Origin of the sequence: Nocardioides sp. Leaf374 (genome assembly GCF_916862475.1) — a bacterium.
Taxonomy (GTDB): domain Bacteria; phylum Actinomycetota; class Actinomycetes; order Propionibacteriales; family Nocardioidaceae; genus Nocardioides; species Nocardioides kribbensis.
On the sequence record NZ_CAKASO010000028.1, the window covers coordinates 1 to 53,025 of the forward strand.

The following is a 53,025-nucleotide window of genomic DNA, read 5'->3' on the forward strand; positions in this document are numbered from 1 at the left end:
AGCCAGGCGCACTGCGCCGCGAGCGGGCAGGCCGCGCAGCCGGGCTGGCGCGCGGTGCACACGAGTGCCCCGAGCTCCATCACCGCCACCGCCCACGTCGCCGCCGTGGCCTCGTCGTCGGGCACCACCGAGGCGGCCCGCTCCCGCTCGGCGCGGGTGAGACCGGCCGGCGGCAGCTCGTCGCCGCCGAGCACCCGCGCCAGCACGCGACGCACGTTGGTGTCGAGCACGACGTGGCGCTGGCCGAAGGCGAAGGACGCGATGGCGGCGGCGGTGTACTCGCCGACCCCGGGCAGCGTGAGCAGGACGGCGTGGTCGCGGGGCACCTCGCCGCCGTGCTCGGCGACGATGGCGGTGGCCGCGGCGTGCAGGCGCAGGGCGCGTCGCGGGTAGCCCAGGCGGCCCCAGGCGCGCACGGCCTCGCCCGTGGGCTCGGCGGCGAGGTCGCCCGGCGTCGGCCAGCGCTCCATCCACGCGGCGTGCACGGGCAGCACCCGGGCCACCGGGGTCTGCTGGAGCATCAGCTCCGAGACCATCACCGACCACGCCGACGCCTCGGGCCGACGCCACGGCAGGTCGCGGGCGTGCTCGTCGTACCACTCCAGCAGGGGGGCGTGCAGGCTGCTCATCGCCGCCATTCTCACCCGGGCCGGCGCGACCCCGGTGTGGCACCCCGACCGGACGGGCCGGGCTGGCTACGGTGACGGCCATGACGTCGCTGACCCGCGGACCGCTGCCGGCGCGCGTGTACTGGGTGCGCCGCGGCATCGTGCTCCTGCTGCTCGTGCTCCTCCTCGTGGCCCTGGTGCGGATCGTCGGCGCCCTCAGCGGCGGCGACGAGACCCCGCAGGCCGTGCAGACGGCCGCCGACCCGGCGCCGACCGCGGCGCCCGAGGCCAGCCCCTCGACCGCCGCCACCGACGCCCCCACCGCGGGCGCCAGCGTGGGCCCCACCGCCGAGCCCACCCGGCGCCCCGACCGGCCGCGCGCCACCCGCACCCCCGAGCCGGTGCCGGCGCAGCCCGACGGGCCGTGCGACGACGGCGAGCTCGAGGTGGTGCCGAGCGTGACCTCGGCCGTGGCCGGCGGCGAGGTGGGCATCGACGTGGCCGTGCGCTCCCTGGACTCCGAGGCGTGCACCTGGACGACCTCCGCGCGCGAGCTGACCCTCAAGATCACCTCGGGCGACGACGAGATCTGGACGACGCGCGAGTGCCGCCGGGCCGTCGTGCCGCAGGACGTCGTGGTGCGCAGCGCCGAGGCCACCACGGTGGAGGTCGTGTGGTCGGGGCGCCGCTCCGACGCCGAGTGCACCCGCGCGGCCGACTGGGCGCTGCCGGGGTGGTACCACGTCGCCGCGGCCGCGATCGGCGGCGAACCCGCCGACGTGCAGTTCCGGCTGCTCTCGCCGGTGCAGGAGGCCGAGCAGGAGGCGCAGGACGAGGCCCGCGAGGGCGGTCGTCCTCAGACGTAGCGCTCGAGGATGGTCGACTCCGCCAGGCGCGAGAGTCCCTCCCTCACGCTGCGGGCGCGCAGCTCGCCCACGCCCTCGACGGCCTGGAGGTCGTCGATGCCGGCCGAGAGCAGCTTCTGCAGGGTGCCGAAGTGGTCGACGAGCCGGTCCACCACCGATCCCGGCAGGCGCGGCACCTTGGCCAGCAGCCGGTAGCCCCGCGGCGCCACGGCACCGTCGAGGTGCTCGCCGTTGCCCAGCCCGAGCACCCGGGCGGTGGCGGCCGGGTCGACCAGCTCCGTGGGGCTCAGCGCCTCGAGACGCCCGAGCAGCTCCTCGGGGCTCTTGCTGCGCCGCCCGGCGGGCAGGTAGTCGCGCACGACCAGCTCGCGCTCGGCGTCGACCCCGGTGACCAGCTCCTCCAGCTGCAGCGAGAGCAGGCGGCCGTCGGTGCCGAGCTCGAGCACGTAGTCCTCGATCTCGCGGGCGATGCGGATGACCATCTCCAGGCGCTGGGCCACGACGGCCACGTCGCGCACCGTCACGAGGTCCTCGACCTCGAGCGCCGACAGGGTGCTCGACACCTCGTCGAGACGCAGCTTGTAGCGCTCCAGCGTGGCCAGCGCCTGGTTGGCCCGGGAGAGGATCTGGCCGGAGTCCTCCAGCACGTGGCGGGTCTCGCCGACGTAGGCGGCGATGATCTGCATCGACTGCGACACCGAGATCACGGGGTAGCCGGTCTGCTTGGCCACCCGGTCGGCGGTGCGGTGACGCGTGCCGGTCTCCTCCGAGGGGATCGTGTGGTCGGGCATGAGGTGGACGGCCGCGCGGATGATGCGCGTGTTGTCCTTGTCGACGATGATCGCGCCGTCCATCTTGGCCAGCTCACGCAGGCCGGTGGCGGTGAAGGGCACGTCGAGGGTGAAGCCGCCCGTGGCGATGGACTCCACGGTCTTGTCGTGGCCGAGCACGATCAGCGCGCCGGTGCGCCCGCGCAGGATCCGCTCCAGACCGTCGCGCAGGGAGGTGCCGGGAGCGATCGAGGCCAGGGTCGCGCGCAGGCGCAGGGTCTCGTCCGAGCGGTCGGCGACCACGGGGTCCTCCAGGGTGCGGGTCGGCGGCCCCGGCGGCCGCCACGGGGAGTCTAGGCGCCCGTGCGCCCGCCTGCGCGGTCATGGCGTGGTCGTGACGCCGTTGTGACCCGCGCGGGCGCTGCCTCGGGCCCGGGCTCAGGTCTGGGGCACCCGCGGCGGGCGGACCTCGTCGCGCCCGACCAGCCGCAGCAGCCGCAGGGCGGAGGCGACGTCGGGCACGTCGAGGACCTTCATGCCGTCGACGACCCACGACTCCGGCGAGCGCCGCGCGGCCTGGCCCGGCTCGGAGGGCACGACGGCCACCCGGAAGCCCAGCCGGGCGGCCTCGGCCACCCGCTGCGGCAGGTCGCGCACCCGGCGCAGCTCACCGGCCAGGCCGATCTCGCCCATCGCCACCACCCCGGTCGGCGGCGCGACGCCGTGGCTGGCCGAGACCAGCGCGATCGCGAGGGCCAGGTCGCTGGCCGGCTCGTGGAGCCGGGCGCCGCCGACGGTGGAGGCGAAGACGTCGTGGGCGTGGAGCCTGACGCCGCAGTGCTGCTGGAGCACGGCCAGCACCATCGCCACGCGCGAGGAGTCGAGCCCCGACGTCGTACGCCGGGGACGCTCCAGCGCGGAGGGGGTCACCAGGGCCTGCACCTCGGCCAGCAGCGGGCGCCGCCCCTCCAGGGTGACGGCCACGCAGGTGCCGGCGACCTGGCCGTGGTGCTGCTCGACGAAGAGGCCAGTGGGGTCGGTGACCGCGGTGATGCCGTCGGCGGAGAGGTCGAAGCAGCCGACCTCGTCGACCGGGCCGAAGCGGTTCTTCATGGCCCGCACCATGCGGAAGCGTGAGTTGCGGTCGCCCTCGAAGTGCAGCACCACGTCGACGAGGTGCTCGAGCACCCGCGGGCCGGCGATGGAGCCGTCCTTGGTGACGTGGCCGACCAGCACGGTGGTGATGTTGCGGGTCTTCGCCACCCGGATGAGCGCGGCGGCGACCTCCTTGACCTGGGTGACCCCGCCGGGCACGCCGTCGACGCCGGAGGCGCCGATCGTCTGCACGGAGTCGACGACCAGCAGCGTCGGGCGGGTCTCCTCGATGTGGGTCAGCACCGCGCCCAGGTCGGTCTCGGCGGCGAGGTAGAGCTCGGGCTGCACCCCGCCGGTGCGGTCGGCGCGCAGCCGCACCTGCGAGGCCGACTCCTCGCCGGTGACGTAGAGCGTGCGGTGGCGCAGGCGCGCGGTCTGGGCGGCGACCTCGAGCAGCAGCGTGGACTTGCCGACGCCGGGCTCGCCGGCCAGCAGGATGGCGGCTCCGGGCACGAGGCCCCCGCCGAGGACCCGGTCGAGCTCGGGCACGCCGCTGGTGCGGAAGGAGGACTCCTCCACCGACACCTCGCCGATCGGCACGGCCGGGGTCGTGACGGGCGCCGCGGCGGCGCGGTGGACCGGCGCCGAGGCCTCGGCCACCGAGCCCCACGCCTGGCACTCGCCGCAGCGGCCGACCCACTTGCCGGTCTCCCAGCCGCACTCGGTGCAGCGGTAGCCGGGACGGGCTGCGCGGGTGGAGGTCTTGGCCATGGGGCGCACGCTAGGCGACCCCACCGACAGCGCCCGCGGCCCGGGCCCCGCCGCCCCGCGCGCCCGGCGCGGCGGGGCCGGCGACCTCACCCCGGAGAACGGGGGACGGCGCCGCGGCGGCAAAGTTATGCTTCTGCTTGGATCGATCAAGAGCACCGGCCGCCGACGGCCGGAGCGAGCTGTCAGGAGACGCCGGTGGGGGTGCGGAACGCGTCGCGCGGGCCCGGTCGCCCTGCCGTCCCCACGGGCGCTCCGCCCACGCTGGCCGACGTGGCCGAGCGGGCCGGCGTCTCGCGCCAGACGGTCTCCAACGCGGTCAACAACCCCGACCTGCTGCGCGCCGACACCCTGCTGCGCGTGCAGCAGGCCATCGCCGAGCTGGGCTACCTGCCCAACCGGGCCGCCCGCAACCTGCGCACCCGCTCCTCCCACCTGATCGGCCTGCGCATCAGCGCCGCCCAGGAGGGCACGGCCAACGCCACCATGGACCGCTTCGTCCACTCCCTGGTCGAGACCTCCCGCGACGCCGGCTACCACGTGCTGCTCTTCGCGGGGGAGGCCGACGACCCACTGTCGGGCTACGACGACCTGCTGCGCTCCACCGCGGTCGACGCCTTCGTCGTCACCGACACCTACCTGGGCAACCCCCAGGCGGGCTGGCTCGGGTCGCGGCGGGCGCCCTTCGTGGCCTTCGGCCGGCCGTGGGACGCCCCGGAGGCCCACCACCCCTGGGTCGACGTCGACGGGGCCGCGGGCTGCGAGCTGGCCACCCGCCACCTGCTCGAGCGCGGCCACCAGCGCGTCGCGTGGATCGGGTGGCGCAAGGACTCCCCGATCGGGGAGGACCGGCGCGAGGGCTGGCGTCGCGCCCTGCACGCGCAGGGGCTGTCCTCGGCCGGCCTCGCTGCCCGGGTCGACGACACCGTGACCAGCGGCGCGCAGGCCAGCGCGGCCCTGCTCGACGACGCCGCGCCCACGGGCTTCGTGTGCGCCTCCGACACCCTGGCGATGGGCGTGCTCCAGACCCTGGCCGCGCGCGGGCTGACCCCCGGCCGCGACGTCGCCGTCGTCGGCTTCGACGACTCCCAGGTCGCCCAGGTCGTCACCCCCGGTCTCACCTCGGTGCGCCAGCCGCTGGAGCAGGTGGCGATCGAGATCGTCTCCGCCCTCGAGGGCCTGCTCGGCCACCCGCCCCGCGTCGGCGACGGCGTCCTGCTCACCCCGACCCTCGCCGTGCGCGGCTCCAGCTGACCGCTGCGGCTAGAAGCGCTTCCACCACAGGTTGACGGCGTAGTCGACCTCGAGGCCCTCGTGCTCGCCGAGCACGGCGTCGGCCACCGGGCCCGGCAGCTCGACACGGGTGACCGCCTCGAGGTCGGCGCGGGAGGTGAAGCGCCAGCACACGTCGAGCGGCACCCGCGTCCAGCCGCGGGTCGACCAGAAGCGCTCGACGACCGCGGGCGGGTCGAGGTGCGGGTAGCCCCGGCGGAACCAGTCGCCGAAGGTGGAGCGCGTGGGGTCGTTGTCGACCACGAAGGCCGTGCCGCCGCGGGCCACCACGCGGTCGAGCTCGGCCAGTCCCGGCTCGCAGCCGGGTCCGAAGAAGTAGGCCCACCGCGCCTGCACGACGTCGACCGAGGCATCGGGCAGCGGCACGTCCTGCGCGGTGCCCTGGAGCACGCCGACGCCGGCCAGGCGCGACGTACGCCGGCGCGCCAGCGCCACCAGGTCGGGGTGGGGCTCGACGCCCACGACGCTGCCGGCCCGCTCGGCCCACCGGGGCAGGTGGAAGCCGGTGCCGCAGCCCAGGTCGAGGAAGCGCTGCCCCGCCCAGTCGTGCAGGGACGCCATCGCGGCCTCGATGCGCCGCTCGGGGTCGACCGCGGTGTTCTCGAGCTCGTAGGTGGCGGTGTGGTGCCAGATGTTGGGGCTCGGCACCGCACCGGGCGAGGGGCGGCTCACGAGCCGTCGCCGACCGGCGTCAGAGCCGGACGAGACCCGACGGGGTCTGCAGCTGCACCGCGATGATGCCGGGGGTGCCGTGCGGGGCGACCCACTCCACCTTGACGTCCTCGAGCGGCGCCTCGACGGTCTCGCCGAGCCACTCGCTGACGCGCTGCGGGTCGCCGGCGATCTCCAGGCAGGCCAGCGCGTAGCCCTCGTCGGCGCCCTGGCTGGGGTGCAGCTCGGCGGGCACCTCCCACTGCAGGAAGAACGGCAGCTGCGGGTCGGCGATGAGGCCGTTGAGGCCGATCTGCTTCCAGCGCAGCTCGGTGCCGTCGGGGCGGTGCCGGCTGCCCTGCGCGGCCTCGCGGCCCAGGCGCTGCTCGGCGACGCTGATGTCGTCGACGGCCACGGCCCAGCCCAGCCAGCCGCCGCCGAGGGCGGAGCGGGCGCGGACGGCCTGGCCGAAGGGGGCCTTGTCGGAGGCGGGGTGGTCGAGCACCTCGACGATTTCGAGGTAGGTGCCCCCCGCCAGGGCCAGGGTCATGTTGCGGGTGCCGAAGCGGGGGTGCACACCGCCGTCGCTGAACTCGCGACCGAGCAGGCGCCCGATGCGCTGGGCGGTGCCCGCGAGTCCGTCGGGTCCGGCGGCGTAGGAGAGGTGGTCCAGGCGCATGTCAGGAATTGTGGACAACACGCCCGCAGCGCTTGACACCGGGGTCGGGTTCTCTCGACATCGAGAGTTCTTTACTCGCGGGTCCGGCCCGGCGAGGGGCGGGGCGACGGGTCAGGGCGGGGCGGGGCGCAGGTCAGGGCCGGGGGTCGGCCGGGTGCAGCGCGAGGGCGCTGCGCGAGCGCACGTGGGCCTCGCAGTGGCGCGCGAGCTCGGCGTAGGCCTCGGGGCCCATGAGGGCGGTGAGCTCGGGGGCGTGGGTGAGGTAGACCGGCTCGGGGGCGACGTGGGCCTCGGTGTTGCCCGAGCAGTACCAGTCGAGGTCGTGGCCGCCGGGGCCCCAGCCGCGGCGGTCGTACTCGCCGATCGAGACCTCGGTGACCTCGGTGCCGTCCTGGCGCTCGACCTCGCGGAAGGTGCGCCGGATCGGCAGCTGCCAGCACACGTCGGGCTTGGTCTCCAGCGGCTCGCGGCCCTCCTCCAGCGCCAGGGCGTGCAGCGCGCAGCCGGCGCCGAGGGCGGAGCCGGGCCGGTTCTGGAAGATGCAGGCGCGCTGGCCGTCGACCTCGGTGACCAGCGTCTTGCGCGCCCCCTCGTCGTCGGTCTCGACCCACACCGAGGCGTCGACGGCGCCGGGGGCGGCGTCGGGCCCGCCCGGGTGCTGCTGCCACAGCCGGCCGTCGAGGCGCGCGACGTGGCCGGCCACGCGCTCCTCGTCGCCCTCGTCGGCGAAGTGCGCCCCGAGGGTGCAGCAGCCGACGTCGGGGGCGTCGGCGTAGATGCCGGCGCAGCCCTGGCCGAAGATGCAGGTGTAGGACGAGGTCAGCCAGGTCAGGTCGCAGCGCATCACCTCGGAGGCGTCGGCGGGGTTCTCGAACTCCACCCACGCGCGGGGGAACACCAGGTCGACCTCGGGCACCCGGCGAGCCTACGGGGAGTACGTTGAGGTCATGCGTCTGGGCGTGCTCGACATCGGTTCCAACACGGGCCACCTCCTCGTCGTCGACGCCCACGGCGGGGCGGCGCCGCTGCCGGCGTACTCCTACAAGGAGCCGCTGCGCCTGGCCGAGGTGCTCGACGAGCACGGCGCGGTCTCGCAGGCCGGCATCGACGCGCTCACGGCCTTCACCGCCCAGGCCGTCGTGGTGGCCGAGGACAAGGGCTGCGAGGACATGATCGGCTTCGCCACCTCCGCGGTGCGCGACGCGGTCAACTCCGAGGCCGTGCTCGACCACGTCGAGGCCCGCACCGGTGTGCGGATCGGCGTGCTCTCGGGCGAGGACGAGGCCCGGCTCACCTTCCTGGCCGTACGCCGCTGGTTCGGCTGGTCGGCGGGCCGCCTGGTGGTCTTCGACATCGGCGGGGGGTCGTTGGAGATCGCCGGCGGTGGCGACGAGGCGCCCGACGTGGCGTGGTCGATGCCGCTGGGGGCCGCCCGGCTGGCGCGGCAGTGGTTCGGCGGTGGTCCGCCCGACGACGACGCCATCAAGAAGCTGCGCAAGCAGATCCGCGCCGACATCGCGCGCGACGCCGGCAACCTGCTGCGCGCCGGAGCCCCCGACCGGGCCGCGGCCACCTCGAAGACCTTCCGCTCCCTGGCCCGCATCTGCGGGGCCGCGCCCTCCGGCGACGGCCCGCTGGTGCCGCGGGTGCTGCCGCTGGCCGAGCTGCGCGAGTGGATCCCGCGGTTGGTCACCATGACGCCCGAGGAGCTCGCGGCCCTGCCCGGCGTCTCCCCGAGCCGCTCGCACCAGATCCTGCCCGGCGCGCTGGTGGCCGAGGCGTGCATGGACATCTTCGACCTCCAGGCCCTCGAGATCTGCCCGTGGGCGCTGCGCGAGGGCGTCATCCTCGAGCGGCTCGACCAGATCAGCGTGCTGGGCTGACCCGGGTGAGCGATCCCGTCCCCGCCCCGGCGGGCGGGCCGACCCGCGTCGGCCTGTCCACCTCGTCGGTCTACCCCGAGTCGGCCGCCCGCGGCTTCGAGCGCGCCGCCGCCCTTGGCTACGACGCCGTCGAGGTCATGGTCGCCCTCGACCGGATCACCCAGGACCCCACCGCGCTGCGCCAGCTCTCCGAGCACCACGGCGTGCCGGTGTGCTCCGTGCACGCCCCCTGCCTGCTGCTGACCCAGGCCGTGTGGGGCGCCGAGCCGTGGGCCAAGCTCCAGCGCTCGGCCGACATGGCCCACGAGCTCGGCGCGGAGGTCGTGGTGGTGCACCCGCCGTTCCGCTGGCAGAAGGACTACGCCCGCGGCTTCGTCGACGGCATCGCCGCGCTGGAGGAGTCGACCGGCATCCGCTTCGCGGTGGAGAACATGTACCCCTGGAAGGCCACCTCCAAGCGCGGCGTCGAGGTCTACCAGCCCGGCTGGGACCCCTCGGCCGAGCCCTACGCCAACACCACGATCGACCTGTCCCACGCCTCCATCGCCGGCTCCGACGTCGTCGCGATGGCCGAGCGGCTCGGCCCGCGGCTGCGCCACGTGCACCTCACCGACGGCAGCGGCTCGGCCAAGGACGAGCACCTCGTGCCGGGGCGCGGCTCCACCGGCGCCGACCGGTTCCTGCGCCACCTCGGCGCCAGCGGCTTCGCCGGCGACGTGGTGGTCGAGATCAACACCCGCCGCAGCGGCAGCGAGGAGGCCCGCGAGGCCGACCTGGCCGAGTCTCTGGCCTTCGCCCGCGAGCACCTCGCCGGCTGAGCCCGCCGGCGCGGCAGCGGCCGCCCCGATGCAGCCCGCCCTCGCCACGGGAGCCGCAGGGGCCCGTCGTAGATTGACGTCATGTCCCTGCTCCGCCAGCCGCTCCTGCTCCTCGCGCGGAGCTCCCAGGTCAAGAGGCTCGTCAGCACCATGCCGGTCTCCGCGGGCATCGTCCGCGGCTACGTGCCGGGGGAGAGCACCGACGCCGTGGTCGCGGCCACGGCGGCGCTGGTCGACGACGGCCTGACCGTCACCCTCGACCACCTGGGCGAGGACACCACCGACCGCGCCCAGGCCGAGGCCACCGTCGCGGCCTACGTCGAGGTGCTCAAGGCGCTCGCGGCGCGCGGGCTGACCCGCCACGCCGAGGTCTCGGTCAAGCTGAGCGCGATCGGGCAGTTCCTGCCCGACGACGTCGCCCCCGAGGGCGGCCACCGCCTCGCGCTGGAGAACGCCCGCACCATCTGCCGCGCGGCCCGCAACGCCGGCACGTCGGTGACCCTCGACATGGAGGACCACACCACCACAGACTCGACGCTGGCGATCCTGCGCGACCTGCGCAAGGACTTCCCCGAGACCGGTGCCGTGCTCCAGGCCTACCTCCACCGCACCGAGGACGACTGCCGCCAGCTGGCCTACGAGGGCTCGCGGGTGCGGCTGTGCAAGGGCGCCTACAACGAGCCCGAGTCGGTGGCCTACCAGGACCGCCTCGAGGTCGACCGGTCCTACGTGCGCTGCCTCAAGGTGCTCCTGGCCGGTCAGGGCTACCCCATGATCGCCACCCACGACCCCCGCATGGTCGAGATCGCCTCCTCGCTGGCCAGCCGCTTCGGGCGCCAGCCGGGCAGCTACGAGTTCCAGATGCTCTACGGCATCCGGCCCGAGGAGCAGAAGCGGCTGGCCGGCGAGGGCGAGACCGTCCGGGTCTACGTGCCCTACGGCCAGGAGTGGTACGGCTACCTGATGCGACGCCTCGCCGAGCGTCCGCAGAACCTGTCATTCTTCCTGACGTCCCTCATCTCCAAGAAGTAGCTCCGAAGGAGGCGCCGCGCATGGCGCAGACCGCACCCGCCGCCCAGACCGCGATCATCGGGGCGGGGGTGATGGGCGAGACGCTGCTCTCGGGTCTCGTGCGCGCCGGTCGCCGCGTCGACCGCCTGCTGGTGGGGGAGAAGCGCGCCGAGCGGGCCCGCGAGCTCGAGGAGCGCTACGGCGTCTCGGTGGTGGGCAACCTCGAGGCCGCCACCCGCGCCGACACCGTCGCCCTCGTGGTCAAGCCCCAGGACATGGGCGACGTGCTCGCCGAGATCGCCCCGGGGCTGCGCCCCGGGCAGCTGCTGGTCTCGCTGGCCGCGGGCATCACCACCGGCTTCATCGAGGAGCGGGTGCCCGAGGGCGTCGCCGTCGTGCGGGTCATGCCCAACACCCCGGCCCTGGTCGACGAGGGCATGGCCGGCATCTCGGCCGGCTCGCACTGCAGCGAGGCCGACCTCGCCGAGGCCGAGGCGCTCATGGGCTCGGTGGGCCGCGTGCTGCGCATCCCCGAGCGCCAGCAGGACGCCGTCACCGCCATCTCGGGCTCGGGCCCGGCCTACATCTTCTTCGTCGTGGAGTCGATGATCGAGGCCGGTGTGCACCTCGGGCTGCCGCGCAGCACCTCCACCGACCTGGTCATCCAGACCCTGGTGGGCTCGGCCAAGATGCTGCGCGAGACCGGCACCCACCCCACCGTCCTGCGCGAGCAGGTCACCTCGCCCGGCGGCACCACGGCCTCGGCGCTGCGCGAGCTGGAGCAGCACGGCGTGCGCGCGGCCTTCCTGGCCGCGATGGAGGCCGCGCGCGACCGCTCGCGCCAGCTGGCCCAGGGCCAGTGAGGTCGGGCCAGTGAGGTCGGGCCTGCCGTGGGCGTGGGGCACGACGCCTGCCGACCTCGCGCGGCCGCTCCCGGTCGACGCGGTGCTGCCCGAGCGCGGGGAGGGCGCAGCGGTCACGATGGACCGCGCCGTGCCGGTCGCGGCCCCGGCGGGCCTGACGTGGCGCTGGCTGTGCCAGACCGCGGTGGCGCCGTACTCCTACGACCTCGTCGACAACCTGGGCCGGCGCAGCCCGCGGCAGCTGACGCCGGGGGCCGAGCGGCTCGAGGTCGGCCAGCGGATGCTGGGGGTCTACGAGTTGCTCGCCGTCGACGAGGGCCGCTCCTGGACCGCGGTCACCACGGCCTCGGCCAGCCGCCCGCTCGGCCCGATCGGCGTGACGTACGCCGTCGTGCCCGACGACGACGCGGGCGCCGGGCCGTGCCGGCTGGTCTGCCGGATGACCGCCCGCGGGGCGACCCGCCCGCAGCGGCTGCGCGCGGCCGCCCTGGCCTGGGGCGACCTGGTGATGATGCGCAAGCAGCTGCTGACGCTGGCGGCCCTGGCCGAGCGCGACGCCCGCCGCTGAGGTGCGCGGCGTCGCGGCCTGCCCGTGGCGCGCCCTGGCAGGCTGGGGCCATGAGCGATCCCGACGTGCGGTTCTGGTTCGACCCGGTGTGCCCCTTCGCGTGGATGACCAGCCGCTGGGTGCGGCTCGTGCAGTCGCAGCGCGACTACGACGTGGAGTGGCGCTTCATCTCGCTGCGGCTGCTCAACGCCCACGTCGACTACGACGCCCACTTCCCGCCGGAGTACGAGGCCGGCCACACCGCCGGCCTGCGCATGCTGCGGCTGTGCGCGCAGGCGCGGGACGACCACGGGCCCGACGCGGTGGCCCGGCTCTACCCCGCGCTGTCGACCCGCGTCTTCGACGTCGCGCCCGACGCCTACGACCCGACCGACCTCGACGGCCTCGTGGCCGCCGCCCTCGAGGAGGCGGGCCTGCCCGCCGGGCTGGCCGCGCACCTCGACGACACCGACCGCGACGCCCAGCTCCAGGCCGAGACCGACGAGGCCCTCGCACTCACCGGCAAGGACGTCGGCACCCCGATCCTCCACGTCGCACCGCCCGAGGGCGCCGCCTTCTTCGGCCCGGTGATCAGCCGGATGCCGAGCGAGGAGGAGGCCGGCGAGCTGTGGGACCACGTGGTCGGCCTGGCCCGCTTCCCGGGCTTCGCCGAGCTCAAGCGCAGCCTGCGCGAGAAGCCGCAGCTGCGCTCCTTCGGCGTCGAGCCGGGTGACGTGGGCGGCCAGGAGGACTGGCACGCCGGCAGCCGGCGGCAGAAGAAGTAGGGGAGCGGGCCGTGAAGGTGCTGCGCACGCCCGAGGACCGCTTCGCCGCGCTCGAGGAGGACTGGCCCGCCTCCTACGCCGAGGTCAGCGACCCCGACGACCCGCCCGAGGCCGCCCTGCGGATGGCCTACGTCGACCTCGGCCCGCGCTCGGTGGAGGCGCCGGTCGCCCTGCTGCTGCACGGCGAGCCGACGTGGTCGTTCCTCTACCGCGACGTGGTCGCCGACCTCGTCGCCCGCGGCGTACGCTGCGTCGTGCCCGACCTGGTGGGCTTCGGTCGCTCCGACAAGCCCGTGCGCGTGGCCGACCACTCCTACGCCCGTCACGTCGAGTGGGTGCGCGAGCTGGTCGTCGACGTGCTCGACCTGCACGACGTGGTGCTCGTGGGCCAGGACTGGGGCGGCCTGATCGGGCTGCGGCTGGTCGCCGAGCACCCCGAGCGCTTCGCGGCGGTGGTCGCCGCCAACACCGGGCTGCCCACGGGCGACCGCGACATGCCCGAGGTGTGGTGGGACTTCCGCCGCGCGGTCGAGCTCGCCGAGGTGCTCGACGTCGGCCGCCTGGTCGCCTCCGGCTGCGCCCGCCCCTTGCGCCCCGGCGCACGCGAGGCCTACGACGCCCCCTTCCCCGACGAGGCCTTCAAGGCCGGGCCCCGCGCCATGCCCCTGCTCGTGCCGACCCGGCCCGACGACCCCGCGACCGCGGCCAACCGTGCGGCCTGGGAGCGGCTGGCCCGCTGGGAGCGGCCGTTCCTCACCGCCTTCAGCGACCTCGACCCCATCACCGGGGCGATGGCCCCGGTGCTGCGCCGCGCGGTGCCGGGAGCGGCCGGCCTGGAGCACCCGGTGGTCACGGGCGCGGGCCACTTCCTGCAGGAGGACGACGGGCCCGCGCTGGCCGCGGCCGTCGCCACCGTGCTCGACCTCTGAGCCGCGGGCCCGGCGCGGCCCCACGCCGCACCGGGGTAGCGTCGAGGGCGTGCCCGTCTGCCCCGGACCTTCCACGGTCGTCTTCGACCCCAGCCTGACGGCCTACGACTTCGGCCCCGGCCACCCCATGTCGCCGCTGCGGGTCGACCTGACCATGCGGCTGGCCGAGGAGCTCGGTGTCGTCGGCGAGGGCGGGCTGCGCATGGTGCCGGCCCCCATGGCCGACGAGGAGCGTCTGGTCACGGTGCACGACCCCGCCTTCATCGAGGCTGTGGTGCGCGCCGGCAGCTCGGGGCGCGCGGAGCCCGACTTCGGGCTCGGCACCGAGGACGACCCCGTCTTCCGCGGCATGCACGAGGCCTCCGCCCACGTGGTCGGCGCGAGCGTCGAGGCCTTCCGCCAGGTCTGGTCGGGGGACTCGCTGCACTCCGCGAACATCTCCGGCGGCCTGCACCACGCGATGCGTGACCGGGCCAGCGGCTTCTGCATCTACAACGACGTCGCCGTCGGCATCCGCTGGCTGCTCGACCAGGGCGTGGAGCGGGTGGCCTACGTCGACCTCGACGTCCACCACGGCGACGGCGTCGAGCGCGCCTTCTGGGACGACCCCCGCGTGCTCACCGTGTCGCTGCACGAGACCGGGCAGCTGCTCTTCCCCGGCACGGGCTTCGCCACCGACACCGGCGGCGAGGGGGCGGAGGGCTCCGCGGTCAACGTCGCGCTGCCCCCGGGCACCGGCGACGCCGGCTGGCTGCGCGCCTTTCACGCCGTCGTGCCCCCGCTGCTGCGCGAGTTCGCCCCGCAGGTGCTCGTCACCCAGCAGGGCTGCGACTCCCACGCCGACGACCCGCTGGCGCACCTGATGCTCTCCGTCGACGGCCAGCGCGCCGCCTACCTCGCCCTGCACGACCTCGCCCACGAGGTGTCGCAGGGGCGTTGGGTGGCGCTGGGCGGCGGGGGCTACGAGCTGGTGCAGGTCGTGCCGCGGGCCTGGACCCACCTGCTCGCGGTGGTGGGAGGTCGCCCGCTCGACGCGCTCTCGGCCACGCCGGGCGGCTGGCGCGAGCACGTCGAGCACACCCTGGGCGTCAACGCGCCGCTGCGGATGACCGACGGGCAGGACCCGGCGTACCGCGACTGGGCCGACGGCTACGACCCCGACACCTGGCTCGACCGGGCGGTGCACCAGACCCGGATGGCGGTCTTCCCGCTGCACGGTCTCGACCCCATGCCCTGACTGGACCACCGCCCTTCCGGGGCGGTCCGATCCGGCCCGTGCAAGCCGACACGCCGAGCTGATCAGTCCAACTCGCGTCCCCTCTTCCCCACGAGTCACTTCTGGCCCTATTCTCACGGCTACGTGGCCGTGGGAGCACTGGCGGGGAAGCTGGTGGCGTGCCGCAACAGAAAGTCGGTGCTCGATGATTGCCAACACGCCCGGAGACATCTCCGACGCCAATTTCCTGACCGTCGCCGAGGTGGCGGCCATGATGCGCGTCTCGAAGATGACGGTCTACCGCCTGGTGCACAACGGCGACCTCGCCGCGGTGCGCGTGGGTCGTTCCTTCCGCGTCCGTGAGGAGGACGCCAACGAGTACATCCGGCGCAGCTTCTACGACGCCGGCTGACCGCCCTGCCGGCGGGGACGGTCTGCTCGGGCGACCCTGATTCTGCGGCTCACCTCCGGGCGGATAGGCTGACCGGGCCCTGCGTCGACACGCAGGGCCTACCAGTCTCGAAAGGTTCACCCGTGGGTTCTGTCATCAAGAAGCGGCGCAAGCGCATGGCCAAGAAGAAGCACCGCAAGCTGCTCAAGAAGACGCGCGTCCAGCGTCGCAAGCTCGGCAAGTAAGACCGGCCGGTCGGTCGAGGTGTCGTGAGCCGCGTCGTGCTCGTGACCGGGGTCTCCCGAGACCTCGGTCGCCGCTTCGCGCGCACGCTGGCCCTCGACCCGACCGTCAGCCGTGTCATCGGCGTCGACGTCACCCCGCCCCGGGGCGACTTCGGCGACGTGTCGTTCGTGCGGGCCGACATCCGCAACCCGGTGATCGCCAAGGTGATCGCCAAGGAGGACGTCGACACCGTCGTCCACATGAGCGTCATCTCCACCCCCAGCGGCGCCGGGGGCAGGAACTCGATGAAGGAGCTCAACGTCATCGGGACGATGCAGCTCCTCGCGGCGTGCCAGCGCGCCGAGAGCGTGAGCCGTCTCGTCGTGAAGTCGACGACGACGGTCTACGGCGCCAGCAACCGTGACCCGGCGATGTTCACCGAGGACATGGAGCCCCGGCGTCCCGCCCGGGCGGGCTACGCCAAGGACGTCGCCGAGATCGAGGGCTACGTCCGCGGCTTCGCGCGGCGCCGACCCGACGTGGGCGTCACCATGCTGCGCTGCGCCAACGTGATCGGGCCCCACGTCTCCAGCCCGATGACGTCCTACTTCCGCAGCCCCGTCGTGCCCACCGTGCTCGGCTACGACGCCCGGCTGCAGTTCCTGCACGAGCGCGACCTGTTCTCCGCGCTCAGCCACGCCGTGACCGAGGACGTCGCCGGCACCTACAACGTCGCCGGCGACGGCATCCTCATGCTCTCGCAGGCCGTACGCCGCCTCCAGCGCCCCACCGTGCCGCTGCCCGGCCTGGCCCTGGGACGCCTCTCCTCGACGCTGCGCTCGACCGGGATCGCCGACCTGTCGCCCGAGCTGCTCGGCATGCTGACCTACGGCCGCGGTGTCGACACCACGCGCATGCGCGAGGGTCTCGGTTTCACCCCCGAGTTCAGCACCGCGGAGGCCTTCGCCGACTTCGCCGCCCTCATGCCCAGCGGCCCCCGGCGCAGCGAGCGCGTGCTCGCCGGGCTCGGCCGGGTCTTCCCCGTGCCCGACCCCGACCCGGTCGGCCCCCGCGCCGTGCCGGCCCTCGGGAGCGACCGTGGGTGACGCCGAGATCATCCCCATCGGCACCCGCGGACGGCCCGGACGAGGCACGGGCACGGCGCCGTCGTCGGCCGCCCGCGGTCTCGCCGGCGGAGCCGGCGGCGAGCCGCGTCCGGTGCGACGCAAGGCCGACGCCGCCCGCCGCGCCGACGCGGCGACCGGGCCGGTGGACGAGGCCCCCGACGCCCCGGACCCCGCCACCGAGCCCGCCGCCGAGCCCGCCACCGAGCCCCTCGTCGAGCCGTCCGGCACGGAGCCTCCCGCTGCGACCATGACCGAGGGGGAGTCGCCGCGGCCCGCGGTGACCGCGCGCGAGCGGCACCCGCACGCCGGCATCCCGGCCGCCGACCTGCTCGCGGCCTTCCAGCACGCCAGCCGGGAGCTGTTCGGCGAGCAGTGGGAGGCGCAGCTGGCCCACTTCCTGGCCTTCCTGCGCCGTCGCGTCACCGGCGACTACGCCGTCGACGAGTACGGCTTCGACCAGGAGGTCACGCAGCGCTTCTTCATGGCGGCTCTGCGTCCGATCGCCGAGAAGTGGTTCCGCATCGAGGTGCGCGGCATCGAGAACATCCCGGCCGAGGGCGGTGCCCTGGTGGTCTCCAACCACTCGGGCACGCTGCCGATCGACGGGCTGATGACGATGGTGTCGATCCACGACCGGGCCGAGCGCTTCCTGCGCCCGCTCGGCGCCGACCTGGTCTTCCGGATGCCGTTGGTCAGCTCCCTGGCCCGCAAGAGCGGCGCCACCCTGGCCTGCTCCGAGGACGCCGAGCGGATGCTGCGCGGCGGCGAGCTGGTCGGGGTGTGGCCCGAGGGGTTCAAGGGGATCGGCAAGCCCTACTCGCAGCGTTACAAGCTGCAGCGCTTCGGTCGCGGCGGGTTCGTCTCCGCCGCCCTGCGTACCGGCGTGCCGATCGTGCCGCTGTCGGTGGTCGGCGCCGAGGAGATCTACCCCCTGATCGGCAACATCCCGTCGCTGGCCCGCCTGCTGGGCGTGCCGTACCTCCCCATCACGCCGCTCTTCCCGCTGCTCGGGCCGCTCGGCCTCGTGCCGCTGCCCTCGAAGTGGCTGCTGGAGTTCGGCGAGCCGATCCGCACCGACGAGTTCGACGCCGGTGCCGCCGACGACCCCATGCTCGTCTTCGACGTCACAGACCAGGTGCGCGAGACCATCCAGCAGACGCTCTACACGCTGCTGATGGAGCGCGAGTCCGTCTTCCGCTGATCCTCGTCGCCCGTCCGGCACCGGCAGGCCCGGCAGGCCCGGCAGGCCCGGCCCGGGTGGTCGCAGTCGATCAGCCGCCGGTGAGCGGGTCGGTCAGACCGCCCACGACGCCACCCACACCACCGACGACGCCGCCCACGGTGTCCTCGAGGTCGTCGACGACCTCGCCGAGGTCCTCACCCACGTCGCCACCGCCGGGACCCGAGACGGGCTCGTCGCCGTCGAGGAGGTCGGTGAGGGGGTCCTTGCCGCCGCCGGTGGAGGGGGAGCCGTCGTCGCCGCCGCCACCGCCACCGGGGGAGGGGCTGGGGAGCACCTCGGTGGGGCCGGTCTGGCCGCCCTGCGGCGGCACCGTGACACTGCCGGGCCCCAGCGGCTGCTGGCGCTGACGGGGACGGGTGGTCTCGGAGTCGGCGCGCGCGCCGGTGCCGGCGGTGAGCACGTCGTCGCTGAGCCGGCCGACGGCCTGCAGCAGCCACGACGGGATCCGGGTGATCCCCTCGCCGGCGCAGGCCGGGCACAGCTGGTCGACCTGCGCGTCGATGGTGGCGAGCACGTCGCCGGCGCGCACGAGGGAGCCCCGGGTCTCCTCGGGCAGCAGGCCCGAGAGGGCGTCGAGGTCCGCCAGGCTGGTCGCGGTGAAGTCCTTGAGCTCGGTGATCGAGCCCTCCCGACCGGTCTCGGCGTAGTCGCCGATGAGCAGGTCGCCGGCCTCGGCGGCCTGGACCGCGAAGTCGTCGAGGGTGCGGGTGATCACCGCGGTGTCCTCGACCTCGCCGGATCGGCTCAGCTGGTCGACCTCGGCCAGACGGCCCGAGGCGTTGGCCAGGAGCGTCGCGCCCTTGTCGTCGTCGCCGACGCTGACGCCGGTGTGGGCGTTCTCGATCGCGCGCTTGAGCGGGTAGAGCACGTCACCGGGCAGCGCGCTCTGGGCGGCCACGGCCATCGTGGAGGTCGCGCCGACGACCGCGAGACCACCGATGGCGGCGGCGAGGCGCCGCTCGCGACGGCCGTGGCGGGGAGCGACGGTGAGGCGGTCGACGACCGCGGGGGACGTGCGCGTGGCGACCAGCTCCGAGGCCGCCGCGGTCATCAGCCGCTCGCGCAGGTCGAGCACGAAGTCGGGCCGCGGCTCGGGGGCGGGCTCGGCGCGCAGGGCCTCGACGAGGGCGAGCAGCTCGGCGTGGCGTGCCGCGTCGGCCCGGCCGGTCGAGGCGTCCTCGACGAGACGGGCGAACTCCTCCGCGCGGCGTCGTGCCGGGCGGAAGGCGTCGCGGTGACCGGTGCTCATCCCTGCTGTCCTGTCGTCGTCGCCGAGGGGCTCGGCAGATGGGTCGGGGCGCCGGACGCGCGGTGGGCCGACACCAGGGAGAACGACGCGCCGGGCGCGAAGGTTACGCCTCGTGACGAGGCGATCGCCACGGGATCGCAGCAGGGTGCAGGCACTCGGGCAGGCACGCTGCGCAAGCGGGGGAGGGAGGCGGCGGAGGCGGTCATCAGTCGCGGATCCCCTCGGGCATCAGCTTGGCCAGGTTGCGCACGCCGCGCAGCTGGAGCTGCTTGATCGCGCCGTCGCTGCGGCCGAGCACGGCTGCGGTCTCGGCGATGCTCATGCCCTGCAGGAAGCGCATCACCAGGCAGTCGCGCTGCTCGTCGGGGAGCTCGCCGAGCGCGCTCACCAGCATCTCGTTGGTCAGGCCCGCGAGCACGGTGGCCTCCGGACTCTCGGTCGCGTCGTCGTGCTGACCCATGTCCTCGGTGGTCAGCTCGAGGCGGGTGCGACCGGCCTTGAAGTGGTCGGTGGCCAGGTTGCGCGCGATGGTCATCAGCCAGGCGCCGAAGTCCTTGCCCTGCCAGCGGAAGTTCTGCATGCTCCGCAGCGCGCGGAAGAAGGTCTCGGAGGTGAGGTCCTCGGCCAGCGAGGAGGACCGGGTGCGGTAGTAGAGGAAGCGGTAGACCGCGACGTGGTAGTGGTCGTAGAGCAGGCCGAAGGCCTCGCTGTCGCCACCGCGGGCCAGCTCGACCAGCGCGATGAGGCGGGTGCGGTCGGCCTCCGACTCCTCCGACGACGTGGCCAGGTCGCCGTCGCCGAAGCCTCCGGGTCTCCCGGCCCCGGGGACCCCGGGACGGTCGTCGGCGCCGGCGGCCTCGGTGCGCAGGGCGGACCAGGCGGGGCCGTCGGGGGCCAGGAGGGGCGTGGGGGCCAGCAGGGTCGCGACCGCGGCGCGCAGGGCGTCGAGCCCGCGCGCGACGTCATCGGCGTCCCACGGCATGTCGCTGCGTCCTCCCCACGTGCTCCCCCACAGAGCCACTCGATGGTAGGACGCCGCGGAGCCGGTGGGAATGGAATCGGGCAAATGAAATGTGACACGGAGTTACATCCCCGGGTCGTGCGGTGGCGCCGGTGGAGGCGCCGGCAGTGGCGCCGGCAGTGGCGCCGGCAGTGGCGCCGGCAGTGTGCCGACGACTCCGGAGGTTCAGCCGCGGCGGCCGCGCACCGCGACGCCGGCGGCGACGGTGCCGCTGACGGCCCCGGCGGCGGCACCGACGAGCAGCCCGGCGCGGGCGGCCTTGCGCCCGGTGCGGTAGTCGCGGACGCGCCAGCCCTGCTCGCGGGCGTGGTGGGCCAGCCGGGAGTCGGGGTTGATGGCGCAGGCGTCGCCGACCATCGAGAGCATCGGCAGGTCGTTGAAGGAGTCGGAGTAGGCCGAGCACAGGGAGAGGTCGAGGCCTTCCCGGGTCGCCAGGGCGCGCACCGCCTCGGCCTTGGCCGGGCCGTGCAGCATGTCGCCCACCAGGCGGCCGGTGTAGACGCCGTCCTCGGTCTCGGCCACCGTGCCCATCGCGCCGGTCAGCCCGAGCCGTCGCGCGATGATGCGGGCGATCTCGACCGGTGCGGCCGTGACCAGCCAGACCCGCTGCCCCTGGTCGAGGTGGAGCTGGGCGAGGGCCCGGGTGCCGGGCCAGATGCGGTGGGCCATGGCCTCGTCGAAGATCTCCTCGCTGAGCTCCTCCAGCTCGGTCACGGTGTGACCGGCGATGAAGCCGAGCGCGGAGTTGCGGGCCTCGGCGACGTGGTCGGGGTCCTCCACGCCCACCACCCGGAAGTAGGCCTGCTTCCAGGCGGCCCCGACGATCTCGCGGGTGGTGAAGAACTTGCGCCGGTGCAGCCCGCGGGCGAGGTGGAAGATGCTCGCGCCCTGCATGACGGTGTTGTCGACGTCGAAGAAGGCCGCACGCAGCGGGTCGGCCGGCATGTGCAGGGCGGTCTCCACCTCGGCGGCCGCGGCCGCGGCCTCGCCGGCCAGCGTCGAGCGCTGCTGCAGGTTGGGGAGCGTGCGCCGCTCGGCCGGGGGTGTCACGGGACCAGACTAGGAGATGTGGCGTCGGTCTCCCACCCGTGCGCCGTGTGGGAAGATCGCCCGCATGCCGACGCCGTCCGACGCCGCCTCCGAGGCGGGTCTCAGCGGCCTGCTCGGCCTGGCCGCCAGCCGCAGCCCCGACAAGCTGGCCGTCGTCGAGGCCGAGGGCCCGCAGGCCCGCGGCGTCACCTGGGCCGAGCTCGACGACGAGGTCGGGCGGGTCGCCACCGGCCTCGGGGCCGCCGGTGTCGTGGCCGGACACCGGATCATGCTGGCCCTCGGCAACCGCATCGAGTTCGTGGTCGCCTACCTCGCGGCCCTGCGGGTGCAGGCCGTGGTCGTGCCGGTCAACCCCCGGGGCAGTCGCGACGAGCTGGTGCGCACGCTCGCCGACAGCGGCTCGCGCCTGGTGCTCGCCGACGCCGGCTCGGTCACCCGGGTCCGCGAGGCCGTGGCCCGGCTGACCGCGCTGCTCGACGCGCAGGACCCCGCCGACCCCGCCGACCCCGCCGACCCCGCCGACCCCGCCGACCCCGCCGGCGACACCTCGCCGCCCGTGCCCCCCGAGGTGCTGGCGCGGGCCCGGCGTCCGCGGCTGGTCGTCGTGGGGGCCACGCTGCGACCGGGCGAGCGGTCCTACGACCACCTGCGGGCCTCCGCGCCCTCGAGGCCCCACCCACCCCTGCGCGACCCCGAGGCCCTCGCCGTGCTGCTCTACACCAGCGGCACCTCCGGCCGCCCGCGCGCCGCGATGCTCAGCCACCGCGCCCTGCGGGCCAACCTCGAGCAGGTCGCGGCGGTGGACCCGCCGATGATCCACGGCGACGACGTCGTGCTCGGCGCCCTCCCGCTCTTCCACGTCTACGGCCTCAACGCCGTGCTCGGCGGGGTGCTGCGCCACCGCGCCAAGCTGGTGCTGGTCGACCGCTTCGACCCGCTCGACGCGCTCGACCTGATCGAGGACCAGGCGTGCAGCGTCGTGCCCGTGGCACCGCCGGTCTTCGCGGCCTGGCGCCACGACGAGCACCTCGAGGAGCGGCTCGGACCCGTCCGCCTGCTGCTCTCCGGGGCGGCCCCCCTCGCGCCAGAGCTGGTGGAGGAGGTCTTCGGCCGCACCCGGGTGGTCGTGCACCAGGGCTACGGGCTGACCGAGGCCGCGCCGATCGTCACCAGCACGCTGTGCAGCCGGCGCCTCCAGGCCGGCTCGGTCGGCGCCGCCCTGCCCGGCATCGAGCTGCGCCTGGTCGACGAGGCCGGTGGCACGCCGGAGGGCGAGGACCCCGGCGAGATCCACCTGCGCGGCGCCAACCTCTTCAGCGGCTACTGGCCCGACGGCAGCGACGGGCCCGACGCCGAGGGCTGGTGGGCCACGGGCGACGTCGGCTTCCTCGACGCGAGCGGCGACCTCTTCCTCGTCGACCGGGTCAAGGAGGTCGTCATCGTGTCGGGCTTCAACGTCTACCCCGCCGAGGTCGAGGACGTCGTGCGCGAGGTCGTCGGCGTGCGGGAGGTGGCCGTCGTGGCCAGCCCCGACCCCGCCACGGGCGAGACGGTCGTCGCCTACGTGCGCGCGCCCGGGCAGGTGCCCGAGGAGGTCGTGGCCGCGATCCGCTTCCGCTGCGACCTGCGCCTGGCGCGCTTCAAGCGCCCGACCCGCATCGAGGTCGTCGACGCGCTCCCGCTGACGGTGACCGGCAAGGTGCAGAAGGGCGTGCTGCGCGCCGCCGAGCGCCGCCGGGCCGAGGGGTCGGCCCCGTGAGCCCCGTGAGCCCTGCGGCGCCGCGGGTGCGGATCTACTCGCGGCCGGGCTGCCACCTGTGCGAGCAGGCGCGCGAGGTCGTGGCGCAGGTGTGCGCCGAGCTCGGCGAGCAGTTCGAGGAGGTGTGGATCGACGACGACCCCGCCCTCGTCGAGGCGTACGGCGACGAGGTGCCGGTCACGATGGTCGACGGTCGCCGCCACGACTTCTGGCGCGTCGACCCGACCCGGCTGCGGGCCGCGCTCACCCGGGGCTGACCCGCCCGGGGCCGCCGGGCCCCGCCCAGGACCGACCCCGTGCGCGTGGGTCATCTCACATGTGCTAGCCCGGGTCGCGCCCGTGCGGCGCGAGGCCCCGCGGCACGGCGCGGGAGAGGCGGCGGGCGGGCCGCGGGAGCGGCGTACGGCCGGTTTGTTCTCCCGTTCACAAACTCCTACAGTGAATTCGCCGCGAAGCGAATCCGGGCTGTCAGGCCCCCGCCGTCCGCGGCTGGGCATGGAGACAGAGCAGTGACCGCACGGACTTCCCCCGAGGCGTCCCGGGACATCCCCGAGGCCACCGTGGCGCGACTCCCCGTGTACCTGCGCGCGCTCACGAGCCTCGTCGAGGCCGGCACCCGCACCTGCTCCAGCGAGGAGCTGGCCGGTGCGGCCGGCGTCAACAGCGCCAAGCTGCGCAAGGACCTGTCCTACCTCGGCTCCTACGGCACGCGCGGCGTCGGCTACGACGTCGACTACCTGCGCTACCAGATCGCCCGCGAGATCGGCGTGGAGCAGGACTGGCCCGTCGTCATCGTCGGCATCGGCAACCTGGGCCACGCGCTGGCGAACTTCTCCGGCTTCCGCAGCCGCGGCTTCCGGGTGGTGGCCCTGCTCGACGCCGACCCGAGCCGCCACGACGAGGTCGTCGCCGGCATCGACGTGCGCCCCTTCGCCGACCTGGAGGCGATCGTGCGCGAGCACGGCGTGGCGATCGGCGTCATCGCGACACCGGCCGTGGCCGCCCAGGACGTCGCCGACCGCATGGTCGGCTGCGGCATCACCAGCATCCTGAACTTCGCACCGACCGTGCTGTCGGTGCCCACGGGGGTCGACGTGCGCAAGGTCGACCTGTCCATCGAGCTGCAGATCCTCGCCTACCACGAGCAGCGCAAGGCCCAGGGCGAGGCGACGCCCGCGACGACGGGCCCCGGCGACCCGGCTCACGACGAGCTGGTCCGAGAGGAGACGGCATGAGCGTCCTGGTCGTGGGGATCTCCCACAACTCCGCCCCGGTCTCGCTGCTGGAGCAGGTGGCGCTCGACCGCGACGGGGTGGCCAAGCTCGTCCACGACGTCGCCTCGTGCGACCACGTCACCGAGGCCACCGTCATCTCCACCTGCAACCGGCTCGAGGTCTACGCCGACGTCGACCGCTTCCACGGCTCGGTCGAGGAGCTGTCGACGCTGCTGGTCGACCGCGCGGGCGAGGCGACCGAGACGATGCTGCCGCACCTCTACGTGCACTACGACGACGGCGCGGTCTCCCACCTCTTCCAGGTCGCGGCCGGCCTCGACTCGATGGCCGTCGGCGAGGGCCAGATCCTCGGCCAGACCCGCGAGGCGCTGCGCCTGGGCCAGGAGCTCGGCACGGTGGGCACCTCCCTCAACGTGCTCTTCCAGCAGGCCCTGCGCGTCGGCAAGCGCTCGCGCGCCGAGACCGACATCGACCAGGCCGCCCCCTCGCTGGTCACCGCCGCGCTCGCCCGCGCCCGCGACGAGATCGGCGAGGTCGCCGGCCGCCGCGTGCTGGTGCTCGGCGCCGGGGCCATGGCCGGTCTGTCGGTGGCCACGGTGAGCCGGCTGGAGGCCGGCGAGGTCGTCGTGCTCAACCGCACCCCCGAGCGCGCCCGCCGCCTGGCCCGCGAGTACGACGCGCGCCCCGCCTCGCTCTCGGAGCTCGGCGCCGAGCTCGCCCACGCCGACGTGGTCGTCACGTGCACCGGCGCCACCGGGGTGCTCGTCACCCGCGACATGGTCGCGGCCGCGCGGCCCGACGGCCGCCCGCTGGTGCTGCTCGACCTCGCGCTGCCCCACGACGTCGACCCCGCGGTGGCCGACCTGCCGGGCGTCACCCTGGTCAACCTCGCCGAGCTGGCCTCCGAGGTGCAGGACTCCGACGCGGGCCTGGAGGTCGCCGCCGTGCGCAGCATCGTGACGCAGGAGGTCGCGGCCTTCCTCACCGCGCGTCGCCAGGCCAGCGTCACCCCGACCGTGGTCGCGCTGCGCTCGATGGCCACCTCGGTCGTCGACGCGGAGATGACCCGGCTGGGCAACCGCCTGCCCGACCTCGACGAGGCGGCGCGCGCCGAGATCCTCCACACGGTGCGCCGGGTGGCCGACAAGCTGCTCCACGAGCCGACCGTGCGCGTGCGCGAGCTGGCCAACGAGGCCGGCGCGGTCTCCTACGCCGCGGCGCTCGCCGAGCTCTTCGCCCTCGACCCCGAGGCGGTCTCGGCCGTGACCCGCCCCGCCGTGCCCGACGACGCCCGCCGGGGCTCGGCGTGAGCGCCCCCGTGCGCGTGGGCACGCGCCGCTCGCTGCTGGCCACCACCCAGGCCGGCACCGTGGCCGACCTGGTCCGCGACCTGCTGGGCCGCGAGGTGGTGCTCGTCGAGGTCACCACCGAGGGCGACCGCAGCCAGGCCGCCGGCACCCCGCTGGTGCAGTCGAGCTCCACCGGGGTCTTCGTCGGCGCCCTGCGCGACGCCCTGCTGCGCGGCGACGTCGACGTGGCCGTCCACTCGCTCAAGGACCTCCCCACCTACCCCGCCGCCGGCATCGCGCTGGTCGCCGTACCCGAGCGCGAGGACCCGCGCGACGTCGTCGTGGGCCGTGACGGGCTGACCCTCGGCGAGCTGCCGGTCGGCAGCCGGGTCGGCACGGGCTCGCCGCGCCGCGCCGCCCAGCTGCACGCGCTCGGTCTCGGTTTGGACGTCGTCGGCGTCCGTGGCAACGTCGACTCGCGCATCGCCAAGGTGCGCGCGGGCGACGTCGACGCCGTCGTCCTGGCGCGGGCCGGGCTGGCCCGGATCCACCGGCTCGAGGAGGTCAGCGAGGTGCTCGACCCGCTGCAGGTGCTGCCCGCCCCCGGGCAGGGCGCGCTGGCCGTGGAGTGCCGCGCCGAGGACCCCCTCGCCACCGACCTGGCCGCGCTCGACCACGCCCTCACCCGGGCCGCGGTCGAGGCGGAGCGCGCCGTCCTGGCCACCCTCGAGGGCGGCTGCTCGGCCCCCATCGGCGCCCTCGCGGACGTCGTCGAGGGCGAGGACGGCGACGAGCTGTGGGTGAGGGCCGTGGCGCTCTCGCTCGACGGAACCCTCTCGGTGCGGAAGTCCGCATCCGGGAGCACCTCCGACGCCGTCGGCGTCGGCACCCGGTTGGCGCAGGAGATGCTCGCCGACGGGGCAGGACAGCTGGACCAGCCAGGCCCAGCCATCGATACCGATCCAGACAGGGACTCATGAGCATGACGCGAGCCAAGTCCAGCCAGACCAGCGCCACGACCAGCCTGAGCCGGGGCTGGGTGTCGTTCGTCGGCAGCGGCCCGGGTGACCCCGACCTGCTGACGGTGCGCGCCGTCGACCTCGTGCGCCAGGCCGACGTGGTCGTCACCGAGTCCCCCGAGCACGTCGCGCTCGTGCGCACGCTGCTCGGCCTGCCCGAGCCCGTGGAGCCGGCCGACGGCGAGCCCGCCCCCGAGCCGGTCGGGCCCGAGATGGTCGACGGCGGCTTCGGCGAGGACGGCCAGCCGCTGACCCACGCCGCGCGCGCCAAGGTCGTCGTCAAGCAGGCCAAGCGCGGACGCCGCGTGGTGCGCCTGATGACCGGCGACCCCTTCCTCTACGCCTCCGGCCCCGAGGAGGCGCAGGCCTGCGCCAAGGCCGGCCTCGGCTTCGAGATCGTGCCGGGCGTCTCCTCGGTCAGCGCCGTGCCCGCCTACGCCGGCATCCCGCTGACCACCAAGGACCACCGCGAGGTCGCCGTGGTCACGTGCGACGCCAGCGTCGACTGGAGCCAGTACGCCGACGACCGCACCCTGGTGCTGCTCTCCGGCGTCGGCATGATCGGCGAGATCAGCAAGGCCCTGATGGCCGCCGGTCGCCCGGCCTCGACGCCGGTCGCCATGACCCGCGTCGGCACGACCACGACCCAGTCGACGGTCTGCTCGACGCTGGAGCACATCGCCGCCGACGCGCGCGCCGCCCGGATGAGCCCGCCGGCCGTCACGGTCATCGGCAAGGTCGTCGACCTGCGCGAGACGCTGTCGTGGTTCGAGACCAAGCCGCTCTTCGGCTGGCGCGTGCTCGTGCCGCGCACCAAGGACCAGGCCGGCGTCCTCTCCACCCGGCTGCGAGGCTACGGCGCGGTGCCCGAGGAGGTCCCGACGATCTCGGTGGAGCCGCCGCGCAACCCGCTGCAGATGGACAAGGCCGTGCGCGGCCTGGTCGAGGGCCGCTACGAGTGGATCGCCTTCACCTCGGTCAACGCCGTCAAGGCCGTGCGCGAGAAGTTCGAGGAGTACGGCCTCGACGCCCGCGCCTTCTCCGGGCTGAAGATCGCCGCGGTCGGCGACAAGACCGCGGCCGCGATCGCGGCCTGGGGCCTGAGGGCCGACCTGGTGCCCTCCGGCGAGCAGTCGGCCGCCGGCCTGCTGGCCGACTGGCCCGAGTACGACGACGTCCTCGACCCGATCAACCGGGTCTTCCTGCCGCGCGCCGACATCGCCACCGAGAACCTCGTGGCCGGCCTGATCGACCTGGGCTGGGAGTGCGACGACGTCACGGCCTACCGCACGGTGCGCGCCACCCCGCCGCCGGCGCCGACCCGCGACGCCATCAAGACCGGCAAGTTCGACGCCGTCGTCTTCACCTCCTCCTCCACGGTGCGCAACCTGGTCGGCATCGCCGGCAAGCCGCACCCCTCCACGGTGATCGGCGTCATCGGCCCCGCCACGGCCAAGACCGCCGAGGAGCACGGGCTGCGCGTCGACGTCATGTCGCCCAAGCCCGACGTCGAGGAGCTGGTCGACGCGCTGGCCGACTTCGGCGCCGCGCGCCGGGCCGCCATGGTGGAGCAGGGCCAGGCCGTCACGCGGCCCTCCGACCGCAAGCCGTCGGCGCGCTCGCGCAAGGTCCGCGCGGAGTGAGCCCGGCCGCGCCCGGGGGCCCGACGGACCCCGTCGTCCACCCGCCGGTGGCCGGACCGACCATCCGGCCCCGGCGGCTGCGCACGACGCCGGCCCTGCGCCGCATGGTCGCGGAGACCTCCCTGGAGCCGCGCCAGCTCGTGCTGCCGCTCTTCGTGCGCGAGGGGCTCTCCGAGCCCGTGCCGATCACCTCGATGCCCGGCGTCGTGCAGCACTCGCGCTCGAGCCTGCTCGGCGCGGTCGCCGAGGCCGCCGAGCTCGGCCTGGGCGGGGTCATGCTCTTCGGCGTGCCCGAGCACAAGGACGCCACCGGCTCGGGTGCGCTCGATCCCGCGGGGATCCTCAACCTGGCCATCACCGACGTGGTGGGCGAGGTGGGCGACGCCCTGACCGTCATGAGCGACCTGTGCCTCGACGAGTTCACCGACCACGGCCACTGCGGGGTGCTCACCCCCGACGGGCGCGTCGACAACGACCGCACCCTGGCGATCTACGCCGAGATGGCGCGCGCCCAGGCCCACGCCGGCGTCGACATGGTCGGCCCCAGCGGCATGATGGACGGCCAGGTGCGGGTCATCCGCGAGGCGCTCGACGCCGCCGAGCACACCGACGTGTCGATCCTGGCCTACTCCACGAAGTACGCCTCCGCCTTCTACGGCCCCTTCCGCGAGGCCGTGGACTCCTCGCTCCAGGGCGACCGGCGCACCTACCAGCAGGACGGCGCCAACGCCCGCGAGGGCGTGCGGGAGGCGCTCCTCGACGTCGAGGAGGGCGCCGACATGGTGATGGTGAAGCCGGCGCTGGCCTACCTCGACGTGCTGCGCCAGGTGCGCGACGCCGTGCGGGTGCCGGTGGCGGCCTACAACATCTCGGGGGAGTACTCGATGGTCGAGGCGGCCGCCGCGCGCGGCTGGATCGACCGCGAGCCCGCGATCCTGGAGACGCTGACCTCGATCCGGCGCGCCGGCGCCGACGTGGTGCTCACCTACTGGGCCGCCGAGGCGGCCCGGCTGCTGCGCCGCTGACCTCGTGCCCGGCCGGCCCCGCCGGTGGGGCGGGGGCCGGACCGGGGGCCGGGCGGGCCCCGGTCACGATCAGGGCGTCGTGTAGTCCTCGACGCACTGGTCGAACTTGTCGGTGCTGCTCAGCGGGTTGTCGAGCAGGCCCTCGAGGGTGCACTGCACGATCGCCTGGGCCACGGTGAGCACGTCGTCGACGGGCTCGACGCCGGTCTCGGGCAGGTCGGGGAGGTCGGGCACCGGCAGCTGCGGTCCGTTGCCGCCCCCACCGGGGTTGGTGGGGTTGGTCGGGCCGGTGGGCCCGCCGTCGCCCTTCGGCGGGGTGGTGGGAGCCGGCTCCTCGGCCTGCGGGGTCGAGTCGACCTGGGGCTGCTGCGGCTGCGCCTGCGGCTGGCCGCCGCCCTGGCTGGGGCCGCGGGCCGGCGGCGGCTTCGGCGGGGTGTAGTCGGGGTCGGGCATGATCACGCCGGCCGCGGTGGTCGAGCTCGGCACCGAGGTGTAGTCGCCGTCGGTGTAGGCGTCCATGATCGACAGCACGAGCTGCACGTAGTCGTCGGAGCGGTTGTAGCGGAAGACCGAGGCCTCCTGGCCCGCGGTGGTCGACAGGTCGTCGCTGCCGGAGCAGAGGTAGACCGCCGTGCCGAGCGCGGCGTCGTCGACGTCCTGCGGGTCGCGCCGACCGTCGCCGTCGGCGTCGACGCCGACCGAGCGCCAGGTGGACGGGATGAACTGCATGGGGCCGACGGCGCGGTCCCACTGCGTGTCGTTGTCCAGCTCCCCGGCGTCGGTGTCGGAGATGGCCTGGGTGTTGTTGCGCCCGTTGAGGGCGATGCCGTAGATCCCGGGCTGGGCGACGCCGTCGGCGTCGAGGGTGTTGCCGGCGTACTGGCCGTGGTTGGACTCGACGCGACCGATGGCCGCGACCAGCTGCCACGGCAGGTTGCAGGACTTGTCGGCGGCGTTGATGACGGTCTCGGCGCGCTGGTAGGCGGCCAGCGCGGCCGACGGGATGCCGGAGCTGGAGGCGGTGGAGACGGCCTGCTGGGCGCGGCGGCCGTCGAGGCCGTCGGCGAGCCCGGCGAGGGAGCCGCCGCCGGAGACCGAGGCCGGCGCCTCGATGGCCTGCGCCGGCACGGTCGAGCCGTCGGGCAGGGAGGTGGGGTCGGCGAGCTCGGCCGACACGGGGACGGTGGTGGCCGCGGGGCCGACCAGCGAGGCGGTCCAGGCCGCCGACACGAGCGCGAGCGGGACCAGGGCGGTCACGCTCTTGACGCGTGCGGTCTTCTTCGCTGCCATGCTTCTCGTCTCCCGGTGGTGTCGCTCGTCGTGCTCCCTCAAGCACCTGTGACGGACCTAACGGAGGATGTCACGTCCAGGTTACGGACCGGTAGGAATCCCAGGATCCGTCGCGTGGGTCACATTCTCCGTCCGCCCGGGCATCCTCCCCGGCCCGGTCGGCCCGCAAACGCCCCCTCCGGCGCGCCGAGGAGGTGTCCGGCAGGTGGTTCGGTGTGCTCCCGGTCACGGCTTGGTCGCTCCCGGGCCCGCCGCGACTTCGTGTCGTTGGCGCCGCGAGGGATGATGAGGACGTGAGTCCCGCACCCACCGACGCCCACCCGCCCGCACCGCCCACGGCCTCCGGAGAGCTCTTCGCCCGGGCCCACGCGGTGACCCCCGGTGGTGTGAACTCCCCGGTGCGCGCCTTCAACGCCGTCGGAGGCACCCCCCGCTTCATCCGCTCGGCCAGCGGGGCCTGGCTCACCGACGTCGACGGCAACGACTACGTCGACCTCATCTGCTCCTGGGGGCCGATGCTGCTCGGCCACGCCCACCCCGAGGTGATGGCGCAGGTGCAGGCCGCGGTGGCGCGCGGCACGTCGTACGGCACCCCGACCGAGCCCGAGGTCCTGCTGGCCGAGGAGATCGTCGCGCGCACGCCGGTCGACAAGGTCCGCTTCGTCTCCTCCGGCACCGAGGCCACCATGTCGGCCATCCGGCTGGCCCGCGGCTTCACCGGTCGCGACGTCGTCGTGAAGTTCGCCGGGTGCTACCACGGCCACGTCGACGCCCTCCTGGCCTCGGCCGGCTCGGGTCTCGCCACCTTCGCCGTGCCGGGCACCCCCGGCGTGCCGGCCTCCTCGACCGAGCTGACGCTGGTGCTGCCCTACAACGACCGGGCGGCGGTGGAGAAGGTCTTCGCCGAGCACGGCGACCGCATCGCCTGCCTGGTCACCGAGGCCTCGCCGGGCAACATGGGCGTCGTGCCCCCCGAGCCGGGCTTCAACCGCTTCCTGGCCGAGACCTGCACCCGCCACGGCGCGCTCTTCGTGAGCGACGAGGTGATGACCGGCTTCCGGGTGACCCGCGAGGGCCAGTGGGGCCTCGACGGCAAGGTCGAGGGCTGGCGTCCCGACCTGATCACCTTCGGCAAGGTGATGGGCGGGGGCTTCCCGGCGGCGGCCTTCGGGGGTCGAGCCGACGTGATGTCGCAGCTCTCGCCCGAGGGGCCGGTCTACCAGGCCGGCACCCTGTCGGGTAACCCGGTCGCGACCACGGCCGGTCTGGCCACGCTGCGCCTGGCCACCGACGAGGTCTACGCCCACATCGGCGCCGCCGCCGAGACGATCAAGGTCGCGGCCGCCGAGGCGCTGACGGCGGTCGGCCTGCCGCACGTCGTGCAGGCCACCGGCACGATGTTCTCGGTGTTCCTCACCGAGGGCCCGGTCCGCGACTTCGAGGACGCCTCGCGCACCGACGCCCCGGCCTACGCCGCCTTCTTCCACGCGATGCTCGAGCGCGGCGTCTACCTCCCGCCGTCGGCCTACGAGGCGTGGTTCCTCTCCGCCGCCCACGACGACCGCGCCGTGCAGACCGTGCTCGACGCCCTGCCCCACGCCGCCCGTGCGGCCGCCGCCGCGAGGAGCGTCGCATGAGCAGCCCCGACACGATCGTCCACCTGATGCGCCACGGCGAGGTGCACAACCCCGAGGGAGTGCTCTACGGACGCCGCGACGGCTTCCACCTCTCCGCGCTCGGGGTGCGGATGGCCGAGAAGGTCGCCGACACGATCAAGGACCGCGACATCGTCCACCTGCGGGTCTCGCCGCTGGAGCGGGCCCAGGAGACGGCGCAGCCGCTGGCGCAGGCCCGTGGCCTCGACGTCGTCACCGACCCGCGGGTCATCGAGTCGACCAACAAGTTCGAGGGCGAGCAGTTCGGGGCCGGCAGGAACGCCCTGCGCAACCCCGCGACGTGGCGCCACCTGTGGAACCCCTGGAAGCCCTCCTGGGGCGAGCCCTACACCGACATCGTCGCGCGGATGATGTCGGCGGTCCACGACGCGCGGATCGCCGCGGCCGGTCACGAGGCGGTCGTGGTCTCCCACCAGCTGCCCATCTGGACCACCCGGCTGGCCGCGGAGAAGCGCTCCTTCCTCCACCACCCCAAGAGCCGCACCTGCACGCTGTGCTCGCTGACCTCGCTGCACTTCGTCGGCGACCGGCTGACCCAGGTCTCCTACTCCGAGCCCGCCGGCGACCTGATCCCGGTCGGCGACCGGTCGGCGCCCTTCTCCGCCGGCGGCACCACGGAGGAGTCGAAGCCGTCATGACCCCTCGCGCGCGCCGGCTCACGGCCGGCCTGGCCCTGGCCTGCTCGGTGGTGCTCGGCACCGCGGGCTGCTCGTCGCTGCGCGGCACCGACGACGGGGTCACCTACATCCAGGGCGGGGGCGCGGTCTCCGAGTACGCCCCCGACGAGCGCGAGGAGCCCGTGGTGCTGCGCGACCAGCCCACGACCACGGGCGGCACGGTCAGCATCGAGCCGGGCACCGTGACGGTGGTCAACGTGTGGTGGAGCGGCTGCGGGCCCTGCCGCACCGAGATGCCGCTGCTCACCGAGGCCGACCGCGAGCTCGGCGACAGCGTCGACTTCGTGGGCATCAACATCCGCGACACCAGCGCCACCCAGGCCGCGACCTTCGAGCGGGCGCGCGGCGTCGACTACCCCTCGATCTACGCCCCCGACGGGCGGGCGCTGCTGGCCTTCTCGGGCTCGGTCGCGCCCCAGACGATGCCCTCCACCGCGGTGCTCGACACCGAGGGCCGGGTGGCCGCGGTGATCAGCGGCGAGATCCCGAGCAAGCAGACCCTCCTCGACGTGGTCGAGACGGTCGTCGAGGAGGGCTGAGGCGTGGGTGACTGGTTCGGCCAGACGGCCTTCTCCGGCTCGCTGCTGCTCGCCGTCCCGGTGGCGGTGATCGCGGGGCTGGTCTCCTTCTTCTCGCCCTGCGTGCTGCCGCTGCTGCCCGGCTACCTCTCCTACGCCACGGGGCTCTCGGGCGCCGACATCGCCAGCGGCGACGTGCGCCGCGGGCGCATGCTCGCGGGCGCGGTGCTCTTCGTGCTCGGCTTCTCGGTGGTCTTCGTGCTCATCGGCATGGCCAGCGGCTCGGTCGGGGGCTGGCTGATCGTCAACCAGCGGCTGCTCGAGGTCGTGCTGGGGGTGGTCACCATCGTGCTGGGCCTGGCCTTCCTCGGGCTGGTGCCCTTCCTGGCCCGCGACCTGCGGGTGCACAAGGTGCCCGCGGTCGGCCTGGCCGCCGCACCGGTGCTGGGCTTCCTCTTCGGCGTCGGCTGGGCGCCCTGCATGGGCCCGACCCTGGGCGTCATCTTCACCCTCGCCTTCAACGAGGGCACGGCCGCCCGCGGGGGCCTGCTGATGGGGCTCTACTCCCTCGGCCTGGGCCTGCCCTTCATCGTCGCCGCGCTCGTGTGGCGCCGCGCGCTCGGCGCGCTGGCCTTCGTGCGCCGCCACCAGCAGGTCGTCACCCGCATCGGCGGCGGCATGCTGCTGCTGGTGGGCGTGCTCCTGCTCACCGGTGCCTGGGGCGAGATGGTCGCCTGGCTCCAGATCCACCTCGTCTCGGGCTACCAGGTGAGCGTGTGAGCACCGCGACGAAGGAGCGCGCCTCCGGCGCCACGCCGCCGCCGCGGCGTGCCGGCGAGCTGACCCTGGGCGAGCTGCTGCGCTTCGGCTGGCGCCAGCTCACCTCGATGCGCACCGCGCTCATCCTCCTGCTGGTGCTGGCCCTGGCCGCCGTGCCGGGCTCGATCGTGCCGCAGGAGGGCGTCGACGCGCTCAAGACGTCGAACTGGAAGGACGCCCACCCCACGCTCACGCCGATCTACGAGCGTCTGAGCCTCTTCGACGTCTACGGCTCGCCGTGGTTCGCGGCGATCTACATCCTGCTGATGATCTCGCTCATCGGCTGCATCATCCCGCGCACGTTCCACTACTGGCGCGGCCTGCGCGCCGTGCCGCCGGCGGCCCCGCGCAACCTGACCCGGCTGCCCGACAGCACCAGCTACACCACCGACGAGGACGTCGCCGAGGTCGAGGAGCGCGCCCGGCGCCTGCTGGCCAAGCGGGGCTACCGCGTGCGCCCGGCCCGCGACGGCGAGGACGCCGTGAGCGCCGAGCGCGGCTACCTGCGCGAGGCCGGCAACCTGGTCTTCCACCTCTCGGTGGTGGTGGTGCTGGTCGGCTTCGCCGTGGGCAGCCTGCTGGGCTACAAGGGCGGCGTGATCCTGCTCGTCGGCGACGACGCCGGCTTCACCAACCGGCTCACGCAGTACGACGACTTCGTGCCCGGCACCCTCTTCGGGGCCGACCAGCTCGACGACTTCGCCTTCGACGTCGACTCCTTCGACGTGGACTGGCTCGACAGCGGCCCGGCCCAGGGCCAGGCCCGCGGCTTCGTCAGCCACGTCTCCTACGTCGAGGGCCTCGACGACGCCCCCACCGAGTACGACCTGCGCGTCAACCACCCGCTGCAGATCGACGACACCGAGATCTTCCTCATCGGCCACGGCTACGCCCCCGTCATCACGGTGCGCGACGGCGAGGGCAACGAGGTCTACAGCGGGCCGACGATCTTCCTGCCGCAGAGCCCCGACTTCCTGTCCTTCGGCGTGGTCAAGGCCGCCGACGCCCAGCCGGGGCAGATCGGCCTGGAGGGGTTGTTCTACCCCACCTTCATCAACGTGGAGGGCGACCCGGTCAACGTCATGGGCGAGGCCAACAACCCCACGCTGTCGATGCAGGTCTACACCGGCGACCTCGGCCTCGACCAGGGCCAGTCGCAGTCGGTCTACGTGCTCGACAAGGCCGACGCCGAGCTGGTCACCAAGGCCGACGGCTCGCCCTTCCGCCTCGACCTGCAGGAGGGCCAGACCGAGACCCTGCCCGACGGGCTGGGCACGGTGACCTTCGAGGGCCTCGAGCGGTGGAACCGCATCCAGATCAGCCAGACCCCCGGCAAGGAGGTCGCCCTCATCGGCGTCTGCCTGGCCCTGCTCGGCCTGCTCGGCTCCCTCTTCATCCGCCCGCGTCGCGTCTGGCTGCGGGCGCGTCGCGAGGGGGGGAGCACACTGGTCGAGGTGGCCGCGCTCGACCGCTCCGGCGGCGGCGACGTGGGCGTCGTGCTCCAGCAGCTGGTCGCCGACCTCCGTCCCGGGGCCACCCCCGGCCACACCCCCGGTGCCGACGGCGCCGGACCCGCAACCACCGAGGAGAAGACGTCGTGAGCGACAGTGCATGGGAGGCCCTGAGCAACCAGGCCGTGGCCGCCGCAGGTCTGGTCTACTTCCTGGCCCTGCTGGCCCACCTGGTCGAGTGGAGCGCGCTGCGCAAGGTGCCCGTGGAGGCCGGCGCGCGGGAGACCGCGACGGTCGGCGCGGGCGGCCCGGCCGCCCCGGCGTACGGCGCGAGCGCCGAGCCGGCCGCGGGGTCCGAGGGCCCCGACCACGAGCACCGCATCGACCTCTTCGGGCGCATCGGCTTCTCGCTGACCGTGGTCGCGGGCCTGGTGCACGCCGTCTCGCTGCTCGCGCGCGGGATGGCCGCCGACCCCAACCGGGTGCCGTGGGGCAACATGTACGAGTTCACGCTCTCGGGCACCTTCGTGGTGACCCTGCTCTACGTCGTGATGCGCCGTCGCCTCGGGCTGAGCTGGATGGCCCCGCTGGTCGTCGGCTTCGTGCTCGTGCTGCTCATGGTCGACGTCATCTGGCTCTACGCCCCAGTCTCCCCGCTCACCGAGGCCCTCAACTCGCCCTGGCTGGTCATCCACGTGGTCTCCGCGGTCATCGCGACCGGTGCCTTCAGCCTCGGCGGCATCTGCTCGGTGCTCTACCTGCTCAAGGAGCGCTCGATCACGAAGGGCCGCGAGTCCTCGACCGGCTACCTCTCGCGGGTGCCGTCGCTGGCCGTGCTCGACCGGGTGTCCTACCGCCTGCACGCCTTCGCATTCCCGGTGTGGACCTTCGCGGTGCTCATCACCGGCCCGATCTGGGCCCACCAGGCCTGGTCGAACTACTGGAACTGGGACCCCAAGGAGGTGTGGGCGTTCATCACCTGGGTCGTCTACGCCGCCTACCTCCACGCCCGCTCCACGGCCGGCTGGAAGGGTCGCAACGCCGCCTACCTCGCGCTGCTCGGCACCGCCACCCTGTGGTTCAACTTCATCGGGATCAACTTCTTTTCCACGACCTCCCAGCACAGCTACGCCGCCCCGGAGCCGGCCCCCGTGGTCGCCGAGGCGCCGGTCCTGGCCGGCGGGGCCTGACCCCCTGCGGTCCGCCCTGAGGGGCGGGGCCCGCGCGAGCGCGGGTCGCGCGGCTGAGGTGGTCGCGGCTCAGGTGGTCGCGGGCGGGTTGTCCGGGTCGTCGGGGTGCAGCCGCTTGCGGTCGAGGTCGCGCAGGAAGTCCTCGTCGTCGTCGGGAGCGACGATCCGGGGCTTGGGCTTGGGGCCCTTGGGTGCGGGCCGCGACGGCCGCGCCGCCGGGCGCTGCGGGCCCTGCTCGAGCAGGCCGCGGCGCTGGATGACGCGGATCGTGAGGTACGTCGCGAGGGCGAAGACGGCGATCACCAGCAGGAACTTGAGCACCCCTCCAGCGTAGGTGCCCGGTGGTCACCGGGCCTGCGACCGCGACCGGTCGCCTCGGGGCCGGTGCCGGGTGCGGGCTACCCTGGGGGCGTGAAGGAGTTCGTCGTCTACACCGCCCTGCGCCTGGTCCTCTTCGCGGCCTCGCTGGCCGTCGTCATGGGCGTGTGGCTCAGCGTCGCCGGTCAGGCCAACCTGCTGTGGTCCTTCGTGCTCGCCTTCGTCATCAGCGGCATCGGCTCCTACTTCCTGCTCAACGGCCCGCGCGAGGCCTTCGCCCGGCGCGTCGACGAGCGGGCCCGCCGCGCGGCCAGCCGCTTCGAGGAGATCAAGGCGCGCGAGGACGCCGAGGACGCCGAGGACGAGCAGCGGCGCAGCGACGCCGGCGAGGCGCCCCGCGCCTGACCCGGCGCCCGCGTCCCACCCCTCGCGCGGCCGACCCGGCCGGCGCCCGCGAGGCCGTGGGTCAGCGCTTGCGGCGGTCGATCGAGCGCTGCACGCGGCTCTCGGACTGCCCGAGCACCTTCGCCATCAGCGGCACCCGGAACTTCCAGGCGGCGACGGCGGCGACCACGACGAGGACGAAGATCAGGAAACCCATGCTGCCAGCGTAGGTCGGGCCAGGTCGTGCCCGGTCGCGCCGGGTCAGGCGAGGACGAGCAGCGGCACGGCGGTGAGCACGGCCCAGGCCAGCTCGCCGGCCCCGGTCGAGGCCAGCACGGGGATCAGGCCCGGGCCGACGGCCCCGCCGAGCACGGTGCGCACCCCGCGGGCGGCCACGACGAGGAAGCCGAGACCGAGCAGCGCCCACCAGGTGGTGAGCGCGGCGAGGGCCACGACGGCCAGGGCCGCGAGCCCCACGAGCCCGACGTAGAGCCGGCGGGTGCGGCGCTCACCGAGCTTGACCGCGAGGGTGCGCTTGCCGGCGAGGGTGTCGGAGGGGATGTCGCGCAGGTTGTTGACCACGAGGATGGCGCAGGCCAGGGCACCGATGCCGACGGCGGCGGCGAGCGCCGCGGCGAGGTCGCCGGCCGCCAGCGACGCGGTCTGCACGTAGGTCGTGCCGACGACGGCGACGAGGCCGAAGAAGACGAAGACCATGACCTCGCCCAGGCCGAGGTAGCCGTAGGGGTTCGAGCCGCCGGTGTAGTACCAGGCGGCCACGATGCTGACCAGGCCGACCGCGACGAGCCACCAGGCGGTGGTGGCCGCGAGCACCAGTCCGGCGACCCCGGCCACGCCGAAGGCGAGGAAGGCGGCCCGCTTGACGGCGGCGGCGGGCGCCGCGCCCGACCCGACCAGCCGCATCGGCCCGACCCGGTCGTCGTCGGTGCCGCGGATGCCGTCGGAGTAGTCGTTGGCGTAGTTGACCGCGACCTGCAGCGCCAGGCTCACCACGAGGGCGAGCACGGCCTTCCACCACACCGCCTCGTCGACGTGGGCGGCGACGCCCGTGCCGGCGAGCACCGGGGAGACGGCGGCGGGCAGGGTGCGCGGGCGCGCGCCGGCGATCCAGTCGGAGGGGGTGGCCACCGGAGGATTCAACCAGTCGCGGCCCGCGCGACCGCTCAGCGGGCGGGATCGAGGTCGTGGCGCACCAGGAAGCGCTGCGCGGCCCGGGCCGAGGGGTGCAGGGCGGCCGCGGCGCCCACGGCGATGGCGGCGATGGCCAGCCAGCCCAGGGTGCCGACCTCCAGGGCGAGGAAGGTGTAGAGGGCGGGGGCGCCGATGTAGCCCAGCTGGCGGCCCAGGTTGCGGGCGCCCTGGTACTCCCCGCGCCGGTCGGGGTCGGAGAGCTCGGAGTCGAAGGACCAGCTCGCGGCCGAGAGGTACAGCTCGGCGCCGGTCACGGTGACGTGGCCCAGCCAGATCAGGGCGATGGTGACCCAGCCGACGGTCTCGTGGGTGGCCAGGGTGATCACGCACGACACGACGAAGAACACGCTGCTGAGGCGCGCGGCCCGCAGGGCGGTGGTCACGTCGCGCACGCCCCGCGCGGCCCGCATGGGCAGGAAGATGCACATCACCGTGTTGGTGCCGAAGAGCAGCGCCAGCAGCACGCGCGGCGCGTCGGTCTCCTCCACCAGCCAGAGGGGGATCACCAGGTGCAGCAGCACCTGGTTGGTGTCGAGCACCCCGCCGAAGAACGACGTGGCCAGAAAGCCGCGGTTGCGCAGCGCGCCGGGCACCGTCCCGCCGGGCCCGGCCGCCCGCGCGTCGGAGGTGGCGGGAGCCGACGGCTCCGGGTCGTCGAGGGCGGCCTCGACCGCCGCCACGAGCGGGTCGGGGCGGTGCTGGTGCGCGGTGGCCGGCAGCCGGGTGATCCACCAGGCGTTGGCCGCCACCAGCACCGCGGGCAGCCAGGGCAGGGCGCGGATGACCGAGTCGTCCTCGAAGGCCAGGGCGATCCCGCCCAGCGCGGCGCCGAGGGTGAAGCCCAGGTTGAGCGCGGAGTACATGTAGGCCTGCGAGCGCACCCGCTCCGCGCGCGGCAGCAGGTCGAGCACGTAGGCGCCGCGCCCGGCGTTGCCGGCCCCGTTGACGATCTCCAGCACGATGCTCATCGCCAGGAAGGCGGCGAAGCCGTCGATGAAAGGCCACACGGCGTACATGAGGGCGGTGCCGAGCGCGCCCAGCGCCCAGGTGCGCTGGGGGCCCAGCCGGTCGGCCAGGCGCCCGGCCGGCACGGCGACGAGCATCGAGACCACGCCGGCCACGGTGATGCCCAGGCCCACCTGGGCGGCGGAGAGCCCCACGACCTGGGTGAAGAAGACGGCGCTCGCGGTGAGGAAGGTGCCGTCGCCGATGGCGTAGAGCACCGACTGCACCGAGAGTCGTCCGGCCAGCGGGGTGGGCGGGGCCGCCTTCCGGGCTCCCGCCCGGGCGACGTCGACCAGGGTGCTCACGCCCCGCAGTGGATCACGCCTGGCTAGGGTCGGTCGCGTGGATATCGGCGGCACGACCCGCGAGGTGGTCGACTCCCTGCGCGGCTGGCTGGCCGGCGCGGCCGAGCCCGAGCCGCTGGTCGTCACGACGTCGGGGTCGACGGGGCGGCCCAAGCGCGTGGCCCTCTCGCGCCGCGCGGTGCTCGCCTCCGTGCACGCCACCGAGCGACGACTCGGCTCCTCGGGCGCCTGGCTGCTGGCGCTGCCGGCCTCCTACGTCGCGGGCGTGCAGGTCGTGTGCCGCTCGCTGGTCGCGGGCCACGACCCCGTGCTGCTCGAGGAGCACGACGGGTTCGCCGCGGCCACCGCCGAGCTCGTGCGCCGCGGACCCTTCGCCCTCGGCGCCGCCGAGCGCGGCGACCGCTTCGTCTCCCTGGTGCCCACCCAGCTGCACCGCCTGCTCGACGACCCCGACGACGTCTGGGCCCTGCGCAGCTACCACACCGTGCTGCTCGGGGGCGGCCCGCTCGACCCGGCCCTGCGCGCCCGCGCCGAGACCGCCGGGGTGCGCGTGGTGGCGACGTACGGCTCGGCGGAGACCGCGGGCGGCTGCGTCTACGACGGGGTGCCCCTCGACGGTGTCGCGCTGGCGCTGGGGCGCGACGGGCGGGTCCGCCTCGGCGGGCCGACGCTCTTCGAGGGCTACGACGGCGACCCCGACCTGACCCGCGAGGTGCTGGTCGACGGGTGGTTCCTCACCTCCGACGCCGGCCGCCTCGACGACGACGGCCGGCTCCAGGTGCTCGGGCGCCTTGACGACGTGGTCGTGAGCGGCGGGGTCAACGTGCCGGCGCCCGCGGTGGCGGCCCGGCTGCGCGAGCACCCCGACGTCGTGGCGGCCGAGGTGCTCGGCGTGCCCGACGAGGAGTGGGGCCACCGGCTGGTCGCCTTCGTCGTCGGAGCCCTCGACCTCGACGCCGCCCGCGACTGGGTGTCGGGCGCCCACCCGCGCGCGTGGGCTCCGCGCCAGCTCGTGGGCCTCTCCGAGGTGCCGATGCTGGCCAACGGCAAGCCCGACCGGCTGCGGCTGCGCGCGCTGGCCGCGCCCGAGGAGCAGGGGCAGCGGCCGTGACCCACGTCTGGTCGGTGCCGATGACCACCCGCTTCCGCGGCATCACCGTGCGCGAGGGCGTGCTGCTGCGCGGGGCCGGCGACGGCGACCCGGGGCGGACGGGCTGGGGGGAGTGGAGCCCGTTCCTGGAGTACGACGCGGCCGTCGCCGAGCCCTGGCTGCGCTGCGCCGAGGAGGCGGCCGCCGGCGACTGGCCGGAGCCGGTGCGCACCGAGGTGCCGGTCAACGTGACGGTGCCCGTGGTCGACCCCGAGCGGGCCCACGCGCTGGTGCTGCGCGGGGGCTGCCGCACCGCCAAGGTCAAGGTCGCCGACCCCGGCTCGAGCCTGGCCGAGGACCAGGCCCGGCTCGAGGCCGTGCGCGACGCCCTGGGGCCGGGCGGTCACGTGCGCATCGACGTCAACGGCCTGTGGAGCCTCGAGGAGGCCCTCGCCGCGATCCCGGTGCTCGACCGCGCCGCCGGCGGCCTGGAGTACGTCGAGCAGCCCTGCGCCACGGTCGAGGACCTGGCCCGCGTGCGCCGCGGGGTCGACGTGCCGGTCGCGGCCGACGAGTCGATCCGCCGGGCGGCCGACCCCTACCGGGTGCGCGACCTCGAGGCCGCCGACGTGGCGGTGCTTAAGGTGCAGCCCCTCGGCGGGGTGCGGGCGTGCCTGCGCATCGCCGAGGACATCGGCCTGCCGGTGGTGGTGTCCTCGGCGCTGGAGACCTCGGTGGGCATCGCCGCCGGTCTCGCGCTCGCCGCGGCGCTGCCGGAGCTGCCGCACGCCTGCGGCCTGTCCACCGTGCAGCTGCTCACCGGCGACCTGGTCGCCGACCCCCTGGTGCCCGTCGACGGGGTGCTGCGGGTGCCGGGCTCGCCCGGGGTGCCCGGCACCGTGGTCGACGAGGAGGCGCTCGCGCGGTGGGCGGCGCCGCCGGAGCGGGTGGCGCACTGGGAGGCGCGCCTGGCCGAGGTCAGGGCGCTGCGGCAGGATCGACGTCCGTGAGCACCCACGCCGACCCCGCCGAGCCCGCCGAGCCCACCGAGCCGCCCTCGGCCCTGCTGGCGCGCGCGGTGGTGACCGCGCTCCTGGCGCACGGCGTGCGCGACGTGGTGGTCGCCCCCGGGTCGCGCAACGCCCCGCTGTCCTTCGCCGTCCACGACGCGGCGACCGCGGGGCTGCTGCGTCTCCACACCCGCGTCGACGAGCGGTCGGCGGCCTTCCTCGCGCTGGGACTGACCCGGGCCGGGGCCCGGGCGGCGGTGGTGTGCACGTCGGGCACGGCCGTGGCCAACCTGCATCCCGCGGTGCTGGAGGCGGCCCACTCCGGCCAGCCCCTCGTCGTCGTCACCGCCGACCGCCCGGCGCGGCTGCGCGGCACCGACGCCAACCAGACCACCGACCAGGTGGGGATCTTCGGCGCCCTGGTCGCGACCCACGACCTGGCCGGTCCCGGCGACGTCCCGGTGCTCGACGACCCGTGGGGCCCGGTGCACCTCGACGTCCAGCTCGACGACCCGCTGCTCCCGGCCGCGCCGTGGCGCCCGGCCGTCGTGCCGGGGGAGCGCCCCGCGCGGGCGCGACCCGAGGCAGTCGACCGCATCCCGCTCGGCCCGCGCACCGTGGTCGTCGCCGGCGACGACGCCGGCCCGCCGGCCCGCCAGCTCGCCGAGCGCGCCGGCTGGCCGCTGCTGGCCGAGCCCTCCAGCGGCTCGCGCACCGGCACCCACGCGCTGCGCTGCTACCGGCTGCTGCTCGACACCGACCTCGCCCGCAGCGTCGAGCGCGTCGTCGTGGTCGGTCACCCCACGCTGTCGCGCCCGGTGATGCGCCTGCTCGGTCGCGACGACGTCGAGGTGTGGGCCGCCCCCGGCCGCGGCGCCTGGCCCGCGCGGCCCTACCGCGTCGACCGCCCGCTGGGCGGCGGCCGCTTCGAGCTGGTCGACCCCGCCGCCGACCCGGGAGCCCCCGCCGCCGACGCCCCCGCCGGACCGGTGCGGACGCCGTGGCTCGAGGCGTGGCTCGAGGCCGACCGCGCGGTCGCCCGGCGCCTCGACGCGCTCGTGGCCGCGGAGCCGGGCCTCACGGCCTACGCCGTGGCGGGGGCCGTCGTGCGGGCCACGCCGCCCGGCGGGCTGCTCGTCGTCGGGCCCTCCAACCCGGTGCGCGACCTCGACCTCATGCAGACCGGCTTCGGGGTCGGCGCCCGCCGCTTCGTGGTCGCCAACCGCGGCCTGGCCGGCATCGACGGCATGGTCTCGACCGCGATCGGCGCCGCGCTGGGTCGTCCGCACAGCACCCGGGCGATCGCCCTGCTGGGCGACGTCACCTTCCTCCACGACAGCAACGGCCTGGTGCTGGGGCCCGACGAGCCCCGGCCCGACCTGACCCTGGTGGTGGTCAACGACGACGGCGGGTCGATCTTCGCCACGCTCGAGCAGGGCGCCCCCGAGCACGCCGACCGCTTCGAGCGGCTCTTCGGCACCCCGCACGGCGTCGACCTCGCCGCCCTCTGCGCGGCGACCCGCACCCCCCACTGGCGGGTGGAGAGCCTGCCCGAGCTCGAGCAGGCGCTCGCCTCGCCCGCCGGCGGGATCGAGGTGGTCGAGGTGCGCGTGCCCCGCCAGGACCGCCGCGAGGTCGACGCCCGGATCCGCGGCCTGGCCGCGGACTGACGGCACGGGCCGCCACCGGGGGATGATGGGGCCGTGGAGATCGCCCTGCTGCTGTGTGGACTCGCCGTCGGCGTGCTGGTGTGCACGGCGCTGGCCGACCGGCTCGAGGTGCCGGCGCCCTTCCTGCTGATCGCGGTGGGGGTGGCGGCCTCCTACGTGCCGCAGGTGCCCCAGGTCTACCTCGACCACGACGTCGTGCTCCTCGGCCTGCTCCCGCCGCTGCTCTACGCCGCGGCCCAGCAGACCTCGCTGGTCGACTTCAACGCCAACCGCCGACCGATCCTGCTGCTCTCGGTCGGGCTCGTCGTCTTCACCGCCGCCGGCGTGGCCTGCGTCGTACGGCTCTTCCTGCCCGACCTGCCGTGGGCCCTGGCCCTGGCCATCGGAGCCGTCGTGGCCCCGCCCGACGCGGTCGCCGCCACCGCCATCGGGCGCCGGATCGGTCTGCCCCGACGGGTGGTCACGATCCTCGAGGGCGAGTCGCTCTTCAACGACGCCACCGCACTGGTCTTCCTGCGCACGGCCCTGGCCGTCGCGGCGGGCAGCGGCCTCGACGCCGGCGGGGTCGCGCTCGACTTCGTGCTCGCCGCGGGCGGCGGGGCCCTGGTCGGCCTGGCCTTCTTCGTCGTGGTCGGCAAGGTGCGCCGGCGCATCACCGACCCGGTCATCGACTCGGCGATGTCGCTGGTCGTGCCCTTCGCGGCGTACGTGCTGGCCGAGGAGATCCACGCCTCGGGCGTGATCTCCGTCGTGGTGGCCGGGCTGCTGCTGGGCCACAAGGCGCCGGTGCTGCAGACCGCGCAGTCGCGCATCGCGGAGCGGCTCAACTGGCGCACCATCGCCTTCGTCCTGGAGAACGCCGTCTTCCTGCTCATCGGGCTCCAGGCGTGGTGGATCGTCGAGGGTGCGGTCGACTCCGACATCGGGCTGGGGCGCATCGCGGCGGTCTGCGGGGCGACGCTGGCCGCGGTGATCGTGCTGCGGCTGCTGTGGGTCTTCCCGGCGCGCTACCTGCTGGTGCGCCCCGGGCCCGACCCCGACCTCGGCCAGGACGCGCCGTGGACCTACACCTTCGTGCTCGGCTGGGCCGGCATGCGCGGGGTCGTGACGCTCGCCGCCGCCTTCGTCATCCCGGAGGGCACGCCCTACCGCGAGGTGCTCCTGCTCATCGCCTTCACCGTGGTGGCCGGCACCCTCTTCGTGCAGGGGCTGACGCTGCCGATGGTGGCCCGTCGGCTGCGGGTGCCCTCGCCCGACCCCGCCGAGGACGCGCTGGCCCGCGCGACCCTGCTCCAGCAGGCCTCCAAGGCGGCGCTGGAGGAGCTCGACCGGCTGGAGTACGACGACCAGCACGGCGCCGTCGACCTCATCCGCCAGCGCCTCGACCAGCGCAACTTCGCCGCCTGGGAGCGCCTGGCCACCGTCGGCGACCAGGAGTCGCCCAGCGACCTCTACTCCCGCGCGCGCCGCGCCATGATCGGCGCGGAGCGCCGCCGGGTGCTGGAGATCCGCAGCGGCGGCACGGTGCCCGCCGAGGTCGTGGCCGACGTGCTGGCCATGCTCGACGTGGAGGAGTCGATGCTCGACGTGGCCAGCGAGGAGCGCGAGGAGCTGCGCGCCACCGCCGTCGGCCGGCGTCTGGGCGAGGTCTGCGCCGACCTGGAGCGCTTCCCGGCGGTCGTCACGGCCCAGGGCCCGGTTTGCGCGCGCTGCCTGGAGGACGGCACGACCTGGGTCGCGCTGCGCCAGTGCCTGGAGTGCGGCCACGTCGGCTGCTGCGACTCCTCCCCGCAGCAGCACGCCACCGTGCACTTCCACGAGACCGCCCACGCGGTGATGCAGTCGGCGGAGGAGGACGAGAGCTGGCGCTGGTGCTACGTGCACCACCTCACCGGCTGACCGTGCGGTGCCCGGGCCTGCGGCGGCTCAGGCGAGCGCCTGCTCGAGGGTGCGGGCGTCGTGGCCGGTGACGCGCCGCACGTCGTCGGTGACCCGGGCGCACGACCCGTCGGCGATGGCGGTGTAGGTGCTGACCCAGGCGTCGAGCTGCCAGTCCTCGGCGTCGTAGGCGGCGCGCCGCGAGGCGTAGGCCTGCTCCACGCCCTCGTCCTCGAAGCGCAGCTCGCGGCCCAGGACGGCGCCGGCGCGGGCGGCCACCTCGGTCATGGTGAGCGCCTCCGGCCCGGTCAGCACGTACGTCGCCCCCGCGTGGGCGGCCGGGTCGCGCAGCACCGTGGCGGCGACGTCGGCCACGTCGGCGCGGGCCACGGCGGCGACCCGGCCCTCGCCCGCGGGCCCGCGGATGACGCCGGCCTCGTCGGCGAAGAGCGGGAGCACGTCGACGTAGAAGTTGTCGCGCAGGAACGTGAATCCCATGCCGGTCTCCGCGGCCGCCTCGCGGATCGCGGTCTCGGCGTCGTGGTGGTCGCGGCCGAGGGTGAAGGTGGCCTGTGGGTCGGCGCCGGCGAACGAGGTGTAGACGAGGTGGCGCACGCCGGCGTCGGCGGCGGCGCGGACGAAGGTGCGGTGCTGCTCGCGCCGGTCGACGGCCTCGGCCGCGGAGACCATGAGGAGGGTCTCGACCCCGCGCAGGGCCTCCAGCGACGCGGCGTGGTCGGCGTAGGTGCACTCGCGCACGTCGCAGTCGACGTCGGGGGCACGCGAGGCGTCGCGCACGAGCAGGCGCAGGTCGAGGCGGAAGTCGGCGCCGGCGAGCTGCGCGGTGACGAGGCCGCCGAGCGCCCCCGTCGAGCCGGTGACGCCCACGGTGCGGGTCAGGTCGGTCATGCGTCCTCCTGGACGTCGAAGCGGATCGGGAAGCGGAGCGCGCCGGTGTTGCCCGACACGGGCAGCCAGGTGCCGGGACCGTCGGGGCGGGCCCCGGGCAGCCGGCGGGCCAGCAGGGGCAGGGCGACGGCCATGTCGGTGCGCGCCACGAAGTGGCCCAGGCAGTGGTGCACCCCGGCGCCGAAGCCGGCGTGGGGCGGCCGCTCGCGCCGGGCCTGGGCCTCGATGTCGAAGGAGGGGTCGGCCATCGCGGCCGGATCGGTGCCGGCGGCGTGGGAGAGCACCTGCACGATGCCGCCGGCCGGCACGCGCAGGCCGCCGAGGTCGACGTCCTCGAGGGCCTCGCGGGTCACCCAGGTGACCGTGGGGTTGACCCGCATCACCTCCTCGACGGCGGCGGCGCCGAGGTCGGGGCGCTCGCCCAGGAGCCGCCACTGGTCGGGGTGGGCCAGCAGCGTCTGCACGGCCAGGCCGATCTGGTTGCGGGTGGTCTCCATGCCCGCGAAGGCGAGGAAGACCAGCGCCACGCTGAGCTCGCGCCCGGTGAGCCGCTCGCCGTCGTCGGCGGCGCGCACGAGCGTGGTCACGAGGTCCTCCGGCCCGTCGCCGGGCCCGTCGTCCGGCCCGTCGCCGGGCCCGTGGGCCGAGCCGGCGGCGATCCGGGCCCGCCGGTCGGCGACCACCTCGTCGACGTAGCCGGTCAGCCCCTCCAGCGCGGCCTCGATGCGCGGGAGCCGGGCGGCCACGTCGACCGAGAACGACGCCCCCAGGTCGTCGGCCCAGCGGGCCACCTGCGGCCAGTGCGCCTCGTCGAGGCCGAGCAGCACGCAGATGATCCGCGCGGCGTAGGGCTCGGCGAAGTCGTGGACGAGCTCGACGCGGCCGGTGGCGGCGAAGGCGTCGACGAGCTCGTGGGCCAACGCCTCGAAGCGCGGGCGCATCGCCGCGATCGCGCGGCTGCGGAAGGCCGGGGCGAGCAGCCGGCGCACGCGGGCGTGGTCGTCGCCCTCCAGGCTGAGCAGCGTCTCGGCCCACCAGTCGGAGAAGAGCCCGGAGTGGATGCCGTTCTGCGCCGGCCAGCGGGCGTTGCCCTGCGCGAAGCGGCGGTCGCGCAGCACCGCGGTGCCCTCGGCGTGGCGCAGCACGGCCCAGCCCCACGTGGTCTCGACGTACCAGTCGCGCTCGCGGGCCTCGAGCACCGCGGCGGAGGTGACGTTGAAGGACGGGTCGCCCAGGTCGAGCACGCTCACGTGCCGGCCCGCAGCATGCGCAGGTGGCGCCCGTCGTCGAGCTCGTCGACGGTGCCGTCGAGGCGGAAGCCCTGCCGCTCGTAGAAGCCGATGGCGCGGTCGTTGCCGGCCAGCACCCACAGGTACGCCGCGCGGTCGCCGATCGCCGCCTGCAGCAGCGCGTAGCCGACCCCGGTGCCCCACAGCCGGGCGCGCACGTAGAGCGACCACAGCTCGGTCGCGGTGTCGACGTCGCCGTCGCGCGCCGGGCCCGCGCTGGCGAAGCCCACCAGCTCCTCGCCGCCGCCCGGGCCCACCTCGACCGCCAGCCACAGCGGCTCCTCGCGCGGGCCGGCGAGGATGCCGCGCCAGCGCTCCACCCGGGCCGGCACGTCGGTGCGGCGCTCGTCGAGCACGCGCTGCTCCACCAGCCCGGTGTAGGCGTCGTCCCAGACGTCGAGGTGCAGGTGGGTCAGGGCCTCGGCGTCGTCGGGCGTCGCCTGGCGCAGCCGCACGGCGGGAGCGGGTCGGGGGCTGCTCGTGCTCACCCCTGCATCGTAGGGACCACCCGGGTCGCGGGATGGCTACGGTGGGAGCCATGCGCATCACCAAGCTGGGCCACGCCTGCGTGAGGGTCGAGCACGACGGCGGGGCGCTGGTGGTCGACCCCGGGGTCTTCACCGACGCGGCCGAGGCCCTCGACGGGGCCGGCGCGGTGCTGCTGACCCACGAGCACTCCGACCACTACCTCGCCGAGCACCTGCGCCTCAGCGACGCGCCCGTCGTCACGATCGAGGCGGTGGCGGCCCGCATCCGCGCGGAGGCCCCCGACGTCGCCGAGCGGCTCGTCGTGGTGGCCCCGGGCGAGCGCTTCACCGCCGCGGGCCTCCCGGTGCGCGCCGTCGGCGAGCGCCACGCGGTGATCCACCCGGAGCTGCCCCGCATCGACAACAGCGGCTACGTCGTGACCTGCGGCGACCGGCGCGTCTACCACCCCGGCGACGCCCTCACGCCGCCCGGCGAGCCCGTCGACGTGCTGCTCTGCCCGGTCAGCGCGCCGTGGCTCAAGGCCGCCGAGGCCATCGACTTCGCCCGCGAGGTCGGCGCCCCCCGGGTGCTGGCGATCCACGACCGCGTCTACTCCGAGGCAGGCCTCGACATCGTCGACGGCCACCTGCGCCGCTTCCTCGAGCCGGCCGGGAGCGCCTACACCCGGCTGCCCGACGGCGCCGACCTCTGAGCGGGGCGGCCGTGACCGCCTGGGTGCGACTCGAGCTCGACCTCGCGGCCTTCGACGAGACGCCGTTCCTGCCCTGCCTCGACGCCGCGACCGCCGCCGGGGTCGCCCTCACCACGATGGCCCGCCTCGGCGACGGCGCACGGCAGCGTCGCCGCCTGGAGGCGCTCTGGGCCCGTTGCGCCGCCGACGACCCCGGCGCCGACCTGTCCGCGGGGGTGCCCGAGCGGTGCGCGGCGGCCTCCTACGACCCCCACGGCGCGGTCGTCGCGGTCGAGGGCGAGCACTGGGTGGGGCTCAGCGTCACCTCGCTGCGCCCGCTCGAGGGCTACGCCTTCGGCGAGATGACCGGCGTGGTGCCCGAGCGTCGGGGCCGCGGGCTCGCGGTGGCGATGAAGCTGGAGGCGGTGCGCTGGGCGCGCTCGCGCGGCCACACCCGGCTGCGCACCTTCCACCACCCCGACAACGCCGCGGCGATCGGGCTCAACCTGCGGCTGGGGGCGACGGCTCCGTCGCCGTGATGGCGTCGCGCACGGGCACGAACTTCGCCTGGGCCTCGGCCAGCTCCGACTCGGGGTCGGAGTCGCCGACGATCCCGCAGCCGGCGAAGAGGCGCACGGTCGAGCCGTCCACCGACGCCGAGCGCAGCGCGATGCCCCACTCGCCGTCGCCGGAGGCGTCCATCCAGCCGACGGGCGCGGCGTAGCGACCGCGGTCCATGCCCTCGATCTCGTGGATCAGCGCGGTGGCCGCCGCCGTGGGCGTGCCGCCGACCGCCGCCGAGGGGTGCAGCGCCTCGGCCAGCTGCAGCGACGAGACCGTCGCCGCGTCGTGCACCACGCCGGCGACGTCGCTGGCCAGGTGCATGACGTTGGGCAGGTGCAGCACGAAGGGCGCCTCGGGCACGTTCATCGACGAGCAGTGCGGCTCGAGGGCGTCGGCGACCGAGCGCACGGCGTACTCGTGCTCCTCGAGGTCCTTGGAGGAGCGGGCCAGCGCGGCGGCCAGCGCCAGGTCGCGCTGGTCGTCGCCGCTGCGGCGGATGGTGCCGGCCAGCACCCGCGAGGTCACCAGCCCACGCTCGCGGCGCACCAGCATCTCGGGGGTCGCGCCGAACATGCCGTCGACGTGGAAGGTCCAGCACATGGGGTAGCTCTCGGCCAGGCGGCGCAGCGGCCAGCGCACGTCGACCGGCGCGTGGGCGGTGGCGAGCAGGTCGCGGGCCAGCACGACCTTCTCCAGGTCGCCGGCCTCGATGCGGGCCACCGCGTCGGCCACCACGCTCATCCACCGCTCGCCGTCGAGGGCACCGTCGACGAAGCTGATCCCGACCGGCACCGCCGGGTCGTCGGCGGGGTCCAGCTCGGGCGACCCGCCCTCCTGCTCGGCCGGGCCGATGGTCGTCACCCAGGTCAGGTCGCCGCGGCGACCCACGACCACCGACGGCACGACCAGCACGGAGTCGCCCGGCTCGTGGGCGAAAGCGAAGGACCCGAAGCAGACCAGGCCCGTGCCCGGCTCGTCGACCTCGTCGTGCTCCACCGAGCGCGCGACCAGCTCGGACCACCACTTCGCGGCGTCGGCGAAGCGGGTCGGCCCGTCGGTGCGCAGCTCGGCGGCGACACCCCAGCCGACGAGACCCTCGCCGCGACGCAGCCACGTCACCGGACGGTCCGCGGGCAGCAGGGACAGCAGCGAGTCGACGTGGCCCGGCTCGACCACGACGGTGCGAGCGACCAGGGGTCCGGCGGCCAGACGGTCCGCGGCCGCGCCGGAGGTCTCGCTGGTGCTCACGTCTCGAGGGTACTCAGCCGATGGGCGATCCCGACCGAGGCGTGGGTAACGTCACCGCCGTGACCACCACTCCCACCATCGCTCGTACCCGCGTCGCCGGCGTCGTCCTCGGCGCCGTCCTGCTGGCCCTCATGGTCGTCTTCGCCGTCGTCCTGCCGAGGATCGACAGCGGCGCCGAGGAGCTCTCCGGCGCCGACGGCGTCGCGGCCCTGCCCGACGAGCTGCCGGGCGGCCTGCGGGCCCTCGACCTCGGCGTCGAGGCCCCCGAGGGCCAGGACCCGGCCCAGGCCGAGGAGCTGACGCAGCGCCAGACCGAGCTCCAGGAGTCGGCCGGCGAGCGGCTGGGCGAGGTCTTCGACGCCCCCGCCGAGGTCCGCATCTACGCCGACGAGGCGCTGCAGCGCCAGGCGGCCGTGGCCGTGGTCGGCGTGCCCGCCGGGCTGTTCATCCCCGGCGCCCTGCCGGTCGACCCGGCGCTGCTCGACCTCGCCCGCAGCTCCACCGAGCTCGAGCGGGTCGGCGACGCGGTGTGCCAGCTCACCTACGGGCAGAACGTGCCGGCCGGCCAGCCCGTGCCCGAGGACGACCCCGCCGGCGTGACCTGCCAGCTGGGGGCCGAGGGCACGACGTACTGGATCCAGGGCGGCGGGATCACCGCCGAGGAGGCCGTGGCCGTGCTCGACGACCTCGCCGGCTCCGAGGACTGACCGGGCCCCGCCGGCCCGCTCAGGGCAGGCGCGTGCCGTCGTCGGCGTACGCCGCCAGCACGGCGCGCACGTCGACGAGCCGCGGGCGGCCCGCGGGGTCGGGGTCGCCGCACGCCGCCAGCAGCCTCGCCAGCTCCGCCGGCGCGTGGGACGCCACCCGCACCGGGCCCGTACGTCGCGCCCGCCAGCGCGCGGGGGGTGTCGGCTCCTCGCCGCTGAGCGCCTCGCGCAGCAGCACGCCGAGCCCCCACACGTCGGTCGCGGGCGCGAGGCCCTCGCCCGTGACCTGCTCCGGGGCGAGGTAGCCGGGGGTGCCGGCGCCCGGGCGGCCCGCACCGGGTCGCGCGGCCAGGCTCAGGTCGAGCAGCACCGCCTTGCCGTGCTCGACCACGACGTTGCCCGGCTTGAGGTCCAGGTGCAGCCAGTCGTGGCGGTGCAGGTAGCCCAGCACCGAGACCAGCTGCAGACCGAGCAGGGCGGTGTCCTCGACCCCCAGGGCGCCCTCCTCGACGACCGCGGCCAGGGTGGCGCCGCGCAGGGTCTCGAGCACGACCGCCGGGAGCGGGTCGGTGAGCACGGCGTAGCCGCGCACCAGGTGCGGGTGGGTCAGCGTCGTCACGATGCGGCCCTCGCGCAGGACCCCGTCGACGACCTCGCGCTCGTGGCGACGGTCGGCGCGCACGACCTTGACCACGCAGCGGCAGCCGCGCTCCTCGTCGTAGGCGTCCCAGGTGTCGAGGCGGCGTCCGTGGGCCAGGCGCTGCACCGCGCGGTAGCCGGGCAGCAGCGGCTCGCCGGGGGCGACCTCCGGCGCGGGTCCCGGCACGGCGTCGCGACCGCCCGCGAGGAGCCTGCCCGGGCGCGGCCCGCTCACCGGGACACCGCCGCGGCGACGGGCACCGTGTCGGCCGGGTCGGCCGGGTCGGCCGGTGGGTGGTCGGCGTCGGCCGGTGGGTGGTCGGCGAGGTCCTCGAGCCGCACGACGCGGTCGACGTACTCCAGGGCGAGCGGGTCGTGGGTGAGCAGCAGCACCGTGCGCCCCAGCGCAGGATCGGTGACGGCCTCCAGCAGCCGTCGGGTGGCGTCGGGGTCGAGCCCGGTGGTGGGCTCGTCGAGCACCAGCACCCGGCTCTCGCGCAGCAGCGCGCGGGCCAGCGAGAGGCGCTGGCGCTGGCCACCCGAGAGCGTGCGTCCGCGCTGCCCGATCCGGGTGTCGTAGCCCTGGGGGAGCCGCTCCACGAAGGCGTGGGCGTCGGCGGCCCGGGCGGCGGCGCGCACCTCGGCGCGGGTGGCACCGGGCCGGGCGTAGGCGATGTTGTCGTGGACGCTGGCGTCGAGCAGCAGCTGCTCCTGCAGCAGCAGGGTGACCGCAGCGCGCACGGAGGTCGCGGTGTGGTCGGCGACGTCGTGGCCGTCGACGGCGACCACGCCGGCGTCGGCGGTGACCTGACGGGTCAGCAGCCGCGCGAGGGTCGACTTGCCCGAGCCGCTGGCGCCCACGACCGCGACCCGCTCGCCCGGCGCGACGTGCAGGTCGAGCCCGCTGACGGCGTCGCGTGCTGCGCCGGGGTAGCGCACGGTCACGGCGCTCAGGTCCA

55 protein-coding genes are annotated in these 53,025 nt (G+C 75.0%); 35 read left to right on the forward strand and 20 right to left on the reverse strand.

The features are described from left to right. A partial coding sequence (locus LPA27_RS12930; RefSeq protein ID WP_228942700.1) for an A/G-specific adenine glycosylase occupies positions 1-629 on the reverse strand: 629 nt, incomplete at its 3' end. An 80-nt stretch (positions 630-709) separates the two neighbouring features. Here LPA27_RS12930 and LPA27_RS12935 point away from each other — a divergent pair. Then, a complete protein-coding gene (locus tag LPA27_RS12935; RefSeq protein WP_228942701.1) occupies positions 710-1,474 on the forward strand; it encodes a hypothetical protein in 765 nt (254 codons plus the stop codon). Here the strand turns inward: LPA27_RS12935 and disA are convergent. After that, positions 1,465-2,547 (reverse strand): DNA integrity scanning diadenylate cyclase DisA, encoded by a 1,083-nt coding sequence (disA, locus tag LPA27_RS12940; protein ID WP_200919148.1) that lies wholly within the window; start codon positions 2,545-2,547, stop codon positions 1,465-1,467. The genes LPA27_RS12935 and disA overlap by 10 nt on opposite strands. Before the next feature lie 135 nt (positions 2,548-2,682). Continuing rightward, the gene (gene radA / locus LPA27_RS12945; RefSeq protein ID WP_056864868.1) at positions 2,683-4,110 is read right to left on the reverse strand and encodes a DNA repair protein RadA; all 1,428 of its coding nucleotides are present in this window, start codon (positions 4,108-4,110) and stop codon (positions 2,683-2,685) included. A 270-nt stretch (positions 4,111-4,380) separates the two neighbouring features. Between radA and LPA27_RS12950 the strand changes: the two genes are divergently transcribed. Further along, complete coding sequence (locus LPA27_RS12950) at positions 4,381-5,361, forward strand: LacI family DNA-binding transcriptional regulator (protein ID WP_228942702.1); 981 nt, start codon at positions 4,381-4,383, stop codon at positions 5,359-5,361. 9 nt (positions 5,362-5,370) lie between these two features. Here the strand turns inward: LPA27_RS12950 and LPA27_RS12955 are convergent, their stop codons facing one another. The 3 genes from LPA27_RS12955 to LPA27_RS12965 form a co-directional block, all read right to left on the reverse strand. After that, on the reverse strand, positions 5,371-6,072 hold the full coding sequence (locus LPA27_RS12955; protein ID WP_056905296.1) for a class I SAM-dependent methyltransferase: 702 nt from the start codon (positions 6,070-6,072) through the stop codon (positions 5,371-5,373). 19 nt (positions 6,073-6,091) lie between these two features. Continuing rightward, on the reverse strand, positions 6,092-6,730 hold the full coding sequence (locus tag LPA27_RS12960; protein WP_056864866.1) for a VOC family protein: 639 nt from the start codon (positions 6,728-6,730) through the stop codon (positions 6,092-6,094). A gap of 133 nt (positions 6,731-6,863) precedes the next feature. Further along, the gene (locus LPA27_RS12965) at positions 6,864-7,646 is read right to left on the reverse strand and encodes a hypothetical protein (RefSeq protein ID WP_056864865.1); all 783 of its coding nucleotides are present in this window, start codon (positions 7,644-7,646) and stop codon (positions 6,864-6,866) included. A gap of 31 nt (positions 7,647-7,677) precedes the next feature. On the opposite strand from LPA27_RS12965, the gene LPA27_RS12970 reads away from it, so the two are divergent. From LPA27_RS12970 to LPA27_RS13025, 12 genes are all read left to right on the forward strand, one after another. After that, complete coding sequence (locus LPA27_RS12970; RefSeq protein WP_056864864.1) at positions 7,678-8,613, forward strand: Ppx/GppA phosphatase family protein; 936 nt, start codon at positions 7,678-7,680, stop codon at positions 8,611-8,613. 5 nt (positions 8,614-8,618) lie between these two features. Further along, positions 8,619-9,431, forward strand: a complete 813-nt coding sequence (locus LPA27_RS12975) for a sugar phosphate isomerase/epimerase family protein (protein WP_193661948.1) — start codon at positions 8,619-8,621, stop codon at positions 9,429-9,431. Between the two features lie 87 nt (positions 9,432-9,518). Further along, the gene (locus tag LPA27_RS12980) at positions 9,519-10,463 is read left to right on the forward strand and encodes a proline dehydrogenase family protein (RefSeq protein WP_056905457.1); all 945 of its coding nucleotides are present in this window, start codon (positions 9,519-9,521) and stop codon (positions 10,461-10,463) included. A gap of 20 nt (positions 10,464-10,483) precedes the next feature. Then, entirely contained in the window at positions 10,484-11,305 is an 822-nt protein-coding gene (proC, locus tag LPA27_RS12985) for a pyrroline-5-carboxylate reductase (protein ID WP_056864862.1), read from the forward strand. A gap of 10 nt (positions 11,306-11,315) precedes the next feature. Next, the gene (locus LPA27_RS12990; RefSeq protein WP_228942703.1) at positions 11,316-11,873 is read left to right on the forward strand and encodes a hypothetical protein; all 558 of its coding nucleotides are present in this window, start codon (positions 11,316-11,318) and stop codon (positions 11,871-11,873) included. 50 nt (positions 11,874-11,923) lie between these two features. Beyond that, entirely contained in the window at positions 11,924-12,637 is a 714-nt protein-coding gene (locus tag LPA27_RS12995) for a hypothetical protein (protein WP_193661951.1), read from the forward strand. 11 nt (positions 12,638-12,648) lie between these two features. Then, on the forward strand, positions 12,649-13,566 hold the full coding sequence (locus tag LPA27_RS13000) for a haloalkane dehalogenase (protein ID WP_228942704.1): 918 nt from the start codon (positions 12,649-12,651) through the stop codon (positions 13,564-13,566). 49 nt (positions 13,567-13,615) lie between these two features. Beyond that, a complete protein-coding gene (locus LPA27_RS13005; RefSeq protein WP_056864858.1) occupies positions 13,616-14,803 on the forward strand; it encodes an acetoin utilization protein AcuC in 1,188 nt (395 codons plus the stop codon). Positions 14,804-14,987: 184 nt separating this feature from the next. Beyond that, positions 14,988-15,194 carry a helix-turn-helix domain-containing protein gene (locus tag LPA27_RS13010; protein ID WP_056864857.1) on the forward strand — a complete coding sequence of 69 codons (207 nt, stop codon included), beginning with the start codon at positions 14,988-14,990 and terminating at the stop codon, positions 15,192-15,194. 122 nt (positions 15,195-15,316) lie between these two features. After that, positions 15,317-15,418, forward strand: coding sequence for a 30S ribosomal protein bS22 (locus LPA27_RS13015; RefSeq protein ID WP_008356322.1), 102 nt, complete (start codon positions 15,317-15,319; stop codon positions 15,416-15,418). 24 nt (positions 15,419-15,442) lie between these two features. Then, a complete protein-coding gene (locus LPA27_RS13020) occupies positions 15,443-16,504 on the forward strand; it encodes an NAD-dependent epimerase/dehydratase family protein (protein ID WP_228942705.1) in 1,062 nt (353 codons plus the stop codon). Then, the gene (locus tag LPA27_RS13025) at positions 16,497-17,726 is read left to right on the forward strand and encodes a lysophospholipid acyltransferase family protein (protein ID WP_228942706.1); all 1,230 of its coding nucleotides are present in this window, start codon (positions 16,497-16,499) and stop codon (positions 17,724-17,726) included. Before LPA27_RS13020 ends, LPA27_RS13025 begins: the two co-directional genes overlap by 8 nt. Positions 17,727-17,796: 70 nt before the next feature. On the opposite strand, the gene LPA27_RS13030 is transcribed toward LPA27_RS13025, so the two are convergent. The 3 genes from LPA27_RS13030 to LPA27_RS13040 all read right to left on the reverse strand — a co-directional run bounded on the left by LPA27_RS13030 (position 17,797) and on the right by LPA27_RS13040 (position 21,088). After that, complete coding sequence (locus LPA27_RS13030; RefSeq protein ID WP_228942707.1) at positions 17,797-19,017, reverse strand: DUF5667 domain-containing protein; 1,221 nt, start codon at positions 19,015-19,017, stop codon at positions 17,797-17,799. 205 nt (positions 19,018-19,222) lie between these two features. After that, positions 19,223-19,999 (reverse strand): sigma-70 family RNA polymerase sigma factor, encoded by a 777-nt coding sequence (locus LPA27_RS13035; RefSeq protein WP_228942708.1) that lies wholly within the window; start codon positions 19,997-19,999, stop codon positions 19,223-19,225. Positions 20,000-20,203: 204 nt separating this feature from the next. After that, the gene (locus tag LPA27_RS13040) at positions 20,204-21,088 is read right to left on the reverse strand and encodes an HAD family hydrolase (protein WP_200919146.1); all 885 of its coding nucleotides are present in this window, start codon (positions 21,086-21,088) and stop codon (positions 20,204-20,206) included. Between the two features lie 64 nt (positions 21,089-21,152). Here LPA27_RS13040 and LPA27_RS13045 point away from each other — a divergent pair, with 64 nt between their 5' ends. The 7 genes from LPA27_RS13045 to hemB all read left to right on the forward strand — a co-directional run bounded on the left by LPA27_RS13045 (position 21,153) and on the right by hemB (position 29,058). After that, positions 21,153-22,847 (forward strand): AMP-binding protein, encoded by a 1,695-nt coding sequence (locus LPA27_RS13045; RefSeq protein ID WP_228942709.1) that lies wholly within the window; start codon positions 21,153-21,155, stop codon positions 22,845-22,847. Further along, positions 22,844-23,104, forward strand: a complete 261-nt coding sequence (locus LPA27_RS13050) for a glutaredoxin family protein (protein ID WP_056905308.1) — start codon at positions 22,844-22,846, stop codon at positions 23,102-23,104. Before LPA27_RS13045 ends, LPA27_RS13050 begins: the two co-directional genes overlap by 4 nt. A 252-nt stretch (positions 23,105-23,356) precedes the next feature. Next, a complete protein-coding gene (locus LPA27_RS13055) occupies positions 23,357-24,082 on the forward strand; it encodes a redox-sensing transcriptional repressor Rex (RefSeq protein WP_228942710.1) in 726 nt (241 codons plus the stop codon). Beyond that, positions 24,079-25,392, forward strand: a complete 1,314-nt coding sequence (locus tag LPA27_RS13060) for a glutamyl-tRNA reductase (RefSeq protein WP_056864850.1) — start codon at positions 24,079-24,081, stop codon at positions 25,390-25,392. Before LPA27_RS13055 ends, LPA27_RS13060 begins: the two co-directional genes overlap by 4 nt. Beyond that, a complete protein-coding gene (gene hemC, locus LPA27_RS13065) occupies positions 25,389-26,351 on the forward strand; it encodes a hydroxymethylbilane synthase (RefSeq protein WP_228942711.1) in 963 nt (320 codons plus the stop codon). Before LPA27_RS13060 ends, hemC begins: the two co-directional genes overlap by 4 nt. A 2-nt stretch (positions 26,352-26,353) precedes the next feature. Then, entirely contained in the window at positions 26,354-28,033 is a 1,680-nt protein-coding gene (locus LPA27_RS13070) for a uroporphyrinogen-III synthase (RefSeq protein WP_228942726.1), read from the forward strand. A gap of 47 nt (positions 28,034-28,080) precedes the next feature. Beyond that, positions 28,081-29,058: a porphobilinogen synthase gene (hemB, locus tag LPA27_RS13075; RefSeq protein WP_082500471.1), complete on the forward strand. Its 978-nt coding sequence runs from the start codon at positions 28,081-28,083 to the stop codon at positions 29,056-29,058. Positions 29,059-29,127: 69 nt separating this feature from the next. On the opposite strand, the gene LPA27_RS13080 is transcribed toward hemB, so the two are convergent. Then, positions 29,128-30,348, reverse strand: coding sequence for a lytic murein transglycosylase (locus LPA27_RS13080; RefSeq protein ID WP_228942712.1), 1,221 nt, complete (start codon positions 30,346-30,348; stop codon positions 29,128-29,130). A 293-nt stretch (positions 30,349-30,641) separates the two neighbouring features. Here LPA27_RS13080 and hemL point away from each other — a divergent pair, with 293 nt between their 5' ends. Genes hemL through ccsB form a run of 6 tightly spaced genes read left to right on the forward strand, consistent with a single transcriptional unit; the run spans position 30,642 to position 36,679 of the window. Further along, positions 30,642-31,985 carry a glutamate-1-semialdehyde 2,1-aminomutase gene (hemL, locus tag LPA27_RS13085; RefSeq protein WP_228942713.1) on the forward strand — a complete coding sequence of 448 codons (1,344 nt, stop codon included), beginning with the start codon at positions 30,642-30,644 and terminating at the stop codon, positions 31,983-31,985. After that, positions 31,982-32,662 carry a histidine phosphatase family protein gene (locus LPA27_RS13090; RefSeq protein ID WP_056864845.1) on the forward strand — a complete coding sequence of 227 codons (681 nt, stop codon included), beginning with the start codon at positions 31,982-31,984 and terminating at the stop codon, positions 32,660-32,662. Before hemL ends, LPA27_RS13090 begins: the two co-directional genes overlap by 4 nt. Then, on the forward strand, positions 32,659-33,240 hold the full coding sequence (locus tag LPA27_RS13095) for a TlpA disulfide reductase family protein (protein WP_056864844.1): 582 nt from the start codon (positions 32,659-32,661) through the stop codon (positions 33,238-33,240). The genes LPA27_RS13090 and LPA27_RS13095 overlap by 4 nt, the downstream gene beginning before the upstream one ends. 3 nt (positions 33,241-33,243) lie before the next feature. Further along, the gene (locus LPA27_RS13100) at positions 33,244-33,999 is read left to right on the forward strand and encodes a cytochrome c biogenesis CcdA family protein (RefSeq protein ID WP_056864843.1); all 756 of its coding nucleotides are present in this window, start codon (positions 33,244-33,246) and stop codon (positions 33,997-33,999) included. After that, entirely contained in the window at positions 33,996-35,639 is a 1,644-nt protein-coding gene (resB, locus tag LPA27_RS13105) for a cytochrome c biogenesis protein ResB (protein WP_228942714.1), read from the forward strand. Before LPA27_RS13100 ends, resB begins: the two co-directional genes overlap by 4 nt. After that, complete coding sequence (gene ccsB, locus LPA27_RS13110; protein ID WP_056864842.1) at positions 35,636-36,679, forward strand: c-type cytochrome biogenesis protein CcsB; 1,044 nt, start codon at positions 35,636-35,638, stop codon at positions 36,677-36,679. The genes resB and ccsB overlap by 4 nt, the downstream gene beginning before the upstream one ends. 69 nt (positions 36,680-36,748) lie before the next feature. On the opposite strand, the gene LPA27_RS13115 is transcribed toward ccsB, so the two are convergent. Beyond that, complete coding sequence (locus LPA27_RS13115; RefSeq protein ID WP_056905314.1) at positions 36,749-37,000, reverse strand: hypothetical protein; 252 nt, start codon at positions 36,998-37,000, stop codon at positions 36,749-36,751. 90 nt (positions 37,001-37,090) lie between these two features. Here LPA27_RS13115 and LPA27_RS13120 point away from each other — a divergent pair, with 90 nt between their 5' ends. Then, positions 37,091-37,402, forward strand: a complete 312-nt coding sequence (locus tag LPA27_RS13120) for a DUF4229 domain-containing protein (protein WP_056864840.1) — start codon at positions 37,091-37,093, stop codon at positions 37,400-37,402. Between the two features lie 61 nt (positions 37,403-37,463). Here the strand turns inward: LPA27_RS13120 and LPA27_RS19280 are convergent, their stop codons facing one another. The 3 genes from LPA27_RS19280 to LPA27_RS13130 are packed head-to-tail and all read right to left on the reverse strand — an operon-like array spanning position 37,464 to position 39,903. Then, entirely contained in the window at positions 37,464-37,598 is a 135-nt protein-coding gene (locus LPA27_RS19280) for a hypothetical protein (RefSeq protein WP_264674774.1), read from the reverse strand. 44 nt (positions 37,599-37,642) lie between these two features. Further along, entirely contained in the window at positions 37,643-38,530 is an 888-nt protein-coding gene (locus tag LPA27_RS13125) for a 1,4-dihydroxy-2-naphthoate polyprenyltransferase (protein ID WP_056905315.1), read from the reverse strand. Positions 38,531-38,565: 35 nt separating this feature from the next. Next, the gene (locus tag LPA27_RS13130; RefSeq protein ID WP_228942715.1) at positions 38,566-39,903 is read right to left on the reverse strand and encodes an MFS transporter; all 1,338 of its coding nucleotides are present in this window, start codon (positions 39,901-39,903) and stop codon (positions 38,566-38,568) included. A gap of 37 nt (positions 39,904-39,940) precedes the next feature. On the opposite strand from LPA27_RS13130, the gene LPA27_RS13135 reads away from it, so the two are divergent. The 4 genes from LPA27_RS13135 to LPA27_RS13150 are packed head-to-tail and all read left to right on the forward strand — an operon-like array spanning position 39,941 to position 45,572. Next, positions 39,941-41,014, forward strand: coding sequence for an AMP-binding protein (locus LPA27_RS13135; RefSeq protein ID WP_228942716.1), 1,074 nt, complete (start codon positions 39,941-39,943; stop codon positions 41,012-41,014). Further along, a complete protein-coding gene (locus LPA27_RS13140; protein WP_267477214.1) occupies positions 41,011-42,003 on the forward strand; it encodes an o-succinylbenzoate synthase in 993 nt (330 codons plus the stop codon). The genes LPA27_RS13135 and LPA27_RS13140 overlap by 4 nt, the downstream gene beginning before the upstream one ends. After that, positions 42,000-43,673: a 2-succinyl-5-enolpyruvyl-6-hydroxy-3-cyclohexene-1-carboxylic-acid synthase gene (gene menD / locus LPA27_RS13145; protein ID WP_228942717.1), complete on the forward strand. Its 1,674-nt coding sequence runs from the start codon at positions 42,000-42,002 to the stop codon at positions 43,671-43,673. The genes LPA27_RS13140 and menD overlap by 4 nt, the downstream gene beginning before the upstream one ends. Positions 43,674-43,706: 33 nt before the next feature. Continuing rightward, positions 43,707-45,572, forward strand: a complete 1,866-nt coding sequence (locus LPA27_RS13150) for a Na+/H+ antiporter (RefSeq protein ID WP_228942718.1) — start codon at positions 43,707-43,709, stop codon at positions 45,570-45,572. Positions 45,573-45,599: 27 nt separating this feature from the next. Here the strand turns inward: LPA27_RS13150 and LPA27_RS13155 are convergent, their stop codons facing one another. Genes LPA27_RS13155 through LPA27_RS13165 form a run of 3 tightly spaced genes read right to left on the reverse strand, consistent with a single transcriptional unit; the run spans position 45,600 to position 48,237 of the window. Then, entirely contained in the window at positions 45,600-46,460 is an 861-nt protein-coding gene (locus tag LPA27_RS13155) for an NmrA family NAD(P)-binding protein (protein ID WP_056864835.1), read from the reverse strand. Next, complete coding sequence (locus LPA27_RS13160) at positions 46,457-47,710, reverse strand: cytochrome P450 (protein ID WP_228942719.1); 1,254 nt, start codon at positions 47,708-47,710, stop codon at positions 46,457-46,459. Before LPA27_RS13160 ends, LPA27_RS13155 begins: the two co-directional genes overlap by 4 nt. Then, the gene (locus LPA27_RS13165) at positions 47,707-48,237 is read right to left on the reverse strand and encodes a GNAT family N-acetyltransferase (protein ID WP_228942720.1); all 531 of its coding nucleotides are present in this window, start codon (positions 48,235-48,237) and stop codon (positions 47,707-47,709) included. Before LPA27_RS13165 ends, LPA27_RS13160 begins: the two co-directional genes overlap by 4 nt. Positions 48,238-48,287: 50 nt before the next feature. Between LPA27_RS13165 and LPA27_RS13170 the strand changes: the two genes are divergently transcribed. Then, positions 48,288-48,929 carry an MBL fold metallo-hydrolase gene (locus LPA27_RS13170; protein WP_228942721.1) on the forward strand — a complete coding sequence of 214 codons (642 nt, stop codon included), beginning with the start codon at positions 48,288-48,290 and terminating at the stop codon, positions 48,927-48,929. An 11-nt stretch (positions 48,930-48,940) separates the two neighbouring features. Then, positions 48,941-49,447 (forward strand): GNAT family N-acetyltransferase, encoded by a 507-nt coding sequence (locus LPA27_RS13175; RefSeq protein ID WP_193661976.1) that lies wholly within the window; start codon positions 48,941-48,943, stop codon positions 49,445-49,447. Here the strand turns inward: LPA27_RS13175 and LPA27_RS13180 are convergent. Further along, positions 49,410-50,720, reverse strand: coding sequence for an isochorismate synthase (locus LPA27_RS13180; protein ID WP_228942722.1), 1,311 nt, complete (start codon positions 50,718-50,720; stop codon positions 49,410-49,412). The genes LPA27_RS13175 and LPA27_RS13180 overlap by 38 nt on opposite strands. Positions 50,721-50,779: 59 nt before the next feature. On the opposite strand from LPA27_RS13180, the gene LPA27_RS13185 reads away from it, so the two are divergent. Then, positions 50,780-51,427 (forward strand): hypothetical protein, encoded by a 648-nt coding sequence (locus tag LPA27_RS13185; protein ID WP_228942723.1) that lies wholly within the window; start codon positions 50,780-50,782, stop codon positions 51,425-51,427. A 19-nt stretch (positions 51,428-51,446) separates the two neighbouring features. Here the strand turns inward: LPA27_RS13185 and LPA27_RS13190 are convergent, their stop codons facing one another. Both LPA27_RS13190 and LPA27_RS13195 read right to left on the reverse strand, forming a co-directional pair. Beyond that, complete coding sequence (locus LPA27_RS13190; RefSeq protein WP_228942724.1) at positions 51,447-52,301, reverse strand: serine/threonine-protein kinase; 855 nt, start codon at positions 52,299-52,301, stop codon at positions 51,447-51,449. Then, positions 52,298-53,025: ATP-binding cassette domain-containing protein (locus tag LPA27_RS13195; RefSeq protein ID WP_228942725.1), on the reverse strand; the 728-nt coding region annotated here is incomplete at its 5' end. The genes LPA27_RS13195 and LPA27_RS13190, both read right to left, overlap by 4 nt.

Excerpts from the sequence above, each read along its gene's own strand:
- LPA27_RS12935 (WP_228942701.1), top strand. The coding sequence starts at position 710 with ATGACGTCGCTGACCCGCGGACCGCTGCCGGCGCGCGTGTACTGGGTG.
- radA (WP_056864868.1), bottom strand. The coding sequence starts at position 4,110 with ATGGCCAAGACCTCCACCCGCGCAGCCCGTCCCGGCTACCGCTGCACC.
- LPA27_RS12960 (WP_056864866.1), bottom strand. The coding sequence starts at position 6,730 with ATGCGCCTGGACCACCTCTCCTACGCCGCCGGACCCGACGGACTCGCG.
- LPA27_RS12970 (WP_056864864.1), top strand. The coding sequence starts at position 7,678 with ATGCGTCTGGGCGTGCTCGACATCGGTTCCAACACGGGCCACCTCCTC.
- proC (WP_056864862.1), top strand. The coding sequence starts at position 10,484 with ATGGCGCAGACCGCACCCGCCGCCCAGACCGCGATCATCGGGGCGGGG.
- LPA27_RS12995 (WP_193661951.1), top strand. The coding sequence starts at position 11,924 with ATGAGCGATCCCGACGTGCGGTTCTGGTTCGACCCGGTGTGCCCCTTC.
- LPA27_RS13010 (WP_056864857.1), top strand. The coding sequence starts at position 14,988 with ATGATTGCCAACACGCCCGGAGACATCTCCGACGCCAATTTCCTGACC.
- LPA27_RS13030 (WP_228942707.1), bottom strand. The coding sequence starts at position 19,017 with ATGAGCACCGGTCACCGCGACGCCTTCCGCCCGGCACGACGCCGCGCG.
- LPA27_RS13035 (WP_228942708.1), bottom strand. The coding sequence starts at position 19,999 with ATGCCGTGGGACGCCGATGACGTCGCGCGCGGGCTCGACGCCCTGCGC.
- LPA27_RS13045 (WP_228942709.1), top strand. The coding sequence starts at position 21,153 with ATGCCGACGCCGTCCGACGCCGCCTCCGAGGCGGGTCTCAGCGGCCTG.
- LPA27_RS13060 (WP_056864850.1), top strand. The coding sequence starts at position 24,079 with ATGAGCGTCCTGGTCGTGGGGATCTCCCACAACTCCGCCCCGGTCTCG.
- LPA27_RS13070 (WP_228942726.1), top strand. The coding sequence starts at position 26,354 with ATGACGCGAGCCAAGTCCAGCCAGACCAGCGCCACGACCAGCCTGAGC.
- LPA27_RS13080 (WP_228942712.1), bottom strand. The coding sequence starts at position 30,348 with ATGGCAGCGAAGAAGACCGCACGCGTCAAGAGCGTGACCGCCCTGGTC.
- LPA27_RS13090 (WP_056864845.1), top strand. The coding sequence starts at position 31,982 with ATGAGCAGCCCCGACACGATCGTCCACCTGATGCGCCACGGCGAGGTG.
- LPA27_RS13095 (WP_056864844.1), top strand. The coding sequence starts at position 32,659 with ATGACCCCTCGCGCGCGCCGGCTCACGGCCGGCCTGGCCCTGGCCTGC.
- LPA27_RS19280 (WP_264674774.1), bottom strand. The coding sequence starts at position 37,598 with ATGGGTTTCCTGATCTTCGTCCTCGTCGTGGTCGCCGCCGTCGCCGCC.
- LPA27_RS13155 (WP_056864835.1), bottom strand. The coding sequence starts at position 46,460 with ATGACCGACCTGACCCGCACCGTGGGCGTCACCGGCTCGACGGGGGCG.
- LPA27_RS13170 (WP_228942721.1), top strand. The coding sequence starts at position 48,288 with ATGCGCATCACCAAGCTGGGCCACGCCTGCGTGAGGGTCGAGCACGAC.